We start from the raw sequence: 57,671 nt of genomic DNA, 5'->3' as shown, positions 1-57,671 counted from the left end.
CGGACGACCATCCCGACCCAAGTCGGGATGCGCTAGCCAACTGCAGGAAATGAAAAAAGGAGGCTTGACTGCCTCCTTCTTCTCCTTGGTCGGGGTGATCCGACTCGAACTCCACGACCATCCCGACCCAAGTCGGGATGCGCTAGCCAACTGCAGGAAATGAAAAAAGGAGGCTTGACTGCCTCCTTCTTCTCCTTGGTCGGGGTGATCCGACTCGAACGGACGACCACTTGCACCCCATGCAAGTGCGCTAGCCAACTGCGCCACACCCCGCCATTGTTTTGCGGTGCAAAGATACTGATTTTTTTAAATTACAATACAGCAGCAAAACTTTTTTAACATTTTGGCTACCTCTTTCCCAGTTGTTCAATATGCTTTAACATCTCTTCAGCACTAGCATACCTACTACTTTTGGCTTGTTGCAAAAAGGTTCTTAACTGGGTGCGGGTGTAATAGTGCGGCGGCTTGAGTAATTGAGCCTTTGATGTTGATTTTAACAATATGCTCATTAAATCATCAGCAACCCTTCGGTTCCCTGGTAAGGATTGGGTTAACTGAACATGAATAGTTTTTAGAGGGTTACTCACCACCCATGGCTCGCTACGCGAAAATAGTGTCCAAAGCGTAACTCCCATTGAGTAAATATCGGTTTGAACGTCGATTAAATCCCAAAAATTGAGCACCTGCTCAGGAGCGGAATATATTAAACCAAAAGCGAGAGCTTTTTCATTGCTATGTAATGGCTCAGCAGGTTTGCGTGCTAAACCATAATCGATTATTCTAACATCGGAGTTTGCAATATTTTTGGGATCAGTTACAATGATATTCGATGGTTTAATGTCGCAATGAATAAAACCGGCATCATGGATCTTTTGCAATGCACCTAATGCTTTGGAAGCAAGATAAATGAGATTGTAGTAATTTAGCTTACGATGGTATCGCCAGCGGGTAAGTTCCTTAAAACTAACACCTTCAATGTAATCGGTAACCAAGTAGTAAATGCCCTCCAATTGTATCAACTCGGAGGATAAGCCCGAGCATGCAGAGGTTGCTTGAGCCTCGCGCTCGATGCGCCAAAAGTAAGCGGAAGCGGAGTTAACCCAAGGGTGATACCGTTTTACAACAACTCTCCTACCCGATTGTTTTTCGGAACCAATATAGGTAGAGCAAATTTCACCGCTTGGCTTTAAAACAGATGCAGAATCGGCCAGATTTACCAGGTAAGTTCCATGTTTACCTGTTATTTCCAGCCGATTCATATTCATATATATGTATTAGCTGAATTTGGCAATAATTTCGCGCACCTTAGCAACCTTTTCCTCAAGCATTTTGTGGGTTTTAGCTTCAGCTATAAACCGTAGATAGGGTTCAGTGTTTGAAGGGCGAATGTTAAACCACCAATCGGGGAACTCCACACGGTAACCATCAAAATCGAACGAAGCAGTAGGTTGCTCCACGGAGGTAAAATGCTCGCGAACGGCATCCATGGCTTCGCGCTTGCGTTCAAGCTTAAAATTGATTTCGCCGGAATTTGCATAGGTCTCGATTCGTGATATGAGCTGCGATAGCGATATCCCCATAGCTTTCATCTTGCTCACAACGTTTAGTATGAGTATGCAAGCCAGCATGCCGGAATCGGAATAGAAGAAATCTCGGAAATAGTAGTGACCTGCAAGCTCGCCACCATAAATTCCATCAATCTCGCGTAGCTTATTAGCGGCAAACGCACGTCCTACCCTCCAGGTATGCATTGTTGCCCCCATTGGTGATAAATACTCGCCCACAGCCTTGGAGGTGCGTATATCCTGTAAAACATTACCCTTTAGTCCTTTCTCCTCCAGAAAGTAGTGACCTAATACGCCTATCATGAGGTCGGGCGAAATAAAACGACCATTCTCGTCAACAAACATAACGCGGTCGGCATCGCCGTCGAAAATGATACCCACATCGCAACCATTAGCCCTAACCAAATTCTGCAGGTCAACCACATTCTCAGGGATTAGGGGGTTGGCCTCGTGATTAGGGAAAGTGCCATCGAGCTCATCGTACAGGTAAATTGGGCTTGCCCCAAGAATATCCTTAATGATAAGTGCAGCCATTCCATTGGAGCAATCGATCCCGATTTTGAGGTTGGAATAATCGCGTTTAAATCCGTTTAGGAATTGGATATACTCTGCTTTAATGTTATGCTCAATAACCTTCCCTTTGCTTGAAGCAGGTACAATAGGCTCACCGTTTTTAATCTTCTCCTCAATTACCTTAAGGCCGGTATCGTAACCAACAGGTTCAGCATTCTCGCGGGAAACCTTCATTCCATTATACTCTCGGGGATTGTGCGAGGCAGTAATCTGCACCGATGCATTAAAATTACCCTTTGCAGTGGCATAGTAAACCATAGGTGTTGTTGCCAAGCCAAGATCGTATACGTCGGCTCCGGCATCGGTGATACCTCGGGTGAGGTACTCGAATATTTCATCGGACGATTCGCGTGCATCGCGACCAACCAGTACACGGTTCGTTTTTAGCAGGTCAACCAAAAAGAATCCAACCTTATAGGCATCGTCTTTATTGAAATCCTTGTTGTATATGCCTCTAATGTCGTAGGCATGAAATGCTCCCATAATACATCATTTTTACCTGTTAAACATCTATTCACAGAGTGCAAAAGTAAAATAATATTCTAAACCAATTCATAAAAATAGTATCAACAATCATCAACCCATAAATTAAAAATTGGAGACAAAGTAAACTTTAAGGGTGATATTAAATCGAAACATTACACAGGATGATAAAAATATAATCATTATTGCTAACTTTCGGGAAATTAAAATCAAACCTAAAAATCTAACTATCAATACTTAAACTTTTAGACGATGAAAAGAAAAGGTTTACTAATTCTAACCATTGGTTTAATGGGAACAATGATGGCATGTACAGGAAAGAAAGGTCCAGAGAATCCTTTCCTTGGCGAGTACAAAACCCCCTTTGGTGTTCCGCCATTCGATAAAATTAAAGTAGAACACTATGAGCCTGCTATTGCTGAGGGCATTAAGCAGCAGCTGAGCGAAATTGATGCAATAACAGCTAACGCTGAAGCTCCTACCTTTGAAAATACCATCATACCGCTTGATTACAGCGGAGAACTGCTTGAGCGAGTGGTTTTAACCATGGAAAATATCAACTCTGCCAACACCAGCGATGAGCTACAGGAGGTTCTTAAAAAGGTATCGCCCATGCTTTCGAAACATCGGGATGATATCAGCATGAATCCCAAGCTATTTGAAAGGGTTAAAGTCGTTTACGAGAACATGGCCCAAAACAATTACACCCCAGAACAGAAGTTGCTGATTGAAAAAACTTACAAATCGTTTGTTCGAGGTGGTGCAAACCTTGATTCAGCTAAGCAAGCCGAACTCCGTGATATTAACCAGAAGCTCTCAATGCTTGCCCTTCAGTTCAATGAGAACCTTTTAGCAGAAAACAATGATTACTTTATTGTGATTGATAAGGAAGAGGATTTGGCTGGATTACCCGAATCGGTAAAAGCGATGGGGGCAGAGGAAGCCAAATCGAGGGGAATGGAAGGCAAATGGGTTTATACCATTTACAAACCCAGCATGATACCTTTCCTAACCTATGCACAGAACAAAGAGTTAAGGGATAAGTTGTACTATGGCTATTACATGCGTGGTAATAACAACAATGCTCACGATAACAAGAATATAATAAAGCAAATAGTAGAGTTACGCCAGAAAAAAGCTGAACTTTTGGGTTATCCTACCCATGCCCATTACGTTTTAGATGTTAACATGGCCAAAGTACCTGAAAATGTTTATAACCTCTTGAACCAGCTCTGGGAACCAGCACTTAAAAGAGCTAAAGCTGAACGTGACGATATGCAGAAACTAGCCAAAGCCGAAGGTGCAAAATTTAAAATTGGCCCTGCTGACTGGTGGTACTATGCCGAAAAAGTACGTAAGGCAAAATATGATTTGGACGAAGAAATGCTCCGCCCATACCTATCGCTCGATGCCGTTCGCTCAGGGATTTTCAACCTCACCGAAAAGCTTTACGGCTTGAAGTATGTAAAGCGTACCGACCTACCAGTATATCACCCTGAATGCGAAGTTTACGAGGTTCAGGAAGCCGATGGTAAGCATGTTGGCATACTATACCTCGACTTCTTCCCCCGTGAAACCAAATCGGTTGGAGCTTGGTGTACCGAGTACCGCAGCCAACGTATAATGCCCGATGGTAAGTTTATCTCACCGGTAGTATCGATAGTATGTAACTTTAGCAAACCAACAGGAAACACACCAGCACTCCTCAGCTATGACGAAGCTGAAACCTTCTACCATGAGTTTGGCCATGCACTACATGCGCTTTTTAGTAAGGTGCAGTACCCTGGCCTGCGCAATGTGCCCCGCGATTTTGTTGAGTTACCTAGCCAGATTATGGAACATTGGGCTGGCCATAAACAATACCTGAAAGAGTATGCACGCCACTACCAAACCGGAGAGCCCATGCCCGATGAGCTAATCAATAAGATTGAAGCTAGCGGACATTTTAACCAGGGTTTTGCCACAACCGAGTATTTAGCAGCATCGATCCTCGACATGGATTACCACACCCTAACTGCTGATAAGGCAAAGATTGAAGATGTAGTAGCCTTTGAAAAAGCCTCTATGGACAAGATCGGGCTGATACCAGAGATATGGCCCCGTTACCGCAGCACATACTTTGCACATATATTTAGCGATGTTATGGGTTACTCAAGCGGTTACTACTCATACATTTGGGCTGAGGTACTCGATAGCGATGCTTTTGAAGCATTTGTTGAAAGCGGCGATATTTTCAACAAAGAAATTGCTGGCAAGTTCCGCACTTGCGTGCTTGAAAAGGGTGGTTCAAAGGATGCCATGGAGCTGTATAAGGATTTCCGTGGTAAAGAGCCTAGCATTGAACCACTGCTGAAGAATAGGGGTTTAAACTAAACCATGATAAATGAGAAAAAGCAGCCGTGAATGGCTGCTTTTTTTTATTGCTGCCCCAAAAAATAAAACCGAAATAAATAAATTTGGCTAAAAAAAATAAAATCTATGTACTCATTCATTCTTGCGATTTTTGGCTTAGTATTAGGTTATTTCCTATACGGCAGGTTTGTTGAGCGGGTATTTGGGGCAAACAGCCAAAACCAAACCCCCGCCTACACCATGCAGGATGGCGTTGACTATATTCCCATGCCCTGGTGGAAAGCATTCCTTATTCAATTCCTTAATATTGCTGGTCTTGGCCCCATTGTAGGTGCCATTCTTGGAGCAGCCTACGGACCAGTAGCATTTTTATGGATAGTACTAGGTAATATCCTGGCCGGAGCTGTTCATGATTATTTCTCAGGAATGATTTCCATACGCATGGGCGGGCTTAGTATCCCTGAAATCATTGGAAAGTACCTCGGCATTAGTGTAAAACAATTCATGCGGGTTTTTACGCTAATACTAATGATTCTTGTGGGTGCAGCATTCATTTCAGGCCCAGCAGCCCTTATGGCATCGTTAACCCCTGACTATCTTACCAAAAATGTTTGGGTGTTTATTATTCTCACATACTACATTCTGGCAACGCTGCTTCCTATCGATAAGATAATTGGTCGCTTTTACCCCATTTTTGGTCTAGCCCTCATCATAATGGCTGTTGGAATTAGCATTGCAATATTTACTGGGGGCTACCTTTACGATATTCCAGAAATATGGAACAATATGCACAATATGAAAGCCAATGCCGATAAGTTCCCATTATTCCCAATGCTGTTTGTTACAATCTCCTGTGGAGCAATAAGCGGCTTCCACTCCACCCAAAGCCCCATGATGGCGCGCTGCCTAAAAAACGAAAAGGAGGGACGAAAGGTATTCTATGGAGCAATGGTAACCGAAGGTATTATTGCATTGATTTGGGCTGCAATAGGAATGAGTTTTTACGGGGGAGCGCAAGGGCTAAACTCAGCCATTGCTGGTTACAATGGTGAAGCCACAATTATTGTAAGGGAAATTTCCAATACTACACTTGGCGCTATTGGCGGGATACTTGCCATTCTGGGAGTTGTAGCCGCACCAATAACTACTGGCGATACTGCATATAGGAGCGCACGACTAATTGTTGCCGATTTTTTAAAGTTCTCGCAGAAAAGTCTATCGAATAGGGTTTTGGTGAGCTTACCGCTTTTTATTATTGGATTTACGCTTACTCAGGTAAAGTTTGATATTATTTGGCGATACATGTTCTGGAGTAACCAGGTGCTTGCCACAGTAGTGCTGTGGGCAATAACTGTTTATTTAGCACAAGAAAAGAAACCCTACATCATAACACTGCTGCCAGCTTTATTTATGACAGCAGTTGTTAGCAACTACATTATTATTGCTCCTGAGGGTTTTAAACTTTCACACTGGGTTGGCTACATTGTTGGCGTTTTAACACCAACAGTTTGTTTATACGTATTTGCTAGATACCTGAAAAGATAGGGAAAAAGGCTGCCAATTGGCAGCCTTAACTATTTATTACAATGGGAAAAGCGAAATAGCAGCGCCGCCGCCAGGGGCAAGTTTAAGGTCAATAACAGTGTTGCTATCCACCTCACGGGTCTCTATTCTATACGATGTAGGATTTTTATCCCAATGAGCATCAGGACCATCAAGGTACAAAGTTGCTTTGTATTTAACGTTCGGTTTCAGAAAATCAAGTTTTAGGCTAAGGTCTCGAGGGTTCTCATCGGTAATTGCTCCAATAAACCATCGTCCTGAATCACGCTCCTCGCGGGCAATGGCAATGTAATCGCCTATGGAAGCATCCAATACCACCGTTTGCTCCCAGTCAACCCCAACATCGCGGATAAACTGGAAGGCAGGGTGACCTTCGTAGTTTTCAGGTAAATCGGCAGCCATTTGAATAGGGCTGTATATCACCACGTAAAGAGCAAGCTGGTAAGCTAAGGTTGAATTTACCTGATTATCGGGTTTATAGGGTTTTAGCTTGATGTTAAAAATGCCCGGAGTGTAATCCATTGGCCCAGCAAGCTGTGCGGTAAAGGGTAGAATTGTAAGGTGTTCTGGGGGATTTCCACCATCAACTGACCAGGCATTAAACTCCTGTCCCCTAAAGTTCTCGCGAGCAATAACATTGGGATAGGTTCGCCACTCACCAGTACCTTTAAAGGGCTCATGGACATCAACAGCAATTTGGTATCTGGCAGCCGTTTCAATCACCTTGCGGTAGTGGTTAACCATCCATTGCCCCTGGTGGTATTCACCTTTGGGAATAATTTTTCCTACATATCCGGTCTTTACTGAATGTATGCCAAGGCTTTGCATCAACCTATAAGCAGAATCGAGTTGCTGTTCATAGGTACGGGGTGCAGCCGATGTCTCGTGATGCATGATTAGGCTTACACCCTTACTCTTGGCATAGCGCACAACCTCTCTTAAATTATAGTCAGGATAGGGAGTAACAAAATCGAAAATTCCTTCGCGTTCCTCAAAACCTATCCAATGCTCCCAGCCGGTGTTCCAACCCTCAACCAGCAAACCTTTTATGCCATTACGCGCAGCAAAATCGATGTAGCGCTTTGCGTTTGCCGTTGTGGCTCCATGCTTACCGCTGGCCATATCCCACGACGATTTGCCAAGGTGCATTTCCCACCATATACCCACATACTTCATGGGTTTAAACCACGATACATCGCCAAGTAGATTGGGCTCGTTAAGGTTTAGCACTAGCTTTGATGTTACAATATCGCCTGGTTTATCGGTAATTATTATGGTTCGCCAGGGCGAGTTAAAGGGGACTTTAGCTTTAACCTTCACGCCTGAATCGTTTCCAACAAGCGCTGTTTGAAGCGATAGGTTAACCGTATCGACTCTTAGGGTTGCACCGGCATAGTTATTTACATCGGCCTCGTGAAAGCATAGGTAAACCCCATCGGATGTTTTCATGGTAACAGGGGTATTTACCGCATTCTCAGGGATATAGGTTTGAGCCAAAGGGTTCTTACTCTGGCTATTTACAGCATCAATCTTACTTAATGGGGTTGTCCGGTATAGATGCTCGTAGATATCCCAGTCGCCAGGCTGCCACCAGCAAGTGTGGTCACCGGTTAGTTTGAAGTTAGTATTTTCGGCTAATATAATTACGCTATCCATTCCGGGCTGCTCAGGGAACTCGTAGCGAAACCCTACCCCATCGTTAAAAGCCCTAAAGGTAACAGCAAAATTGCGGTAAGGCGATTTTCGCTCCGATAGGAAAACCTTAAGCTCATTGTAGGTATTATCAACCCATCGCTGATCGCCCCAGGGCATTTCCCATTTCTCGCTAAATGATCTGGTTCTGAAACTGTCAACCTTAATATTATCCGATAAAGGTGGCATATCCTTAAACTCAAAACCCAGCGTTGAAGGTTTAACTATTGTTTTTTGGTCAAAAAGCAAGCTGTATGAGGGTTGCCCTTTACCATTTATCTGAAATGTAATAGATACCTTGCCTGAAGGTGATAGAACAACTAAACTATCGCTCTTGTTGCACGAAACAAAGGCAAGAGCAAAAGCCATTGTAATAGTAAAAACTCTGTTCATGGCAAAAAAAGTATTTTAAGCTTCACCACCTTTACCACCAAAATTCATAGGGAATGGAGGCATTCCCTCGCTTCCTTCGGGTAACTTTATTGTACCCATATTAGCCTCAAACTTAGCCATGTTATCCTGTAAAGCTAACAAGAGCCTTTTAGCATGGTCGGGCGTTAGAATAACACGGGTTTTTACCTGTGCCTTGGGCATTCCGGGCATTATACGCACAAAATCAATGATAAACTCCGACGATGAATGGGTAATAATGGCAAGATTGCTGTAGATACCCTGAGCTACCTCGTCGCTAAGTTCAATATTGATTGGATTTACTTTATCGTTCATAGCTGGACGGTTTTAATGTTTTCACGGCTAAGTTATGAATTTGTTTGCTATTTAACGATTATGAGCAAAAAAAAGAGCCGGCATTCACCGGCCCTTCCAATAATCTATCTGATTTACTTAACAGTAGCTGTTGAACTCTTTGATTTCTCAATAAGCTGATGTTCATCCTTAGAGTAAACAACAAGCTTATCGAACTCTCTGAGACCGGTACCTGCTGGAATGAGGTGACCACAAATAACGTTCTCTTTCAATCCCTCAAGGGTGTCAACCTTGCCGTAAATGGCTGCTTCGTTAAGCACCTTTGTGGTTTCCTGGAACGATGCTGCAGACATAAAGCTGTTGGTTTGCAGCGCAGCGCGGGTAATACCCTGAAGCACCTGATTGGATGTTGCAGGAACTGCATCGCGAGCTTCAACCAGCTTCATATCCTTACGTTTCAGCTTTGAGTTCTCATCGCGAAGCTGACGGGCTGTAATAATCATACCTGGACGTAGGTGGGCTGCATCGCCAGCATCAACAACAACCTTCTTTTCGAAGATATTATCGTTCTCCTCAATGAACTCCCACTTGTCAACAAGCTGTCCTTCAAGGAAGCGTGTATCGCCCGGATCAAGTATTTCAACCTTACGCATCATCTGGCGAACGATAACCTCAAAGTGCTTATCGTTGATCTTTACACCCTGCATGCGGTAAACTTCCTGAATCTCGTTAACAATGTACTCCTGCACTTCGGTAGGGCCCTTGATTGCAAGAATATCGGTAGGGGTAATTGCACCGTCCGAGAGGGGTGTACCAGCCTTTACGTAATCGTTTTCCTGAACAAGTATTTGCTTGGACAGGGGCACGAGGTAGTTCTTAACCTCACCGGTCTTAGAGGTAACCTTAATTTCACGATTACCACGCTTAACCTTACCAAACGATACTTCACCGTCGATTTCCGATACAATTGCAGGGTTCGATGGGTTACGAGCCTCAAAAAGCTCAACTACTCGAGGCAGACCACCGGTAATATCGCCTGCTTTACCTACAGCGCGTGGAATCTTTGCCAGAATATCACCTGCTTGAATGGTTGCACTATCTTCAACGGTTAGGTGAGCGCTAACGGGTAAGTTGTAAAGCTTAATAACCTCCTCGTTATCGGAAAGAATCTTTACAGCGGGGTTCTTACTCTTATCGCGCGATTCAATGATCACTTTCTCACGGTAACCGGTTTGCTCGTCGCTTTCCTCGCGGTAGGTTACCTCCTTGATGAGAGCGTCGAATCCAACCTTACCGGAAACCTCGGAAATGATAACGGCATTCCATGGATCCCATTCGCAGATGAGTTGTCCTTTCTTCACCGTATCACCATTGTTGATGTATAGCTTTGAACCGTAAGGTACATTGTTTGTGGAAAGGGTGATTCCAGTGTTGGAATCAACAATTCGCATCTCGGCCAAACGCCCAATAACTATATGGTAGTTGTTACCACTTTCATCCTGACGTTGAACTGTTTTTAGCTCTTCAATCTCGGCACGACCATCGAAACGGGCAACAATCTTTGAGTCAGAAATGATGCTACCGGCAGTACCCCCAACGTGGAAGGTTCGCAGTGTAAGCTGAGTACCAGGTTCACCGATACTCTGAGCTGCAATAACACCAACTGCCTCGCCTTTCTGAACCATTCGACCGGTTGCCAGGTTGCGGCCATAACACTTGGCGCAAACACCCTTGCGCGATTCACAGGTAAGCACTGAACGAATTTCAACCTGCTCGATGGGCGACTCCTCAATAATTTGAGCAATCTCCTCGGTAATCTCTTCCCCAGCTGCAATAATAAGCTCGCCGGTTAGCGGATGGAATACATCGTGTACCGTGGTTCTACCAAGAATTCTTTCGTAAAGGGTTTCAACCACTTCCTCGTTCTTCTTGATGGCAGTAGCCACAAGCCCACGAAGTGTACCACAGTCACTCTCGGTAATGATTACATCCTGCGATACGTCAACTAAACGACGGGTAAGGTAACCAGCGTCGGCTGTTTTAAGAGCGGTATCGGCAAGACCCTTACGGGCACCGTGGGTTGAGATGAAGTACTCAAGTACCGAAAGACCCTCCTTAAAGTTCGAAAGAATTGGGTTTTCAATAATTTCATTGGTAGTGGCACCTGATTTTTGCGGTTTAGCCATAAGACCACGCATACCGCAAAGCTGACGAATCTGCTCCTTGGAACCACGAGCACCGGAGTCGAGCATCATGTAAATTGAGTTGAATCCTTGCTTGTCCTCGGAGAGCTTTTTCATTAGCATCAAGGTCAACTTGGCGTTGGTATGTGTCCAGATGTCGATAATCTGGTTGTAACGCTCGTTGTTGGTTATGAGACCCATGTTGTAGTTGGACATAACCTCGTCAACCTGTGCGTATCCTTCTTCAACCAATTCGGCTTTCTCATCGGGGATGATAACATCGTCGATGTTGAATGATAGACCTCCCTTGAATGCCATGTAGTATCCCAAGTCCTTGATATCATCGAGGAATTGAGCGGTTTTGGACACACTGGTCTTCTTAAGAACCTTACCAATAATATCGCGAAGCGATTTCTTGGTCAGTAACTCATTAATGAAGCCCATCTCAGCAGGAACGTACTGGTTAAATATTACGCGTCCTACTGTAGTTTCAATTATTTGCTGCTTAGGTTGACCGTTTTCATCCAAAGTATTTAACCTAACCTTGATAATAGCATGTAGGTCAACGGCTTTCTCATTGTAAGCAATGATAACCTCCTCGGGTGAGTAGAAAATTGTTCCCTCGCCCTTGGCACCCTTACGGGGTTTTGTTATGTAGTATAGTCCCAGTACCATGTCCTGCGAAGGTACAGTGATAGGAGCACCGTTTGCAGGGTTCAAAATGTTGTGGGAACCCAACATGAGTATCTGGGCCTCCAGAATAGCCTCGTTTCCAAGGGGTAAGTGTACAGCCATTTGGTCACCGTCAAAGTCGGCGTTAAACGCAGTACACGACAGCGGGTGGAGCTGAATGGCCTTACCCTCAATAAGACGGGGCTGGAAAGCCTGAATACCGAGCCTGTGAAGGGTTGGAGCACGGTTCAGAAGAACGGGATGGCCTTTCATCACATTCTCAAGGATATCCCATACAACTGGATCGCGCCTGTCAACTATCTTTTTGGCCGATTTTACGGTTTTAACAATACCTCTCTCAATAAGCTTACGGATTACAAAAGGCTTGTAAAGCTCTGCAGCCATATCCTTGGGCAATCCGCACTCGTGCATCTTTAGCTCTGGGCCAACAACAATAACCGAACGTGCAGAATAGTCGACACGTTTACCCAAGAGGTTTTGGCGGAAACGTCCCTGCTTACCCTTAAGGCTATCGCTTAACGATTTAAGAGGACGGTTAGCCTCGGTTTTAACTGCGTTCGATTTGCGCGAGTTGTCAAATAGCGAATCTACGGCTTCCTGAAGCATACGTTTTTCGTTACGTAAAATCACCTCAGGGGCCTTTATCTCAATTAGCCTTTTTAGGCGGTTATTCCTGATGATTACCCTACGGTAAAGGTCATTTAAGTCCGATGTGGCAAAACGACCGCCGTCGAGGGGTACCAAAGGACGTAGTTCAGGTGGAATTACAGGAATCACCTTTAGTATCATCCACTCAGGCTTGTTTATATGAGCCGATTCGCGGAATGCTTCAACTACCTGCAGCCTTTTAAGAGCTTCGCTCTTGCGCTGCTGCGACGACTCAGTACTTGCCTTGTGACGCAAGTCGTACGAAAGTTCATCGAGGTTAATGCGCTGCAGAAGCATGTAAAGAGCCTCAGCTCCCATAGCAGCAATGAACTTGTTGGGGTCGCTATCGTCGAGGTACTGGTTTTCCTTTGGAAGTGTATCGAGGATGTCGAGGTATTCTTCTTCAGTTAAAAAGTCAAACTGATTAATACCATCGGCAGCCTTAATACCTGGATTAACAACCACGTAACGCTCGTAGTATATAATGGCATCGAGTTTTTTAGCAGGTAGTCCAAGCAGGTAGCCAATCTTGTTGGGTTGTGAACGGAAATACCAGATATGAGCAACAGGAACAACAAGGCTGATATGGCCCATGCGTTCACGGCGTACCTTCTTCTCGGTAACCTCTACCCCACATCGGTCGCAAACTATCCCCTTGTACCTGATACGCTTGTACTTTCCGCAATGGCACTCGTAGTCCTTCACAGGACCAAAAATGCGTTCGCAGAACAAACCGTCGCGTTCGGGTTTGTATGTTCTATAGTTAATGGTTTCAGGTTTAAGCACCTCACCGCTTGAACGCTCCAAAATCTCCTCGGGCGATGCTAAGCTAATGGTGATTTTTGAAAAGTTGCTTTTAACCTTATTCTCCCTTCTGAACGACATATTATTCGTGTTATAAGTTTGTTATGCCAATCCGGAAAGGGCCTTTGCCCTTTCCACGGCATATTGATTAATCCAGATTTACACTCAAGCCTAAACCACGGAGCTCATGAAGCAATACGTTAAGCGATTCAGGAATGCCCGGTTCAGGCATTGGTTCTCCCTTAACTATCGACTCGTATGCTTTAGCTCTTCCTACTACATCGTCGGACTTAATGGTAAGTATTTCCTGAAGGATGTGCGAAGCGCCAAATGCTTCCAGTGCCCACACCTCCATTTCACCGAAACGCTGACCACCAAACTGAGCCTTACCACCAAGGGGTTGCTGAGTAATAAGTGAGTAAGGTCCAATGGAACGGGCATGCATCTTATCGTCAACCATGTGACCGAGCTTAAGCATGTAAATAACCCCTACAGTAGCAGGTTGGTCGAACCTTTCACCTGTTCCGCCATCGTAAAGGTATGTTCTACCAAAACGGGGTAGCCCAGCCATATCGGTGTACTTGGTAATATCTTCAAGGGCTGCACCATCAAAAATGGGGGTACTAAACTTAATGCCCAGCTTTTGACCTGCCCATCCAAGTACGGTTTCATAAATCTGACCGAGGTTCATACGTGATGGCACACCAAGGGGGTTAAGCACTATGTCCACAGGAGTACCATCCTCTAGGAATGGCATATCCTCATCGCGAACAATTTTTGCTACAATACCCTTGTTACCGTGTCGACCAGCCATTTTATCACCTACGGTGATTTTACGTTTCTTGGCGATGTAAACCTTGGCCAGCTGCATTATTCCAGCAGGAAGTTCATCGCCAATTGTTGCGTTGAACTTCTTACGCTTGAATTCAGCATCGTACTCCTTCCACTTAAGGATGTAATTCTGTATTACTGCTTTAATTAGGTCGTTCTTAGCCTTATCGGTAGTCCATTTGTTGGGGTTTACGTTCATGTAATCAATATCCGAAAGGATTTTCTGGGTGAACTTAACACCACGAGCAAAAATTTCCTGATCGAAATTATCGTAAACACCCTGGCTGGTCTTACCGTTAACTAGTGAGAAAAGCTTATCGACTAAACGGTTCTTAAGTTCAGCAACCTGTTTATTAAACTCATTGTCGAGTTTCTCAAGCAGAGCCTTCTCATTAGTCTTGGCCTTTTTAGCCTCCTTACCATCCTTAATGGAACGTGAGAACAACATCTTATCAATAACCACCCCGTAAAGCGAAGGTGAAGCCTTTAGTGAGGCATCCTTAACATCACCAGCCTTATCGCCGAAGATAGCCCTTAAGAGTTTCTCTTCAGGGGTTGGGTCCGATTCGCCTTTAGGAGTAATTTTACCAATAAGGATATCGCCCGGAACAACATTAGCGCCAATTCTAATCATACCGTTTTCGTCGAGGTTCTTTGTAGCCTCTTCGGAAACGTTAGGAATATCGGCGGTAAGTTCTTCCATTCCTCGCTTGGTATCGCGAACCTCAAGGATGTACTCATCAACATGAATTGATGTAAACACATCGTCGCGGAGTAAACGCTCGCTGATTACAATAGCATCCTCAAAGTTGTAGCCTTTCCAAGGCATGAATGCAACCTTAAGGTTTCTACCCAAGGCCAACTCTCCATCTCTGGTTGCATACCCTTCGGTCAGAACTTGTCCTTTTACAATACGTTGTCCCTTTGTAACAATGGGCTTAAGCGTAATGGAGGTGTTCTGGTTGGTTTTTTTGAACTTAGGTAGCTTGTAGCGTTTAATTTCGGGATCGAAGCTTACAAAAAGTTCCTCTTCGGTTTTATCGTAACGAACAACTATTTCGTCGGCATCAACATACTCAACAACACCATTCTCCTCAGCTACAATCTGAGTTCGGCTATCCTTAACAACCTGACCCTCTAAGCCTGTACCAACAATTGGGGTTTCGGGCTGGAGAAGGGGTACAGCTTGTCGCATCATGTTCGATCCCATGAGCGCACGGTTAGCGTCGTCGTGCTCAAGGAACGGAATTAGCGATGCAGCTATTGACGCAATCTGGTTTGGAGCAACGTCCATTAGGTCAACCGATTCACTTTCGGATAACGGGAAATCGCCCTCGTAGCGAGCTTTCACCCTGTTGTTTACAAAAGTACCGTCATCGGTAAGGGGAGCGTTTGCCTGTGCAATAATTTTTGCTTCCTCTTCCTCGGCGCTCAGGTAAACAATATCGTTACTGGTCAGGCCAACTTTGCCATTCTCAACCTTGCGGTAAGGGGTTTCAATAAACCCAAGGTCGTTGATCTTTGCATAAACGCAAAGCGATGAGATAAGACCAATGTTAGGTCCTTCAGGGGTTTCAATGGGGCAAAGGCGTCCGTAATGCGTATAGTGAACGTCGCGAACCTCGAAACCGGCGCGTTCGCGAGTAAGACCACCAGGTCCCAAAGCCGATAAACGACGCTTGTGGGTCATTTCGGCCAGCGGGTTGGTCTGATCCATGAACTGCGAAAGCTGGTTTGTTCCGAAGAACGAGTTGATAACCGACGAGAGTGTTTTGGAGTTAATCAGATCGATAGGAGTAAACACCTCGTTATCGCGAACGTTCATACGCTCACGGATGGTTCTGGCCATACGGGCTAAACCAACGCCAAACTGAGCAGCCATCTGTTCACCCACGGTTCGCACCCTACGGTTACTTAGGTGGTCAATATCATCAACCTCAGCCTTTGAGTTAACCAGCTCAATGAGATACTTAATAATCTCAATGATATCTTCCTTGGTTAACACCTTAATGTCGGACGAGGTGTTCAGGTTAAGCTTTTTGTTGATACGGTAACGTCCTACATCACCCAAGTCGTAACGTTTATCGGAGAAGAATAGCTTATCGATAACGTCGCGGGCGGTAGCCTCATCGGGTGGTTCGGAGTTACGGAGCTGCCTGTAAATGTGTACCACAGCCTCCTTCTCAGAGTTACTGGGGTCTTTTTGCAGCGTGTTATAGATTATGGCATAATCGGAAATGCTCTGTGATTCTTTATGAACAAGAATTGACTTAACGCCGGAGTCGATAATCAAATCGATGTGGTCCTTTTCAATAACGGTTTCGCGGTCAAGGATAACCTCGTTACGCTCAATTGAAACCACCTCGCCGGTATCTTCATCAACAAAGTCCTCAATCCAACTCTTGAGAACGCGAGCGGCCAAACGTTGACCCACTACCTTGGTGAGAGTGGCTTTTGAAACCTTTACCTCTTCGGCTAGGTCGAATATCTGGAGGATATCCTTATCGGTCTCAAATCCAATGGCGCGCAAAAGTGTAGTTACGGGCAATTTCTTTTTACGATCGATGTATGCATACATCACGTTATTGATGTCGGTGGCAAACTCAATCCACGATCCCTTGAAGGGTATAATACGTGCGGAGTAGAGCTTGGTACCGTTAGGATGTACGCTTTGGCCAAAGAACACACCGGGCGAGCGATGAAGCTGCGAAACAACTACTCGTTCAGCTCCATTAATTACAAAACTACCGCGGGGTGTCATGTAGGGAATTGTTCCCAGGTATACATCCTGAACTACCGTATCAAAATCCTCATGTTCGGGATCGGTACAGTATAGCTTTAACTTTGCCTTTAGTGGTACGCTATAGGTTAACCCTCTATCCAGACATTCCTCAATGGAATAGCGGGGAGGATCAACGTAGTAATCGAGAAATTCGAGTACAAAATTGTTCCTGGTATCGGTAATTGGAAAATTCTCCTGAAACACTTTGAACAGGCCTTCGTTCTTACGCTCTTCGGGGGTTGAACCCAGCTTGAAGAACTCCATAAACGACTTTAACTGAATATCCAAAAAATCGGGATACTCGTAGAGGCTCTTTGTTTTGGAGAAATTGATACGTGCGTTGTTAGTTTTATTTTGAGACATTGCGAACGAATTGGTTGAACTATAAAATAAACATAACAAGAAAAAGGCTTAGAATCTATCAGGATAGATTCTAAACCTTAGAACCACTATAGGTTAGGACTATTTAAGTTCAACTTCTGCTCCTGCCTCTTCAAGTTGTGCTTTTAATGATTCAGCTTCTTCTTTAGAAACACCTTCCTTAACGGCCTTAGGAGCGCCATCAACTAAATCCTTAGCTTCCTTTAGACCAAGACCGGTAAGTTCCTTTACAAGCTTAACAACCTGCAATTTAGCACCGCCAGCTGACTTAAGAATAACGTCAAACTGAGTTTTTTCAGCGGCAGCAGCACCTTCGCCACCAGCAGCGGGAGCAGCAGCAACAGCTACAGCTGCAGCAGCAGGTTCAATACCATACTCGTCCTTGAGTATTTTAGCCAATTCGTTAACTTCCTTTACTGAGAGGTTAACCAAATCTTCTGCAAATTTTCTAAGATCTGCCATTTTAGTAAGTGTTTAATTTGTTCTCAAAATAATTTTTACTTTTCCCTTTCAGAGAGTGTTTTGATAACACCCGATAATTTTTGACCGCCAGATTGTAGCGAACCGATAACGTTCTTTGCGGGCGACTGGAGTAGTGCAATAACGTCGGCAATAAGCTCGTTCTTGCTCTTCAGGGTTGCCAGCACTTCAAGTTGGCTCTCGCCAACATATATCGATTCTTCAACATAGGCAGCCTTAAATAGAGGCTTTGGATGAGCCTTGCGAAAATCCTTGATAAGCTTAGCCGGAACATTACCTGTTTCGGTAAACATTACTGAGGTTGAGCCTTTCAATGTTTCAAAGATTGGCGAAAAATCGGTTGATTTGCCGCTTCTCTCAAGGGCTTTCTTCAGCAATGTGTTCTTAACCACTACCAGCTTTACCTTTTTCTCAAAGCAGGTCTTACGTAACTTGTGAGTTACCTCTGCATTAAGTTCCGAGGTATCGGTAAGGTAAAAATGGGGGTACTGGTTAATTTGCTCGGTCAGCTTATCAATCAGTGCGTTTTTATCTTCCCTTCTCATAACAAATTGGGTCTGTGTAAACGTTATTAATTCGAAGCCGTGAGCGACTTGGTGTCAATAGCAATACCGGGGCTCATGGTAGTGGAAAGGTATACACTCTTAATGTAGGTACCTTTAGCCGACGTAGGTTTGAGCTTAATGATGGTATTGATAAACTCAAGCGCATTATCAACAATCTTGTCAGGCTCGAATGAAATTTTTCCGATTGATGAGTGGACTATACCAAACTTGTCAACCTTAAAGTCAATCTTACCCTGCTTTACCTCCTTAACAGCCTTTTCAACTTCCATGGTAACCGTACCACTCTTGGGGTTTGGCATCAAACCGCGGGGGCCAAGAATACGTCCTAAAGGACCTAGCTTAGCCATAACCGAGGGCATGGTAATAATAACATCCACATCGGTCCATCCGCCCTTGATCTTCTCGATGTAATCGTCAAGGCCTACGTAGTCGGCGCCAGCCTGGCGAGCAGCCTCCTCCTTATCGGGAGTACAGAGTACCAGAACGCGAACGTTCTTACCGGTACCATGCGGAAGGGTTACCACACCACGAACCATCTGGTTGGCCTTACGGGGGTCAACCCCTAAGCGAATATCAATATCAACCGATGCATCGAACTTGGTGTATGTAATTTCCTTCAACAGTGCGGCTGCTTCCGATAGCTTGTAAGTCTTACCGGGCTCTACTTTCGACAGAGCAAGCTTCCTGTTTTTTGTCAGTTTAGTCATTGCGCAAATGAGGTTAAATGTTAATTCCCCGGAAACTCTCCGGTAACAGTGATACCCATGCTGCGGGCTGTACCGGCCACCATCTTCATTGCTGATTCAATGGTGAAACAGTTCAGATCCTGCATCTTTTCCTGGGCAATTTCTCGAACTTGCTCCCAGGTTACAGAGGCAACCTTTTTCCTGTTAGGCTCAGCCGATCCCTTTTGTTGCTTTGTTATCTCAAGCAAAGTTACGGATACCGGTGGGGTTTTTACGACAAAATCGAACGATTTGTCGGTATAATATGTTATAACCACAGGTAGAACCTTGCCTGCCTGTGCTTGAGTTCTGGCATTGAATTGCTTGCAGAACTCCATAATATTTACCCCCTTGGAGCCAAGAGCAGGACCAATGGGTGGTGATGGGTTAGCAGCACCACCTTTAATCTGGAGTTTAATAAATCCAGCTACTTCTTTAGCCATAGTGCATTTGCTCTTTAATTATTACTCCTTTTCAACTTGCATAAAACTTAACTCCAGTGGAGTTTTACGGCCGAAGATTTTCACCATAACCTTCAGCTTCTTCTTCTCTTCGTTAACCTCCTCAATCACTCCAGAAAAGGAATTGAATGGTCCATCAATTACTTTTACTGTTTCACCTACGTAGAATGGAACATTCAACTCTTCCTCGCTGTCCACCAGCTCATCTACCTTGCCAAGTATTCGGTTAACCTCAGCTTGGCGTAGAGGGATTGGATCGCCGGTTTTTGGGTCACCTAAAAAACCAAGGACATTGGGAATGTTTCGTAGGATGTGAGGAATCTCACCTACCAGTGCAGCTTCAATAAGAACGTAGCCAGGGTAGTAAATCCTTTCCTTGCTGATCTTTTTGCCATTTCGAATCTGGTAAACTTTCTCAGTAGGAATAAGAACCTGATAGATAAAGTCGTCTAGCTTCAAACGTTTAATTTCGTTTTCCACCAGCTCCTTTACCTTCTTCTCCTTACCACCAATGGCCCTAAGAACATACCATTTTTTAACATTCTCTTCCATTACAGCTCCTTCTTAGGCCGTTCTATTGTTAGCTAAGTACACGGTAAACAAACTCCATCAATCTTTCGAATGAGAAGTCCATAACGAAGACAACCAGTGCGATTAAAAGGGAAGCAATCATAACAATTAATGCACTGGACTGAAGTTCTTTCCATGTTGGCCACGAAACTTTTTGCACCATCTCGGTGTAAACGTCGTGCAAGTACTGTGTAATTTTCATGTCAACAGTTTGTGTTTAGCACGGGTGGAGAGACTCGAACTCCCAGCCAATGGTTTTGGAGACCACTACTCTACCAATTGAGCTACACCCGTGTGAGAAACCGAACGGATTCCGTTGAACCCGTTCGGGGTTTTATTGAATTACTCAATAATGTCAATTACCTGACCGGCACCAACAGTCCTACCACCTTCGCGGATTGCAAAGCGTAGGTTCTTGTTGATAGCAACAGGGTAGATAAGTTCTACAGTGATAGTTACGTTATCGCCAGGCATTACCATTTCAACGCCTTCGGGAAGCATAATTTCACCGGTTACGTCGAGGGTACGTAGGTAGAACTGAGGACGGTAGTGGTTGTGGAAAGGAGTGTGACGGCCACCCTCTTCTTTCTTCAACACGTAAATCTCAGCTTTGAACTTGGTGTGAGGGGTAATTGAGCCTGGCTTAGCAATAACCATACCACGCTTAATTTCCTTCTTGTCAATACCACGGAGTAGTAGACCTACGTTGTCGCCAGCTTCACCCTGATCAAGGATCTTACGGAACATTTCAACACCGGTAACTACTGACTTCATAGGCTTGTCGTTGGTTAAACCTACGATTTCAACTTCGTCGCCAGTGTGGATAACGCCAGTTTCAATTCTACCGGTAGCAACAGTACCACGACCAGTGATTGAGAATACGTCCTCAACAGGCATTAGGAATGGTTTTTCGTTGTCACGTGGAGGAATGGGAATGTACTCATCAACAGCATTCATGAGTTCCATTACCTTTTCAACCCACTGTGGTTCGCCGTTTAGGGCACCAAGAGCAGAACCACGGATAACGGGTACGTTATCGCCATCGAACTGATAGAAGCTCAAGAGCTCACGTACTTCCATTTCAACGAGGTCAAGCATTTCAGCATCGTCAACCATGTCGCACTTGTTCAGGAACACAACGATCTTAGGAACGTTTACCTGACGAGCAAGAAGGATGTGCTCACGGGTTTGAGGCATAGGACCATCAGTAGCAGCTACAACAAGGATAGCGCCGTCCATCTGGGCAGCACCAGTAACCATGTTCTTAACATAGTCAGCGTGACCAGGACAGTCAACGTGAGCGTAGTGACGGTTCTCAGTTTGATACTCAACGTGAGCGGTGTTAATGGTAATACCGCGCTCTTTTTCTTCAGGAGCGTTGTCGATAGAGTCGAATGAACGATATTCGGAAAGACCCTTTTCAGCTAATATTTTAGTAATAGCAGCGGTAAGGGTAGTCTTACCATGGTCAACGTGGCCAATGGTACCGATGTTCACGTGCGGTTTCGACCTATCAAATTTTTCTTTAGCCATAGTTTTCTGGTATTAATTTAAAATTAGTATTAAAAACTTGATTGTCTTATACAACACAAAAAATTGAGCCGATGACGAGAATTGAACTCGTGACCCCTTCCTTACCAAGGAAGTGCTCTACCTCTGAGCTACATCGGCTTACAGGTAGAGCGGGAGACGAGACTCGAACCCGCGACCCTCAGCTTGGAAGGCTGATGCTCTACCGACTGAGCTACTCCCGCATGCCACCAACCCGGCAGGACTGGTGTCAACCCTGTTTTGTGGGGAGAGCAGGATTCGAACCTACGAAGGCATAAGCCAGCAGATTTACAGTCTGCCCCAGTTGGCCACTTTGGTATCTCCCCAACCTGTTTTGCTTTGAGCCGATGGAGGGATTCGAACCCCCGACCAGCTGATTACAAATCAGCTGCTCTGGCCAACTGAGCTACATCGGCAATCAAAGTGTTTTTGCACTATTTTAAGGAACGTTTACCTCCTGAAATCGGATTGCAAATGTATAACAATTTTAATTATCTGCAAAAATTTTTATCTTTTTATGTAACCTTTTTTAGTACAATTTTCATAATCCATCTGTCTGTTTTGACCTGTTACAGCAAAAAATGAAGCCCTCACGGGCTTCATCTGTTTTGTTTTTAGTCTATTTTTTGGGTTTGCTATACCCCTCTTAGCTTTTCCTTAAACTTTTTAACTTGACCCTTCAGCACATCAATACATAGGTCAGTAGCCTCTTCAAAGGTTTTCCCTTTACGTTGGGCAAACAAATCGTTGCCAGGCACCTTAAGGCGGAATTCAACAACCTTGTTTTCCATGTCCTGGCTATTTTCCAACTTTAGGTACACCTCGGTTTCCACGATGTTGTCAAAATAGCGCTCAAGTTTTGCAGCTTTCTTCTCAACGTAATCAAGAAGCTTCCGGTCAGCATCAAACTTGATGGATTGAATTTTAACGTTCATAATAAATCCTCCTTTTGGTTTTAGGCTCGTGGATGAGCCTGGTTATAATTGTTTTTAAGTTTTTCGAATGTGCTGTGGGTGTACACCTGGGTAGCCAGTAAACTTGAGTGGCCTAGCAGCTCTTTAATGGCATTCAAATCGGCCCCCTTGTTTAGCAAATGGGTTGCAAAGCTGTGCCTTAGCACGTGGGGGCTCCTTTTTTGAAGGGGTGTAATCAAGGTTAAGTAGTGGTTTACTACTCTGTATACGAGTTTTGGGTAAACCGGTTTACCTTTTGGCGTAACAAAAAAACTAACAGTATCGGAAAATTTTTTGTTTCGTTCCTCAAGGTACTCCACAATCAAATCTTTAAGTTCCGGATGAATGGGAATGATACGTTCCTTGCTACCCTTCCCCATTACTTTAATGGTCATTGAACCCACATCGACCGATTGGAGGGTAAGCCCAACTAGCTCCGATAGGCGCATACCGGTAAAATAGAACATGGTTATTATTAGCCGGTTACGTAAGCCCTCAAAATCATCGCCAAACAGGTCGTTGGTATTAAGTTTTGCCATGTCGGCTTCAGGGACAAATTCAGGTAAGCGCTTACTGGTTTTGGGCGAAACTACACGTTTCATGGGATTGTTGGCAATTACGCCTTGGCGTAATAAGTACTTAAAGAATGTGCGAAGCGATGAAAGCTTACGGTTAACCGAACGGGTTGATAGGCCTTGGCTAACTAAGTTCGACATCCAAGCCCTGATGGTCCTATGGCTAATGTGTTCAATAGCTTCGGTACTTGCGGGATTGACTCCTGAATAGCTGAAGAAGGAATGCAGATCATCGCCATACGAGCGTATGGTGTGCGATGAGTAACCCTTCTCTATATCAAGGTATTTAAGAAATGAGGCCAGCATATCCATTGAATGCAATATAGTTTTTTTCAAACTAAAAAGCAAAAAAAAAATCAGGCAAAATAGCCTGATTATGCATTCAACTGAACATCAGCTTCTACTCTTCCTGCTGCTGTAGCTTCTGAATGTAAATGGCTCTTTTGATCTGCTCCCTACGAGCAACCGAAGGTTTAACGTAAGCTTGACGGGAACGTAACTCCCTCATAATACCGGTTTTTTCAAACTTACGCTTGAATTTTTTTAGAGCTCTTTCAATATTTTCGCCTTCTTTAACTGGTACTATAATCATGTTTATCGAATTTTATGAGCTGCAAAATTATAATGTTTTGGTTTTAATACAAAATATTTTAGTCTTTTTTTGTGGAAATTATTCCAATTGTTTGTGAAGTATCAATTTTACTATAAATCAAGGTAATGTTTTAGCTTTTCGAACCGGTCGCGGGGTAAAAGCTTGTTCTTCCATAGCTCATCAAGTGTTTTAATCGTACCTTTTTGCGAGCGGTAGTAAATAATTGCTTTAGCCTGATAATCGTTCACATAGGGATGGATTCTCAGGTCATCGTACTTAATTAGATTTATGTTGATTTTTCGAATACGGGTAGTGTCGATATATATGTTTGGCCTTAGCTGGTCAACCAGTTGCGGAGTAAATCCATAAACCTCGCCAAGCTGATCAATACTATAAAATCCACCGAGTAGGTTCCTGTAACCCACAATCCGCTTTGCGTAGTTACTTCCTATACCTTTAAGTTTTAGTAACGAGAGGGTATCGGCACCATTGAGCTCCACAAGAATGGGCTTGGTATCAATAACCCTATCATGGCTAATAGTATCGGTAACCGGAGCTATACGTACCAGCGGCTTTAGCCTCGCCTTTGTAGCCGAGTCGATAACAAAAATTTTATCGATATCGTCAGGAGTCCTGAAACGCCCCCCTTTAGACCTATACTTAACAAGTACCTCAGCTTGCTTCCGGCTTAACCCCAATTCCATTAAGCTGTCAAGGCTTACGGTGTTGGGATCAAATAAAAATGATTTTTTAGTTCGGGGAAGTTCCATCTCGGCCTCAATACCCGAAGGTGGCTCAATAACTTTCTCGGGCTCATGGTACTGGAGAGTTAAAAAGAAACTATCGGCTTTTTGAACAAGCATGGGATCGGGAGTGGAAACAACATTGAAATACTTTTTATACAGGTACGGAGCCACAGCGAAGAGCAAAAGTAATAGAACCAGAATAATGGTTCCATTTCGTTCGCCCCTTGAAAAGTATAAGAAGCTTTTAACGCTAACCCAAATCCGCTTCATTGTTAGCAACCAGTTCTACTAATACCAAATGTCGCGAAAAATGATAAAAGAAACAATAAGTTTACGCTACCTATACAATCTCCCTGTTTTCCATCTATTCCAGTAACTATCCAAATCGGCCCGCACCTCTTTAGCCATAAAAATCATTCCAAGAATATTTGGGAAAGCCATCCCTAAGATCATCATATCGGAAAAATCCATGACAGCCCAAAGGTTCGAAGCGCTACCCACAACAATACAAAGTAAAAAAATAATGTAGTATAGCTTGGTAGATGCCTCAGGTACAGGAATAATCCCGTTCAAACGTTTCTCAAAAAGGTAGTTAAAGCCTTTGAGGCCATAGTATGACCAGCTAATCATGGTTGAAAAAGCGAATAGTAAGATAGCGATAGCCAGCAGATATGGGAACCAAGGCAATACGGTGGCAAATGCGGCTGAAGTTAGCTGGGCCCCCTGTAAACCAGAGCTATTACCAGCTAAACCAGCAAAATTTATTACTAAAGCGGTCATGGTGCATACCACTACAGTATCGATGAATGGTTCAAGCAAAGCAACAATGCCCTCACTAACAGGCTCATCGGTTCGGGCAGTTGAGTGCGCAATGGAAGCGGAACCTATCCCTGCCTCGTTGGAAAATGCTCCCCGTTGAAACCCAACAATAAACGCACCAAAAAAACCACCAGCAATGGATTTGAGTCCAAATGCCTGCTCAAAGATCAGACTAAAAACCTCACCCAACCGTGAAATGTTTAGAAAGATAATTACCATGGATGCTGAAATGTAGAGGATAACCATGAAAGGAACTATCCGCGAGGCAACACTGGCAATGCTTTTTATTCCACCCAGGACTACTAAACCTACCAGCAAGGCCATGGCAATACCAAAATAGGCTCCCTTACCATTTAACCAGGGTATGATGAAAGCCATTTGCGAAAATGCCTGATTAGCCTGAAACATATTTCCACCGCCAAACGATGCGCCAATTACTAAAACCGAAAAGGTTACCGCCAGTATGTTACCTAAAGTTTTCATGTTACGCTTGGCAAGCCCTTGGCTCAGGTAGTACATGGGCCCTCCCGATACCCTACCCTTTGAGTCAATCAATCTATACTTTTGCCCTAGCGTGCACTCGGTAAACTTAAGCGACATGCCCAACAGCCCAGCCATTATCATCCAGAATGTTGCCCCGGCCCCCCCAACGCTTATGGCAACTGCAACACCCGCAATATTTCCCAAACCAACAGTTGCTGAAAGAGCGGTTGATAAAGCTTGAAAATGGGACACCTCTCCCTTTTTGCTATTCTTATCGAGCCTACCCGAGGTGATTTGGATTGAGTGCCAAAAAGCCCGGATGTTGATAAATCCCATGCGGAAAGTAAAATAAACTCCCCAAACCATTAGCCACATCACAACAAAGGGAAACCGAAAACCTATTTCTACCCCAAATGTTCTAAAAGGGTCCCAGAACAGAAAGCTCGATAGTACCCTAACCAGTGGCTCAAATATGGAATTAATTAGCTCATCCATTCCATTAGTCTATCCAAGTGAACCGTAAAATACTGAATATATGAAAATGGCTGCTATAGCTAACGGTGCAATAAAACGAACTATAAAACGGTATATAGGGAAGTAACCAGCTTTAAGTTCTCCCCCATTTGAAACCTCATCGAATAATGTTGACTTATTTAGGTACCATCCAACAAAAATCACTATTAGCATTCCTCCGAGTGGAAGTAAGATGTTAGAGGCCAGAAAATCGAGCATATCGAAAATGGTTTTGCCCGAGAGTTTAATATCGCTTAAAGGTCCAAACGATAGTGATGCCAAAACACCCAATACCGATATGGAAACCGAAGCTAAAATGGTTGCCTTAAGGCGATTGATACGCAACTCCTCCGAGAAATATGCCACAACCACTTCAAGCACCGATACCGTTGAAGTTAACGCAGCCACCGCAAGTAGAATGAAAAAAATAAGTCCAAAAAGATTCCCCATTGGTATGTGGCTAAAAATCTCCGGTAAGGTTATAAAAACCAAACTTGGACCTGCAGTAGGTTCAATGTTAAAAGCAAATACAGCAGGAAATATTACTACTCCTGCTAAAACTGCAATAAATGTATCGGCTAGTGATACGTTTAATGCCGTTCTACCTAAATTGTCGGTTTTTCGGAAGTATGAAGCATAAGTAATTAAAGCACCCATTCCAAGACTAAGTGAGAAAAAAGCCTGCCCCATGGCAAATAGAACCGTCTTAATGGTTACCTTTGAAAAGTCGGGCTTAAACAGGAACGCCAATCCTTTTGATGCATTGGGTAAGGTAATTGATCGTACACATAGTACTAAAAGAAAAAACACTAGCAATGGCATTAAAAACTTGCTATACTTCTCAATCCCATTTTTTATACCTCCTATCACAATGTATGCTGTAATGGTCATAAATACTAGCTGCCATATAATGGGGCGAATGGGATGAACCAGAAAATTCTGAAAAGCATCGCCCAGCTGCTGGGTGGATTGATTACCAAATCCAATAGTTACTGATTTTACAATATACTCCAGGGTCCAACCAGCTACAGCACTATAAAACGATAGGATTACGAAGGCGGCCACCACTCCCATTATACCCACAAAATACCAAGGAGTGCCAGGCGAAATTGCCTTAAATGAACCAAATACATTGCGCTGACCACGCCTGCCAATGGAAAATTCAGATATCATAACAGGGATTCCCAAAAGGAACACAAACAGAAGATAGATAAGCAAAAAAGCTCCTCCTCCGTTCTGTCCTGTTATATATGGGAACTTCCAAATGTTTCCTAATCCTACTGCCGAGCCGGCAGCGGCTGCAATAATACCAAATTTGCTTCCAAAGCTATCGCGATTATTAGAAACTGACATAGGTTTAGAGTTTAGGTTTAGGTTATAAATTTTGGCGCACCAATTTGGAAAAAAATGGACACTAAAACAAGTGTTAGCGTAAAAAAGCCCATCCCGGACTCCAGAATGGGCAATGTTTTACAAAAAGCATTTGTTAAGCTATGTCGACCTTACTTTCAAGGTAAACATCCTGAATGGCATTCAGAATTTTTATACCCTCATCCATAGGGCGTTGAAAAGCTTTGCGACCGCTAATGAGTCCCATTCCACCTGCACGTTTATTAACTACAGCAGTATAAACAGCCTCGGCCAAATCGCTTGCTCCCGAGGAGGCACCACCCGAGTTAATTAAACCAGCTCGTCCGTTATAACAACCTACTACCTGGTAGCGAGTCAAATCAATGGGATGATCGGTAGTTAGCTGTGAATAAACCTTATCGTGGGTTTTGCCGAAGTTTATGGCTTTAAAGCCACCATTATTCTCTGGGGCTTTCTGTTTAATAATATCGGCCTGAATGGTAACCCCCAAATGGTTTGCCTGGCTGGTTAAGTCGGCGGCTAGATGGTAGTCCACGCCATCTTTTTTAAATCCATTGTTTCGCAGGTAGCACCAAAGAACGGTAGCCATTCCCAACTCATGGGCACGCTCAAACGCCTGGGCAACTTCAATGATTTGCCGGTTGCTCTCCTCGGAACCAAAATATATTGTAGCCCCAACTGCTACTGCACCTAGGTTCCATGCCTCATCAACCGATCCAAACATAATCTGATCGTACTTATTGGGATAGGTAAGCAGCTCGTTATGGTTAATCTTTACAATAAAAGGTATGCGGTGGGCATATTTACGGGCTACCGATGCCAGCACCCCAAATGTTGAGGCAACCGCATTAGCACCACCCTCAATGGCCAACTTAACAATGTTTTCAGGATCAAAGTAAATGGGATTTGGGGCGAACGATGCACCTGCACTATGTTCAATTCCCTGATCAACAGGCAGGATTGAAAGGTAGCCCGTACCAGCCAAGCGTCCGTGGTTGAACATAGCCTGCAAGCTTCGCATTACCTGTGGTGATCGGTTGCTGTGGTAAACCACACGCTCCATGAAGTCGGGACCGGGAAGGTGAAGCATCTCCTTCGATACGGTATTGCACTTATGTTCAAGAAGATAATTGGCATTATCGCCAAGCAACTCTACTATTTTATCGTAGTTCATAGATTTAGAATTTAATCGGTTCTATACAAACCTACGATAAATATTGATTTAAGTCAAGTAGGGTAAAGCTAAAACGGATATCCAATACCAAAGTTAAAGGTTATATCGCTGATGCTAAACTTTCGATTAAGTGGAACCCAGGGTTTGTAGGGTTCGTTCGGATTTATTGCCGGATCGAATATCTTATAGCCAAAATCGGTTCGTAAAATAAAGAAACCCAAATTCATCCTTATCCCCAATCCGCTACCAATAGCAATCTGTTCATAGAATTTATTCCATTCAAAGGTAGCCCCTGTCCTATCGTCAAGTCCGGGCATCGACCAAATATTGCCGCAATCGATAAACATAGCCCCTTCCAGCTTCCAAACCATACGGAAGCGGTACTCAAAATTTGCTTCCAGCTTTATATCGGCAGTGCGGTTTGGGAAGCGCTCAGCGGGTTGATAGTATGAGCCTGGGCCTAATGAGCGCGCCTGCCATGCTCGTACTCCATTGGCTCCACCCGTAAAGAAGCGCTTTTCAAAGGGCAATGCCCGTGAGTTACCGTAAGGATAGCCAACCCCAATGTACAAACGATATGCAAAGGAGTTGTTCTCATCGGCAACCTGATGGTATGTAAGATTTATATCGCTCCGTACAAACTGTGAGAACTCTGTATTGAAAAACGTATACGCCCCGTTTGAATTTTTTGGTCTATCGCTCAGCTTGGATATTGCTTGAAGAGCGTTCCCGGACAGTTCAAGATTAAAGCGAATGTAGCTGTAGCTGCTTGCCTTTTTAACGTTTTGGTTACTGTAAACCAGGTTGTAGCTAGAAACTGTCACAATTTGGCTTATGTAGCTGTATTTAAGAAAGGTGGTATCAATCTGAGCCTGAAACTCTGGACTAATCTTTTGTATTGAAATGGCATTTAGCTCAATTGGGTTAAGGGTATGCAGCATAAAGCGTGAGCTTTTCCAAACATAACCGAACTGTAACCCAGCAATCAGTCGGGTATACTCAGGACGGCGCTGAAAGCTGTACGAGGCAGTAAGCTGGGTGTTAGGAGCATATTTATCGACCCTAACATGCGAAGTGTAAGGTCCTATGTACTTTGGAGTAGTAAGCCCCATTGAACCTCCAAGCTCAAGGGTATTATTCAGGTTGATTTTTTGCTGGGCGGTTTCAACAAGTCCTCGGAACTTAATATCAAATACCTCTGCACCTTTAAATAGGTTTTTATGCTGATAGTTTAACGTACCCTCAGCGCCAAGCGAGCCGCTGGTATTTGTTCCTACCAACTCCACCTGATAGCTCTGCAAGGTATGCGGAACCAGCTGAATATAACAGTTAAGATACCCGAACTCCTCCGATTCAGAACCTGTATCTATATCAGAGAAGTCAATTTCACCGGTTTGTTCCTTTGCCTCTACTTCTTCCAGTTCAATATTAACAAACTTAAATAACCTAATTTGGCTCAGATTCTGCTGAGTTCTGTTGACTTGGTCAACAGAATACATTTCGTTTGGTTTTAACTGGTTAAATGCCTCAATTACATCGAGCTTCACACCCGGGTTCTGGTGAAAAACATAGTACACACTAGCCCTACAAATTGTATCAAGCTCACCAACATCACGGTACGAGCTAAACTTGAATGGGTCATAGTTCGGATAAATAAAAACATTCCGAAACTTGTATCGCTTAAACCTTATGGGTTTTAGTTTCCCATTCTCATCGGCCCGGAGTGGATTTTTTATGATAAGGTTAAGGTCAACCCTGTTGTTCCTGAAGTTAGTATCGGCGGTAAAGGTTATAAAATTCTTACTAAAAGTGAAGTAGCCATTTCGTTTTAGCATTGTTTCAATTCGCTCCCTTTCGGTCTGGAGCATATCCACATCAAATAAATCGTTTCTTTTAATTAGCCTGTTCACGGTATCGGCCAACACAAGCTGGCGGATAAGGGTATCCTCAATGAAATAGCCAACTCTCCTCACCTTATAGGGCAAATTAGGATGGATAGTATAAAAAACATCGGCCTTTTTCCCATGAATCCAAACCGAATCGGTTACCACTGCATTATAGTAGCCCTTACTTTGAAGGTAAAGCTTGATATTTCTTGAGCTTCCTGAAACTGCATTACTATCGAAAAGTACTGGATCTTCACCAATGGTTCTTAGCCCACTGTTTAGCCAACCCGATTTTCGGGGATTTGATAGACTATAAACCCTTAGGTGGAACCTAAATCCCAGTATCTTCTTATTTGGCTTTTGCTTTACATAAGGTAATAAATCGTCGGGTTTTACCTGCTTTGAACTCGTTTTTATTTGTACTTTGTTGAGCAGGTGCATATTTTCTGGCACATGCTTGGTTACGGAACAACCTGTAACTATTAAAAGGGAGGAAAAATACAGTATATTCCTTAAAGGCCAACTAATTTTCTGAAAACTGAAAGTCACAGGCATAATCAGAGTTAGGTATTATGAACTATACAAATGTAATTATAACAGCAATTCGCCATCTATTTTTTACAGCAATAGTTATGGATTTATGACCAAATTCATCAAAATCAGGGCCAAAATAAAATTCGCACATAGGATGCTAAGAATTTGAAAATGCTGATAATATTAGAAAAATGTTTTATTTTGTCCTAAAATTCAGGTAAATGTTATCAAGAAATAGCATTAAAAGTGTAAAATCGTTACAACAGAAAAAATTTAGGAATGAGCTTGGCCTTTTTATAGCCGAAGGTACTAAACTTGTAGATGAACTCATCAGTAGCAATTTTGAAATTGAGGAGATATACCATACCGAGCAATATTTAGTAACAAATGTTAATTGCTTGGTACACAAAGTAAGTCAGTCCGAAATGGAACGGATAAGCGGGCTTGTTACACCAAGCCCAGTGCTTGCCGTAGTTCGGTTCCCAACATATATACTGGATGTTGACCCAAGTAAAGAGCTGGTTCTTGCCCTGGATACCATTCAGGACCCGGGTAACATGGGTACCATAATTAGGTTAGCCGATTGGTTTGGGATTGACAATATTGTTTGCTCCCATGGATGCACCGATGCCTTTGCACCAAAAGCCATTCAGGCAACCATGGGTGCCATAGCCCATGTTAAGGTTCATTATACCGATCTGGCTACTTGGCTTAGCCAGCAAACTGTAAGCTGCCCAATTTTTGGTGCATGTATGGATGGTGAAAATATTTACAAGGCAAAGAAAGAACATGCAGGTATTATTGTGATGGGTAACGAGGGTAACGGCATCAGCCCCGCTGTTGACAAGCTAATCACACATCGTATACACATACCAACATTCGCTAGGGGTCGCCAGAAAGTAGAATCGTTGAATGTAGCCATGGCTACAGCCATAATACTTTCAGAATTTAAAGGGCATTCAAATCCCTAAACATATTTCATATAAAGCAAATTAAGAAAAAACTAAAATGTTTAGCTAACATACCGGGAAACTGCATCAGCTACAATACTGCCGTCCAAGGCCGATGACACTATACCGCCGGCATAGCCTGCACCCTCACCCGAAGGGAAAAGCCCTTTGACCTGAATGTGCTGAAGGGTTTCAGGATCCCTAGGAATACGGATAGGCGACGATGTCCGCGATTCTACTCCCAGTATTACAGCATCGTTGGTTAGGAAACCCTTCATCTTTTTACCAAAAGCCTTGAAACCCTCCCTGAGCCTAAAACCAATATGCTCGGGTAGCCAAAGGTGCATCTCCGATGAGTTTAGCCCTGGATGGTATGAGCAGGCAGGAAGGTTTGATGAGAAACGCCCTTCTACGAAGTCAACCAAACGCTGAGCGGGAGCTTGAACTCCATATCCCCCATGCTGCTTAGCAAGACGCTCAAATTCAGCCTGAAACTCTAGTCCGGCAAAAATGCCATGCTGAGCATAGTCAGCCAAATCATCTAAACGGATTTCAACAACTATTCCTGAGTTTGCCCAGCGTGAATTCCTATTCGAGGGCGACATTCCATTGACTACAACCTCATCGGTTCCTGTAGCGGCAGGCACAATAAAACCACCGGGACACATGCAGAATGAGTAAACCCCCCGTCCCTCAACCTGATGTACCAGTGAATACGCAGCAGCAGGTAAATACTCGCTTCGGGGTATGCCATGGTATTGAATGGCATCGATAAGTGCTTGTGGATGTTCAACCCTCACCCCCATGGCAAACGGTTTAGCCTCCAAGGCAATACTTTGATTGTGAAGCATGTGATAAATATCGCGAGCCGAATGCCCAGTGGCAAGTATTACGGCTTTGCCATTTATCCTTTGCCCATCGGCAAGGTAAACACCAACCGCTTGACCGGAATCTAAAATTATCTCTGTAACCCTGCTACTAAAAAGCACTTCACCCCCATGCTGAAGAATAGTTTCCCTTATACGAGTTATAATTCCGGGTAGCCTGTTGGTTCCAATATGTGGGTGAGCCTCGTATAGTATTGCCGGATCGGCTCCATGATCAACCAGAGCCTGAAGAATGCGCCTGTAATCGCCTCGCTTTTTGGAACGGGTGTAAAGTTTACCATCGGAAAAGGTTCCGGCACCACCCTCGCCAAAGGCGTAGTTTGAATCGGGGTTAAGCTGATGTTCCCGATTTAGCATAGCTATATCGCGCTTACGATAGCTTACGGATTTGCCACGCTCAATTACAATTGGTTTAAAACCAAGTTCAATTAACCTTAATGCAGCAAATAATCCTGCTGGGCCCGCCCCAACAATAATAACCGGCATTGCATTACGAACATCAGTGTAATTGAAAACCGGTCGTTCATCAATAATCTTTTCCTCGCCAATAAAAACCCTAACGCCAAGGTTAACCAGAACCTTACCCTTACGGGCATCTATTGATTTGCGGGTTATGTAGTAATGCCGAATTGAATCGGTTGGTATATCAATTTTCCGTGCAATTGCTCTAACAACTGCTGTTTCATTTGCCGCCTCATCGGGCCTTAACACAATAGATATATCATGTGGCATAAGGAAAAACTCTATTAAGAATGCATTAACACGGATAAGGACGAAAAGGTTTAAACCTACTCAAAGTGGAAAGAAACAATCAGGAACTTCGATCTTAAACTTCCCAGGGCATCGTGGTAAATCTTTCCTTCATCAACATAATCGCTCGATAACATATTAAGCAAACCGGCCGACCACTTAATCTCAGCCGAAAACTTAAAGTATTGGAGGAAGAAATCGACACCAAAGCCAACCTCATAGTAGTAATCGAACTTTTGTAGCCTCAACAAAACGCCCTTTTCAACCTTGAGGCGCTTGTATGCGGCTAAATCAATTCTAAAGTCAGTTCCCAGGTACAAGTAGGGACGGACATTACTGTTGCGCTCCGATAAGAACTTAATTCCAACAGGCAAATCGATAAAGTTCGATTCCATTTTCATGGTTGTAGCCAGCGAAACGCTGCTGTCGGCATCAACCTTAAAAAAATCAACATCGCGCTGTCCAAAAGAGTAGCCAGGCAGAAAACGTAGATGAATATCGCGGGCAATACGGAGGTCGCCAATGGCATTCACATTTAGACCTGCCGAAATATGGGTTACCTCTGCAAAGTACTTTGAACCATCGGCATTGAACTGAGCGGTTCGGTTAACTGCATCAAAATCCATTACATTAACGCCAATAGAGAAACCAAACCTGAGCGGCTTCCCTACGTCGTAGTCGGGGTCGTTTAGCAATGTGGGCCGTTTGAATTGACCATATGAGTTGCCAACTACCAAAAAACAAAGTAATAGTAATGCAAAAAAACGTTTCAAGTGCGATTCACAGTTTTAGTAACGACTCTGATTAAACGGTAACCAGTCAAAAATATTATTGATTTTTCTTTTTCGCAATATAAAGGGTGGCAATACCAAAGGTCTGAACCCTGATTTCCACATCGTTAAAACCCGCTAACTTAAGTATCTGGGCAAAAGCTTCACCCTGAGGGAATGAAAGCACCGATTCAGGGAGATAGGTATATGCCTGTCGGTTGCCCGACACCTTGCCTCCAACCCACGGTAAGAATTTTAGAAAGTAAAATCGATATAAAGCATTAAACGGCCAGTGGCAGGGCATGGAGAACTCCAAAACACCCAGTTCGCCGCCGGGTTTGAGCACACGACAAATCTCCTTTAGTCCTTGGGCTAAGTCCTCAAAATTTCGCACACCAAATGCAACCATGGCAGCATCGAAATGGTTATCGGGTGAGGGAATACAGAGCGCCGAGGCCTTTTTAAGGGTAATGCGCTCCAGAAACTTCCATTTTTTTACTTTCACCATTCCAATGGCAAGCATCGATTCAGAGATATCGATACCAACTATCTTAACACTAGGGGATTTTTTAGCCATTACCAGTGCAAGGTCGGCAGTTCCGGTTGCCACATCCAAAACCTCTCTAGGATTGTTACGTAGCAGCCTTTTTACAAGCCGGCGCCTCCAAAGCTTATCAATGCCAAGGCTAAGCAGATGGTTAAGAAAATCGTAACTTGGCGCAATGCTATTAAACATTGCCGCAACGCTACTGGTTCGTTTATCAACAACAGTATTTGGACTTTTACCCATTTATCAGCTGCTCAAGCGAGGAGTCGTAAATTTTCTTTAAATCGGCTACAAAGCCAAACGAAACATCATCGACTCTAATTTCCGACTTGGTAACATGACCAAGGGTTGAGAAAGGCACCTTGCTTGCTACCATAAAATCAATAAACTGGGTTTCGCGCGATGGCGATACCGAAACCACAATTCGCCCTTGGGCCTCACCAAACAGGAAGGCATCGGTACGAATTTCGGCATCGGTAGTGATATCGAAACCTAAGTTGCGAGGCATGGCGCTTTCAAGAAGCGCAATGAATAGTCCTCCATCGGAAACATCGTGTGCCGATTGAATCAGGTTACGTGCAATAAGCTCGCGAACCGCACGTTGAACCTCATACTCTTCCTCAAGGTTAAAGTAAGGCGCAGGCGACTGCTTGACACCGTGGTAGCTGTACAGGTATTCGGACGAAGCAATATCGTTTACTGACTTTCCAATCAAATAAATCATATGCCCCTTCTCCTTGAAAGCCAGCGTTGTATGGTGATTCTTATTTTCAAGTAAACCAATCATACCAATGGTTGGTGTAGGGAAAACGGCCTCCTCCTTGCCTCCAATTGATGCTTGGTTGTAAAAACTAACATTACCGCCGGTAACAGGGGTGTCGAACTTTTCACAAGCAGTACCCATCCCCTTAACAGCCTGAACAAACTGCCAGTAAACTTCAGGGTTATATGGGTTACCAAAGTTTAGGCAGTTAGTAATAGCCAAGGGTTTAGCACCAGTGCAGGAGATGTTTCGGGCTGCCTCGGATACTGCAATCATAGTTCCAACCATGGGGTCGGCTTTCACGTAACGCGAATTGCAGTCAACAGTCATCACAAGCGCCTTATTGGTGCCCTTCAGGTTGTATACACCTGCATCGGAGGGGAAGTTGGTAGTCATATTCCCAGTGCCAATCATGGTGTCGTACTGCTCATAAACCCAACGTTTCGAAGCAATATTGGGGTGAGCAACCAGAAAACGGGCTACATCAATTAGGTCGGCAGGTTCAGGAATTTTATTGATATCGAACTTTTTATACTCTTTGTAGTAAGCGGGTTCACGGTACTCCCTATCGTAAACGGGAGCGCCACCCCCAAGAACCAGCGATGAAGCGGGAACCTTGGCAACCAGTTCTCCATGGTAGTAAAACTCTAGGGTATCGCCCTCGGTAACCTCACCAATAATGGCGTAGCTAATGTCCCACTTATTAAGCACAGCCTCAACATCGGCCTCACGACCCTTCTGAACCACCATGAGCATTCGCTCCTGCGATTCGGACAGCAAGATTTCCCAAGCCTCCATGTTCTTCTGCCTTAAAGGAACCATATCCAAATCGATTCGCATGCCATGCCCACCTTTTTCGGACATTTCAGAGGTGGAACATATGATACCGGCTGCACCCATATCTTGCATACCAACCAGTGCACCAGTCCTGATCACCTCCTGGGTTGCTTCCAGCAAGATTTTTTCCTGAAAGGGGTCGCCCACCTGAATTGAAGGGATATCCTCGGCTGAGTCCTCCGTTATATCGGCCGATGCGAATGTCGCACCATGAATACCATCCTTTCCGGTGGCTGAACCAACAATGTAAACCGGATTACCCTTACCCTTTGATATAGCCGAAACCACCTTGTCCTTCTCAACCAACCCAACCGACATGGCATTTACCAGAGGATTCATGTTGAATGAATCGTCGAAGAAAACTTCGCCTGCCAACACAGGAATTCCAAAGGCATTGCCATAATCACCAATACCCTTAACCACTCCCTTAATTAACCAGCGGGTTCTATCGAGCTTAAGGTTGCCAAATCGTAAAGAGTTTAGCTGGGCCACCGGGCGTGCGCCCATGGTGAAAATATCGCGATTAATACCTCCAACTCCTGTAGCAGCACCCTGGTAGGGTTCAACAGCACAAGGGTGGTTGTGCGATTCAATCTTAAATGCACATGCCAAACCATTGCCAATATCAACCAAACCTGCATTCTCCGTTCCGGCCTCTGCTAGTATAGCGGAACCTTTACGGGGTAATGTTTTTAGCCACTTAATGGAATTCTTATACGATGCGTGTTCCGACCACATTACCGAGTATATGCTTAACTCAGTGTAGTTTGGGGTGCGTCCCAAGTAGTTCTTAATCATTTCAAACTCTTCAGGGAGAAGCCCTAACTCGCGGGCGGTTTCAACGGTAACTGTTCGGTTTGGCATAACTTTCTTATTTTTCTACTTTATAAATTTCCTGCCAAAAATACGAACATTAACTCAAGTAACATAAGCTGAAATCGAAAAAATAGCAGTTAAACATTCATTATCGACGTTTTACCAAAAAAGTTTTAAAAAACCTTAAGCCATTGTATAGTTACTGACTTATATTCTAATTTTGAGTTAAGATGAAACGTTTACTAACACACCTATACTATTGATATTATGAGAATTGCATTGATAACTGGTGCTACCTCTGGCATTGGACGGGCTACTGCCCTCAGGTTAGCCATGGATGAGTTTAACCTTATCGTTACAGGCAGAAGACTCGAAAGGCTTGAAGAGCTTAAAAAAGAGATTGAAGTAAAGTATAAGAAAGATGTTCATATCCTGAACTTTGATATCCGTAACCTGGATGAGGTTAACAGTGCCATTGATTCGCTCCCTGAGCGCTGGCGAAAAATTGATGTTCTGGTAAACAATGCCGGCTTGGCAGTTGGACTAAACCACATACAGGACGGAGTTATTGATGACTGGGAACGAATGATTGACACTAATATCAAAGGAGTGCTTTACATCACCCGTAAGGTTGCCCCTATGATGATTGAACGGGGGGAAGGCCACATTGTAAATATTGGTTCGATTGCTGGAACGCAGGTTTACGAGAACGGAAACGTTTACTGCGCCACCAAGCATGCCATGCATGCACTCTCGCAGGGTATGCGGCAGGATATGCTAAAGCATAATATCAAGGTTACCGAAATTCGCCCCGGATTGCTGGAAACCGAGTTCTCCATTGTTCGCTTTAAGGGCGATAGCGAGAAAGCCAAAAACACCTATGTTGGACTAACCCCGCTATTTGCCGAGGATATTGCCGATGCCATTCACTTTGTGCTTACTCGCCCACCCCATGTTTGCATTAACGATTTAGAGGTAACACCAGTGGCTCAGGCTAACGCCTACTACGTGAATCGAAACGTGTAAGCGATTTGTATAGTTGATGTTTAACTAGCTGATACGTGAAAAGAAACAATAAATAAACTCGTTATGGGAATCTACCTGATAATGATAATCTTTTTCGTGCTAAGCTTCATGGTTTCCATGCAGCTAAGGTCGAAGTTTGCGCGTTACTCGCGCATAGCCTTACCCCGGGGGCTTAGCGGAAAGGAGGTGGCCGAGCTTATGCTCCACAACCATGGTATTTACGATGTAAAAGTAATATCGGTAGATGGTGAGCTAACCGACCACTACAATCCGGCAAATAAAACCGTAAACCTTAGCCCCGATGTATACCACGGACGCAGCATTGCTGCTGCAGCTGTGGCAGCTCACGAATGCGGGCACGCCATTCAGCATGCACAGAGCTATGCTTTCCTGCAGATGCGTTCGGCTTTGGTTCCTGTCGTGAGCGTAGCCTCGCGTTGGGTACAATGGGTTTTACTGGCAGGTGTTATACTGCTCCAAACCATGCCTAGTATCTTACTTATAGGAGTAATCATGCTCGGGTTAACAACCCTTTTCAGCATTATTACCCTACCAGTTGAAATGGATGCCTCACGCAGGGCGCTTGCGTGGCTCAACTCATCGGGATTAACCTATGGTGAGGGCGCTTTGTACGCCCGCGATGCCCTTAAATGGGCTGCCCTTACTTATGTTGTAGCAGCACTTGGTTCATTAGCTACACTATTATACTATATCGGCTTGCTGAATAGCAACGATGAGTAGCAACTAACCCTAATCTTTTTTATTTGGTTTTTATTTTAACAGCGCCTTTAGGCGCTTTTTTTATTTATATAACCAACATGCTTTTGATTCACTGCTTAGGGATTATGTATATTATTCCTTCAATTTTCAAATGAAATCAGTGAGTATATGATGATCACACTTGCAAGTATCAGAATTATCAATTAAATTATATTCTGTTTTGAAATACAAAAAGGCATGGCTAAACTAACAAAAGAAGAACTGGAAAAAAGATTGAAGAAGTATGCAAAATCAATGGGTTTTGAACTTGAAAACCAAAGATTCTATCAGTATTTGAGATTAAACATCGACTTTGATTCCTTTTTTATTCTTAATTTTCTTAATAAGGAAGAAGTGATAGAGATAATTGAAGACAAAAAAACTATTAATGAGCTAAGTATTCTACTATCAGATATTGTGGATGAAAAATTAGCAACCACTCCACCCTATCCGCCCTTGAGTAAAAACTAATATCAATACAATGTCGTTTAGTTAATAAAAATATGCCTGTCCTCCCGAGCGGCCTGTCCCGCCCTAGCGGGGAGCGAAGGATCTCTAATCGACCCCATGAGACGTTTCGCTTAGCTCAAAATGACAATAGCTTCACGAACAACGATTCCACGAACAACGAACAACTCTTCCAGCCCCGTAGGGGCTTAACATTTACAACTCCATAGTCATCCCGAGCGTAGTCGAGGGATCTCGATTTAAGATTTAAGAACTCACTAGTTAGCACACGTCTTTAGACGCACACATAAATCGCCCTGAAAGGGCAAATCACATTAGCCCTGGGTTTTAACCCAGGGTATTGAGGTATTAAAATTTTTTTTGCGATGCACGCAATACATTTTCCAAAGGGTAAAGGTGAAATTTTGCATCGCAACAGAATAGCATGGCAAAGAGCGGTTTACATGTTCTTTCTTGTCTTGATACAAGAAAGAACCAAAGAAAATCAAGGCTGAAAAGCCCGACCCGATGGGTACCCCGCGGGTGGAACTGCCACGCGATACTATTCGCCACGCCTTCGGCGTGATTCATGTGATATCGCTTACTAAACCCACCGCCACGTTCCACCCCCGACCCATTGCCGGGTCAGGCTTTTATGCCTCTGCTTGTTTCTTCTGCTTCATTCCCTCTAAGGGAAAAGGGCTGGGGTGAGGTTGTTTTCCACATCCAATCTAGATGACCCCTCTAAATCTCCCCTGATAGGGGAGACTTTAGCCCTGCAACAAAGTTTCCTAATTGCTTCTCCCCTCTCCTATCAGGAGAGGGGCTAGGGGTGAGGTCAATTACACGAACAACTAACAACGCTTCCAGCCCCGTAGGGGCGTAATATTTGTAACACCATGTTTATTCCCACATGCATAGCGATGCACGCAATACATATTCCTAAGAGCGAAACTGAAGGATTGCATCGCAACGGAAAGGCATGGCAAAGAGCGGTTTAAAGAAAAACAAAAAGAATTAAAGGTATAGAGATGCTTCGGCTTGCTCAGCATGACAAGGGAGCAGAATGGAAGATAGGTTTTTTGTCATCCCAAGCAAAGTCGAGGGATCTATTCAAAGGATTGAAGAGAAAAGAGCAATGAGATGCTTCGGCGAAGTCTATCCCTATAAATCACAACAGTGTGATGTTTCGCTTGCGCGAAACATGACAAATAACCTTAACTAAACAACATTGAAATATCAATATAAAAACAAAAGGGGCTTTACAGCCCCATTTTGTTACCTTTAACCTAAAACCAAACCTAAACCTAACTCAAAAACCAAAAGCCTATGAGAAAACTAACTCTTTTCTGTTTCAAATGACACCGCAAAGATAAAACCCGCATTAGCTAATGCGGGTTAAAGGAATATTAAGTTTAGTTAAACAATGTTTTATCCACCAAAATCGTCAAATGCAATCATCTCCTCGGGTACACCTAAATCGAACAACATTTTTTGAACGGCATCGTTCATGGCTGGCGGACCACAGAGGTAGTACTCAATGTCCTCAGGAGCATCGTGTTTTGAAAGGTAATTATCGTAAATAACCTGATGGATAAATCCTACATGGCCTGTCCAGTTATCCTCTGGTTTGGGTTCTGAAAGGGCAATGGTGAATTTGAAGTTAGGGAATTCCTGCTCAATTTTACGGAAGTGCTCCTCGTAGAAAATTTCTCGTTTTGAACGGGCTCCATACCAGAAAGTAGCCTTCCGGGTAGTACGTTTGGTTAGGAATTGATCAAATATATGCGAGCGCATGGGAGCCATTCCAGCGCCACCACCAATAAACATCATCTCATTCTGGGTGTCCTTTATGAAGAACTCGCCATATGGTCCTGAAATCATGACCTTATCGCCGGGTTTACGCGAAAAAATGAAACTTGAACAAACCCCGGGGTTTACGTTCATAAAAGCATTTTTCTCCCTATCCCAGGGCGGAGTAGCAATACGAACGTTAAGCATGATTATATTGTCCTCCGCTGGGTGGTTTGCCATGGAGTATGCGCGGAATGTTTCCTCGGTATTCTTCATCTTCAAATCCCACATCTTGTACCTATCCCACTCGTCGCGGTATTCAGGTTCAACATCGATATCCTTAGCAAAATCTACCTCAACCTTAGGCACATCAATCTGTATATAGCCACCAGAACGGAAATGTAACTTTTCACCCTCGGGTAGCTTGACCACAAACTCCTTAATAAAAGTTGCCACATTGTGGTTCGATACCACTTCGCACTCCCACTTCTTAATACCTAAAACCTCTTCGGGCACCTCAATCTTTATGTCCTCTCTAATTTTTACCTGACAACCCAGTCGCCAGTGGTCGTTCTGCTGCTTACGGGTAAAAAATCCCACCTCGGTTGGTAAAATGCTTCCACCACCTTCCAAAACCCTGCACTTACACATGCCACAAGTTCCGCCTCCACCACATGCCGATGGAAGAAAAACTCCGTTATTTGATAGGGTTGAAAGAATTGTTCCCCCGGGATCTACTTCAAGAGTCTTCTCCTCATTAATTATCAACTTCACCCTACCCTGGGGGGTAAGTTTTGCCTTAGCGTATAGCAGAACCGCTACCAGCAACAAAATAATTAGCAGGAATACTGCAATTGCTGAAATTATAATGGTTCCGTTCCCTGAAAGTAATATCATGGTTAAATAGTTTTTACAGTTTTTACAACTTGATGCCCATAAAAGTCATGAACGCAATGCCCATTAAACCTGTAAGAATGAATGCAATACCTAACCCCCGTAATGGTTTAGGGATATCGGAATACTTGAGTTTTTCGCGGATTGCAGCAATGCTTACAATAGCTAGAGCCCAGCCTACCCCTGAGCCAACTCCAAAAACAGTAGCCTCGGCAAGGGTTTCGTATTCACGTTCCTGCATGAATAATGAGCCTCCCAGTATTGCACAGTTTACTGCAATAAGGGGTAAAAATATTCCAAGGGAGTTGTACAACGATGGCGAAAACTTCTCTACCACCATCTCAACCAGTTGCACCATGGATGCTATAACAGCAATGAACATAATAAACGAGAGGAAGCTTAGATCTAAATTTGCAAAACTGGGATCAAGCCAGCTTAACGCACCCGGTAGTAGTAAGTACTTGTTCATTAAATAGTTTACGGGAACAGTAATAGCCATCACGAATATTACTGCAATGCCAAGCCCCATTGATGTCTTTACTGTTTTTGATACGGCCAGATACGAGCACATACCTAGAAAGTAAGCAAAAACCATATTATCGACAAATATGGACTTGACAAATATGTTGATTAGATGTTCCATACCTTAGGTCAATTTTTTGTGGTTAATCCTCAATAAGTTTTCGGTTCCTGCTACGTTGTATCCAAATTATGATACCAACAGTAATCAGCGCCATCGGAGGTAGAATCATCATACCGTTATTCTCATAAAAACCTCCGTTTTTGATATACCAATCAATGGGTATAACCCTATAGTTAAAAATGGTTCCTGAGCCAAGTAGCTCACGGAAAAAAGCTACAATAACCAGGATTAAACCATAACCTAATCCGTTACCAATACCATCGAGAAACGATGGCCAGGGCTTATTACCCAGCGCAAAAGCCTCTAGGCGTCCCATGATTATGCAGTTTGTTATAATTAACCCTACAAAAACCGATAACTGTTTGCTTACATCGTAAACATAAGCTTTCAGTATTTGATCGACCAGAATTACCAGCGAGGCAATAACAACCAGCTGCACAATAATACGGATACGGTTAGGAATTGAATTCCGGATTAATGAAATTATCAGGTTTGAGAAAGCGGTTACAACAATTACGGAAATAGCCATTACAATGGCAGGTTTGAGCTTAACGGTAACAGCCAAGGCTGAACAAATACCCAATACTAAAACAGTCACTGGGTTTTTAGAGTCAATTGGCTCGGTAAGCAGCTTAATGTTCTTTGGGGAGAACCATGGCTCCCTTTCCTTAACTTCACTCATGGCTAATACTGTTTTTTACTTTTTGAAAATAGCTTTGGTAGGCAGCTAGGCAATCGAAAAGCATACTTTCGAGCCCTTTGCTGGTAATGGTACCACCCGAAATGGCATCAACCCCATGGGGATCGTTGGGTGCGGCACCACCTTTTACCACCTTTACGGAAGTAAAGGTTAAAATGCTGTCGCCCTGAAAAATTGATTTTCCCTTGAATTGCTCCTGAAACTCGGGAGTGGAGATTTCAGCGCCTAATCCTGGCGTTTCTCCCTGATGAGCAAAAGTGGCACCGTAAATGGTATTCAAATCATCGTTTAAAGCGATATAGCCCCAAATAGGTCCCCAAAGGCCACGTCCACGAAGGGGAATAATATACTTTATGCTACCATCATCGAGTTTAGCCTTGTAAACCGGAAGGTTTCGCTGCTCAATGGGCTTGGACATTTCAAGCTTCAAATCTACATTAAATGCAACCACACCGGTTATGGTGTCGCCTTTTGAGTTAACAACAGCCTGCTCAGGGATATACTTATTGAAGTTTTCAGAAACAAATGCATGCTTGTTGGCGGCTTGTTCAACCCCATCAGCCTTGCCTATTGAGCGAAGTATATCGATTTTCTTTTCCGTTTCAATATTCTTGGTTTGTGCCGGTTTTAAAGCCGTTGAGGCAATAGCCAGCAGCATGGCTACAACAATAACCATTACCGAAGAATACATAATTGTATAGGTATTGCTGTTTCGGTCCATGCTTTTTATCTTATCCAGTAAACTCATAGCTTTTCAAAGTTTAGACGTTAGCAACCTTTTTGGCGCGTTTCATTCTTCGGCGAATGTTGGCTTCAACCACGTAGTAATCAATTAGTGGAGCGAATGCATTCATAAGCAGGATGGCAAGCATCATACCTTCCGGGTAAGCGGGGTTAAGCACTCTGACAAGCAGGGCCAGAAAACCTACCAAAAATCCGTATATCCACTTACCCTTCTCGGTTTGCGATGCGCTCACGGGGTCGGTAGCCATAAAAACAGCACCAAATGCAAAGCCTCCCATAATTAGGTGCTGCCATGCTGGAATCTCCATGTAGGGGTTAACCGCAAAGGCATTAAAAAGTAAACCTGCTGCAAAGCCACCTCCAAATACCGAAACCATGATTTTCCAACTGCCAATTCCTGTTACTATAAGTATGACAGCACCAATAAGAATTGCTAAAGTAGATGTTTCACCTACTGAGCCAGGAATAAAGCCCATGAACATATCGTATACTGAAGGCAACTGGTCAATTTGGTATGCTGCTGCTTTGGCAAGAGGGGTGGCTCCTGAAAAACCATCCACTACTCCTTGTCCATGAGTCAGCCCGGCAATCCAAACCTTATCGCCCGACATGTGTGAAGGGTAGGCAAAGAAAAGGAAAGCCCTTGCCAGTAAAGCCGGGTTGAATACGTTGTAACCTGTTCCCCCGAAAACCTCCTTTCCAATTATTACTGCAAAGGCAACCGCAATAGCAAGCATCCAGAGAGGAACGTCAACAGGCATGATTAGCGGGATTAGCAAGCCGCTAACTAGAAATCCCTCATTAACCTCATGGCCTCTGGACTGGGCGAATGCAAACTCAATGGAAAGTCCCACACCATAACTTACCACAATTAATGGTAAAACTTTAAGAAAACCATACCAGAATGTCTCAAAAAAACTCCAGCTTGCACCAATGGAAAGAGCATGCTGGTAACCAACATTCCACATTCCAAAAAGCATGGCAGGCATTAATGCGATAATCACAATGGACATAGTGCGCTTCAAGTCCAGCGAATCGCGTATATGGCTTCCCTTGGTAGTAACTGTATTGGGCACAAACAGAAAAGTTTCAAACGCATCAAAGGTTGAGTGAAACATCTCAAACCTCCCACCTTTCTGAAAGTGCGGCTTAATCTTATCCAGGTAATTTCGTAACGCTTTCATTACAATGATATTATTGTTAGCTTAACTCTTTAATCATGGTTTCAATGCCCTTGCGTAGAATAGCCTGCACCTCTGTTTTTGAAGGGCACACATACTCGCAAAGCGCCATATCTTCCTCAACAACTTCGTAAATTCCTAGTTGCTCCATCCTATCTATATCATTAGCCAGAATGGCTTTAACCAGATGCATTGGGTATATGTCCATTGGCATAACCTTCTCATACTGGCCGGTAACCACCATTGCCCTATGACCACCATGCATATTGGTATCGAGGGTAAACCTCTTACCTGGGATTAGTTTCGATAGAAAAGTACGTGAAGCGCTATGCTTATTGACTCCCGGAGCAATCCATCCGAAAAACTCATACTTATTCCCTTCGGGAATAACGGTTACCATGTTATCATAAAAACTTAAATACCCCAATTTATCGACACGTGTACCGGTAAGCACATTTCCGCTTATGATACGAACTTGAGCCTGTGTACTAATATTATCCTTAATAATACTCTCAATGCTTGCTCCGGAAATCAACTTATAGTATCGGGGTTTCACAACCTCGGAGCCAGCTAAGGCAATTACCTTGGTTGCATCGTAGATACCTTTAAGGAAAAGGCGTCCAATAATAATAACATCCAGAGGATTTACTACCCATACTACCTCTCCTTTATTTATTGGGTCGATATGGTGAATTTGAACACCAACATTACCAGTAGGATGAGGCCCAGTAAAATAGTGAAACTCCACTCCTTTTGCATTGGCAAAAGCTTTTGCGGGTGGAAAATCGGAGTTTAACCCCAAGTGGACCTTTCCGGTGGTTAGCTTACGAATCGCATCCACGCCTGCCTGAAAACTCTCCTCCTCACCCTGAACTGCAAAATCTAAATCGGGAGCCAGCGGTGAGGTATCAAAGCCAGAAATGAAAATCGATTTTGGGGAATCAGCAGGATTGGCAATAATGCCAAAAGGCCTTTGCCTAATGTAAGGCCAAGCTCCTGCCTTGAGCAGCCTTGCAATAACCTCATCGCGGGTAAGCGTTTCGGGCGATGCAGGACCAAAGTCCTCATAAGCCACCTCGCCTCTATCGGCCTTTACAACTACCTCCAGTATTACCCTGCGTTCTCCACGCCTAACATCAACCACTTCACCGCTAACAGGCGATGAAAATACAATGTTAGGCCTATACTTGTCGTGAAACAATGGCGAACCCGCCCTGACCTTATCGCCAACCGCAACATTGAGCTTGGGCACAAGCCCGGGAAAGTCGGTTGGCTTAACCCCGTAAGTTTCAGCCTTATCGAGGCGAACCAGCACCTTCTCAGCTGAACCCTTTAACGGGATATTCAATCCACGTTTGATTTTAATTGGTTTAGACATTATTTTAGTGTTTTGCTAAAACAAATTTAAGGAATTTTGAACTCCTGCTTAAAAAAACTCAGCCACAAATGTAGTATCTTTGGTAACACGTTAACAAAAATATTAATTGATGTATATCAAATTTAGCAGATATATAGATATTAATATATCTATTTTTATCATATCCATATTAACCCCTCTGCTTTGTTACTCAAATAACAGAGAAGTGGCTGGAAATGTTTTTGGAAAACCTGAAAAATTATCGAACCACTGGAAAACAAACATAAAATCGGTTAAAGCCTACAAAACCGGTTTTGAGCTAACTCAACCAATAATTGAGTTGAATACCGACGAAACTATAACTTTGGAATTCGACGATTTATCAGATGAAACGGAGCAATACGAATACACCGTAATTCATTGCGACTATAGCTGGAACCCTACAAATATGGTGTTCATGGAGTATGCCGATGGTTTTGACTTTAACCCCATTCACGATTATCGGTATTCTTCCGGAACGTTGGTGCAATATAGGCACTATACCCTTACAATACCAAATAGTAACCTTAAGCTTAAGCTTTCAGGTAATTACATCGTGCAAGTTGTAAGGCAAAGCAATAGGAGCGAAATTGTTCTTCAACAACAGTTTAGGGTATATGAGCCACTGGTAAAAGCTGATGCCCTTATTCGTCAACCCATTGAACCAAGTATTCAAAGCACCCACCAGCAAATGGAACTAACGGTTAGTACTGCTCTACTTGGAAAGGTTGACCCTAATAACGATGTTGTTGTTCTTTTATACCAAAACAACCAACCCTACAACCAGCTGACTTTTAATACTCCACATTTCAGCGATGGCCATATGTTGATTTACCACACCCCAACATCACCCATATTTGAAGGGGGAAATGAGTTCAGGCAACTAAACCTAAAATCGTTTCATTATCAGGTTGCCGAAATACAAGGCATAAAACAATACGATGGTGTTTACCATACCATACTTACGCCCGATAAAAGAGTAAAAACATACCGTTATAGCGAAAGCGCTGATATTAACGGTAAATTCATTGTTAAATGCGATGATGTTACAGAAAGCCAAGAGGAAGCCGATTACACATGGGTATATTTCACCCTCAGCAACGACGTTCAGTTCGATGGCGATATCTATATATTTGGCGAGCTAAGCGGTTGGGAGCTTAACCCAAATTTCAAATTGAAATATAATCCGGAATGCAACTGCTACGAAACCCGATTACTTTTAAAACAAGGCTTTTATAACTACAAGTATGTATTTGTTTCCCAAGGTTTGGCTACACCTGACTTTAACCGCATTGAGGCGAATTTTTTTGAAACTGAAAACGCTTACAATATTCTTGTTTACTACAAATCGCAAGGGGCAAGGTATTGGCGATTAGTAGGGCTGAATGGAGTGAACAGCCGGTACAAGAACTAAGATTTTATTACAACAACAGTAAAGGCATATTTTACTAAGCGCCAATTAGGGCTTTCCTACAGAAGTAAAATTTGCACTTGAGTAATTTTCTGGTTATTCCACTAAAAAACATTAGAATAGGTTGTTGGTTGGTTGTTATTTGCTTTATGTGCTTCAATATCAGCCTTTTGTCGACTTTAATTGATTTCGGGTAAAACAAGGATTAACTTGCCATTGCCATTAAAAAATAACAAACCAACTAAACCAAAACCTATGAGAAACAAAATTTTAAGATTTGCCGTTTTGGCAATTTTTGCTTCAGCAATTGCTGTAAGCTGTTCAAAGGAAGATGACGAATTGGTTCAGAAACCCAACGAAAGTCAATGGACAGTTCGCCCCGATTTTGCTACGCTCGACACACGTCCACAGGACATTATTGAGCAGTTCACCCTAACAGAGAAGGATGCTGATCTTGTTAAAGTTGATGAAAACACCCCTAAAGGTGCAAAGTATGCCTTGGTTATTGGTATTTCCGATTACTCCGGAACTCAGTATGACCTTCAATACTGCGACGATGACGCAACCGACTGGAAAAACAGGCTTGTAAAGGAAGGATACTCCGTTACCATTCTTCTGAATCGCAATGCAACCTCAGCCAATATTCAATCGGCAATTAACAGTTTGGTTAGCAAGGCCGCTGCAGGTACTGAAATTGCTTTTTGCTACTCAGGTCACGGCAGTAACGGTAATATTGTTACCACTGATCTTTACTACATAAGCAGCTCATGGTTTAAAACAAAATTCTCAACAGCCAAGAGCACCAAGATGATGTTCTGCTTTGATGCATGCCAAATAGGTGCAATGAAAACCGCCCTTAAGGCGACTGGTAGAGTTGTTGCTGTGGCTTCAAGCACCACTACATACTCCTACGACGGCGATGCTACCATGAAGAACGGAGTATTTACCTACTACCAGATGTATGGCTTTGATTATAAGGGTTACATTTACCTTGAGCCTGACTGCAGCTACGCTTGCACGCAAATGAAAAGCTGGGCATCGGCCAGGGGACTAACTGTTGCCCCATCGTATGTTGATTCATACTCCGGCAATTTCGATCTTTAAACCAATACTTGTTTCGTTAAAAATTTGAGCCGGAGATACTCCGGCTTTTTGCTTTTATTCCCAATAGGATTGGCAACACTAAATCACTAAACCTTCAACAAACCCATCGGGGGTAAACTTTTCTAACCGCACTTTTACAACTTTGCCTGCTTGCCCTTTATCGAAAGGAACACCTACTTTAATATAGTTATCGGTAAAACCGAACATATAATCGCCTTTACGTGACGATTCCACAAGGACAGGACGGATTTGACCAATATGTTTCAGGAAAAATTCCTTATGTAACCTATCGGATAGCTCGGCTAAAAGTGTTACCCTTTGCTTAACCACCTTAGGGCTTACCTTGCCTTCAAGTTCGGTGGCAGGGGTATTTGGACGCTCTGAATAAGGGAAAATATGTAAGAATGATGGTTTCACCTGCTCAATAAAACGGAATGCATCGCTAAAATCGTCGTCGGTTTCGCCTGGAAAGCCAACAATTACATCTACACCAAAAAAGGTGTCGGGCATTCGGCTTCGGATTAGCTCAATGCGTTCGGCAAAGAGTTCACGGCGGTAACGCCTGCGCATAAGCGCAAGTATCCTATTTGAACCCGATTGAAGCGGTATATGGAAGTGGGGAAGGAACTTAGCCGATTGTGCCACAAAATCGACAATTTCAGGGGTAATAAGATTTGGCTCAATGGACGAAATTCGGAAGCGCTCAATTCCTTCTACCCTATCGAGCTGTTGGATGAGCTCCAGAAATGTTTCGCCAGTGGACTTGCCAAAATCGCCTGTATTGACACCTGTAAGAATAATCTCTTTAACATTCTGACGGGCTATAGCTTTGGCCTGCTCCACTATTTGACTAATGGGCATATTGCGGCTTTTACCACGCGCAAGTGGTATTGTGCAGTAGCTGCAATGGTAATCGCAACCATCCTGAACCTTGAGGAACGATCGTGTTCTATCGCCAGTTGAGTATGCAGGGAAAAAATCACTTACCGTATCTATATCGCAACTATAAACTTTTACATTTTTCTTTTTAGCATCATTCCCAATCAGATGAGGAAGATTAAACTTATCAGCTGCACCAAGCACGAAGTCAACCCCATCAATTTGTGCAATTTCATCGGGCTTGAGCTGAGCATAGCAACCCACCACTGCAACCATAGCGTTGGGCGATTTGGCTGTGAACTTCCGGATTGCCTGACGGCATTTCTTATCGGCATGCTCGGTTACTGAACAGGTATTAATTACATAAACGTCGGCCTCCGAATCGGGCGAAACACGCTCGTAGCCCATATCGGCAAACTGACGGGCAATGGTAGATGATTCTGAAAAATTCAACTTGCACCCCAGCGTGTAGAATGCAACACGCTTTCTCCCCTGGTTCATTGTAAAAAATTTTTGCAAAGGTAACAAATGAAAACCATTAAGGTTTACACCAAATGAATATTAGATTGTAACAGATGGTGCTATTGTTGCAACGCAAGACTCTGCTTATAATCAGCGTAAAGCGTACGAATAATACCGTCGGAAATACCAATTGTAGGAACTATCACCTCCTTTGCACCAGTCCATTTCATCACCTTAAGAAATATTTTGGTTGCCGGTATAATAACATCTGCACGGTCAGGGTTTAAGCTAAGAAACTTAATCCTATCCTCAACAGAGTAACTGTCCAAGAATTTGAATAAATTTTTCACTTCCTTTTGGTATAACGGCTCTCCTATTGGTTTACGTGCAAGCTTGTAAAGCTTATTGACATTTCCACCTGACCCAATAATTTTAGGTTGGTCTTTCTTTTTCACTACACTCTTAAGCCAATCGCGCATCTGATCAAAATGGGGTTTTCCAATCATTCCCTTAAGAATGCGAATAGTTCCAATATTAAAAGAGCTTGATGCCTTGATTTCACCTTTTTCAAAAACAGTAATTTCAGTGCTACCACCACCCACATCAACATATATATAAGGTCTATCATGGTCAAGCATCTCTGCAATACCATTAGCGTAAATTATTTCGGCTTCGCGTGATCCATCAATAATCTCTATGTTAATGTTTGCATGCTGCTTAACCATACTAACAAGTTCAAGCGCATTGCTGCTCGAACGCATTGCCGATGTGGCACATGCCCTATAAGCAACTACATCCTGCGCTTCCATCAGGTTTTTGAATGCAATCATGGTTTTGAGCAGTTTCTGAGCTCTGTGTTCACTGATGTGACCAATAGAAAAAGCATCCTCGCCTAACCTGATAGGAACTCGCACCAGCGAGGACTTGCTAAAAACTACAGTTTCTCCATCCTCCACCACGTTTGTAAGTAGCAACCGGGCTGCGTTTGAACCTATGTCAATTGCGGCAAACTTTAGTATCTTCATTTTACCTCTCTGTTCTTGTGCCTTTCAATATTTTGATAAAAGCTATAAAGTTCCAGTTGTGAACGAAACTCGGGTTCACCCTCTTTACAGGGCTTAAACTCATTGCAACCACCATGGTTAACCAAACGCGCTTTCACATTGTCGCGAAGCGCATAGTTAACCACCGTTTTCATCTCCTCAATTAGGGGTTTACTGTAAATAGGAGTTGCCACTTCAATGCGGTAGTCAAGGTTTCGGGTCATCCAGTCGGCCGATGAAATATAGCATACTTCATTACCCCCATTAGCAAATATGAAAATGCGAGAGTGCTCCAAAAACCTATCAACAATTCCATATACCTCAATATTCTCGCTAATGCCCTTTAGGCCTGGCACAAGAGCACATGTTCCCCTTACCACAAGTTTAATCTTTACACCTGCCCTGCTCGCCTGGTATAGTTTCTTTATCATCTCCTCGTCAACCAGGTTATTAATTTTTCCAATAAGGTAGGCAGGGAGTCCTTTTGCAGCATTCTCAATTTCAGTATCAATTAATGAGTATAAGCGCCTGCGCATGTTGAATGGAGCAACTAGCAAATGCTTGTATGAAAATGTCTTGTAATTTGTTTCAAGAAAAGTAAAAACCTTAAGTATTTCAGAGGTTATTCTTGAATCGGCAGTAAAAAGGTTAACATCTGTATAGATGTTTGCGTTCCCCTCATGAAAATTACCGGTGCTCACCACTACACACCTACGTTCCTTGTTTTTTTCCTGACGGGTAATAAGTGTCATTTTACTATGCACCTTTAAACCGGGCACCCCGAAAATTACGTTAATACCGGCTTCCTGCATTTGTTTTGACCAGTAAATGTTTGCATTCTCATCGAAACGGGCACGTAACTCAACTATGGCTGTAACTTTTTTACCGTTTTGAGCAGCATTGATTAATGCATGCACAACACGCGATTCAGTGGCAACCCTGTAAAGGGTAATATGAATTGATTTAACAGCAGGATCAAGAGCAGCCTCACGTAACAAGCGAATGTAATACTGGAAGCTATGGAAAGGATAATGAAGCATGAAATCGTGATCGGACATAATATCCATTATGCGAGTAGCCTCATCTAATTCCTTGACACTAACGGGCTCAAGCGGTAAATTTATAAGGTGATTTCGTCCCAAGCTGGGAAATCGGATAAAATCCTTGAAGTTGTGATACCGCCCTCCCGGAATAACATAATCATCCTCGTCCAAATTAAGCCCTTTCACAATGAACTTTAGTAAGTCAGTAGGAATTTTTTCATCGTAAACAAGCCTTACCGGTTCGCCACGTTTCCTATTCTTAACTCCCTTTGATATCTTCTCCAAAAGGCTCTCAGAAATATCATTATCCACATCGAGCTCTGCGTCGCGCGTAATCTTTACAGTGTATGCCTCAAAAGTATCGAAAGGAAGTATCTTGAATACCTTGGATAGGCAAAGCCTGATTACATCGTCGAGGAGGATAATAAAACTTTTATCGCCTTCGTTCGGTAACTGAATAAAACGTTTTACAAACCTCGAAGGGATTTCGATGAGTGCAAACTCCTTTGTATTGGGTTTTTGACTGTTAGTAAGCTTAACCGCTAGGTAAATGGATTGATCGACCAGTTCAGGGAATTTATTGTTCCGCTTTAAAATTACCGGTGCCAAAAATTCCGAGATGTGATCGTCGAAATAGCTGTTAAGGTAATCAATTTGCCCAGCTGACAGCTGTGTTTCGTTAATGAGATAGATATTCTCCTTTCTTAGCTCATCAATAATTTCCTGAAATGTGTTGTCGAACTTTTTCTGATAGTCAATAACTATCCGTTGGATCTTTTCGAGAATTTTACGGGGATTATCGCCCATAATCTTTTTTGCCCCCTTTTCAACTACCAATAAACGGCGTAGGGTGGCAACCCTCACCCGGAAAAACTCATCGAGGTTGTTCGAAAAAATTCCAAGGAAACGAATACGTTCAATTAACGGGACTGATGGATTTGCGGCTTCCTGCAACACTCTGCCATTAAATGCCAACCAGCTTAGCTCACGGTTAACAAGAGGTATTTTTTTTGGTGCCATTCAAATCTAGTATTTCGGGCAATATTAATTGATTAACCGTTTACAGGTTAAACACTGATGTTAAGAAATTGTTAAACTACCAATCAAAGCTCTGAAAAACAGAATATACCTTTTCGGCAGAGAGTTCTATCCAACTGTTAATGTCAAACTTAACCCCAACAAGTCCCGATGTTGGTAGTTCATGAATGCGATTGGCTACAAAAGTGTTTACCAAATAGGTAAGTGTTGGATTATGCCCTACCACCATTACACTTTTGTATTCATCGGGTAATGATTTAATCATCTCCACCAACTCTCTTTCATCGGCCTGGTAAACCATTGGCTCTATCCGGATTTTATCATGCGGAAAACCAATGGTTTCGGCAAAAAGTATTGCTGTATGCACCGCACGGTTAGCAGAACTAGTAATAATCAGATCTAACCCTTGCACCTTGGGTGCAATAGCCCTCGCGGTGTTAACAATGTCGCTTATACCTTTGGCTTTTAATGCCCTATCCTTATCTGCTTTATCGGCCTCGGCCCAAGAGGATTTGGCATGACGGAGTATGAGCAACGTTTTTGCCATTTATAAACTGGTTTAAGTTAAAGCAAATTGCTAGCCAATTCGGCCAAGTAGCTACGCTCGCCCTTTACAAGATTAATGTGGGCAAATATCTCCTGGCCATGCATTCTATCGCTTAAATAGGTTAACCCATTCGATTTCATATCGAGGTAAGGGTGGTCAATTTGATGGATATCGCCTGTAAACACAAACTTAGTACCCTCACCTGCCCGGGTAATAATTGTCTTAATCTCGTGTGGAGTGAGGTTTTGTGCCTCGTCAACAATGAAGAAAACATTTGAAAGGCTTCGTCCCCTAATATATGCCAATGGTGTAATTACAAGTTTATCGGTACGTTGCATCTCTTCAATATGCATGTAATCTTTGCTTGTTGGTTTAAACCTATTTTTTATAACACCTAGGTTATCGAATAGGGGCTGCATGTATGGTCCAATTTTTTCATCAACATCACCCGGTAAAAAGCCAATATCTTTATTGGAAAGCGCAACAATTGGTCTGGCAAGTAGAATTTGATCGAACTGCTCTTCCTGCTGTAATGCTGCCGCTAGAGCAAGCAGAGTTTTGCCTGTCCCTGCTTTTCCGGTAAGCGCAACTAGCTGAATCTCGGGCCTCAAGAGTGCATCTAGGGCAAACGTTTGCTCCGCATTTCTGGGATCAATACCATAAGCTCTAACCTTTTCAACACGATCAAGGGTATCGGTTGCCTTGTCGTAATGAGCAAGTGCACTCGATTTGTTCCCTTTTAAAATATAGTACTGATTAGCGTAAGGCTTTAACTTTAAATCCTTTGCTAAAAGTTTCTCCTCGGAATTGTAAAGCTTTTGGATTAATGCATCATCAACCTTTTCAATAAGCTCAATCTCTTTCTTCAAACTATCAATATCTTCAACCTTATCGTTAAGGTAATCCTGTGCAACAATGCCCAGCGATTTGGCTTTCATTCTAAGGTTAATATCCTTAGTAACAAGTATAACCGGACGATCAGGATTCTGCTTAACCAAATGAATGGTTATGGCTAAAATCCTATTATCAGGAGTGAACTCGGCAAATGACTCTTTCATTTCAGGGGGCATTGGCTTACCAGTTTCAATTCTGAGTTTTCCTAGATTTTTCCCTAAAGGCAAGCCTCCGTTAAAAAGCTTATCGCCGGCAATCTTATCTAACTCCCTAACAAACTCCCGGGCATGGTAATTAATAAGTTCGTTCCCTTTCTTAAACTTGTCTAGTTCCTCAAGTACTACTATGGGAATAACAATATCATTGTCCTGAAATTTATACAAACACTGAAAGTCGTGAAGAATGACATTAGTATCAATCACGAAAATCTTATTCACTTTACTCTTTGCCATAGTTTTGCGATTTAAAAATTCATCTAAATATAAGAAAAGCTCAATCAAAACAATCATTTTCACCCTAAATATTTGTTAACCGACAGCTAATAAGTTTTGAGCTAGAAAATCACTAAACTTGCACCCAAAACCAAGTAAAATGATTTACAACGAGGCGCTTGATTACATCTACTCACATCTGCCAATGTTTCAAAGGGTTGGGAAAGCAGCATACAAAGCTGACCTAGGGAATACCCTTATACTTGATGAGTATTTTGGGCATCCACATCGAACTTTTAAAACAATACATATTGCAGGGACAAATGGAAAGGGAAGCACATCGCACATGCTGGCTGCCGTTCTTCAAAATGCTGGATACAGAGTTGGGTTATACACTTCCCCACACCTAAGGGATTTCAGAGAACGAATAAGAGTAAATGGTGAAATGATTCCCGAAGATGAGGTTGCTAAGTTCATTTCACAGCATAAAGATTTTTTTGATCAAATTATGCCGTCATTTTTTGAAATGACAGTTGCGCTGGCATTTGATTACTTCTCCCGAATGAACCTTGATGTTGCAGTTATTGAGGTGGGTTTAGGAGGTAGGCTCGATTCAACAAATATTATTAACCCCATTCTAAGTGTGATTACAAATATTGGGTTTGATCACACCGACTTGCTTGGCGATACATTACCGAAAATTGCATCAGAGAAAGCAGGAATTATTAAACCAGATACTCCTGTTGTTGTAAGTCAGTATCAACCTGAGGTTGAAAACGTCTTTATAGCAAAGGCAAAGGAAATGAACGCACCTATCTATTTTGCTGATCAAGAAATTCAGGTTTACGAACAGTATATAGATACTACAGGGTTACAGGTATTAAAACTAGCTGAAAAGGGTAAAGATATTAAAATTGAGATTGACCTGTTAGGCAACTACCAGCGTTACAATATTCCCGGAGTTCTAAAATCAATAGAAATACTAGGCGGTAAAGGGTTTTTACTCTCCAACGAAGCGCTAATGGAAGGTTTAGGGAATGTTCAAACGCTTACCGGGCTTATGGGACGCTGGCAAAAATTATCGGAGAATCCACTTATCTATTGCGATACAGGACACAATGTGGATGGTATTAAATACGTTGTGGAGCAACTCAGGCACATTCCTCACAATAATTTGCACATGGTAATTGGCGTAGTTGCCGATAAGAACATTGATGGTATGTTGGCACTACTGCCTAAAAATGCAACCTATTACTTTACCCAAGCTGCAATACCAAGGGCATTAAATCACGAAGAATTAAAAAAGAGGGCGGAAGAACACCAACTATACGGTCACTCATATTCAACAGTTGCTTTGGCATTAGCGGCAGCAAAGGAAGCCTCCAATCCCAACGATTTAATTTTTGTGGGTGGTAGCACTTTTGTAGTTGCTGAGGTTGTATAGTTTTTGATTGCTGATTATCAATAGAATTAAAGATTTTAAAAATTTTTTCTTTAATTTTTTCCCAAAATATTTTGCAGATTTCAAACTTTCGCATACTTTTGCATCGCATTTCCAACGGGGAATGACCAATAAAAAATACCAAATATTGGGAGCTTAGCTCAGCTGGTTCAGAGCATCCCGCCTTGCGGGAGGGTCACAGGCTGAGAAAAAAATATTG

At 43.2% G+C, this 57,671-nt stretch carries 46 protein-coding genes and 6 tRNA genes; 10 read left to right on the top strand and 42 right to left on the bottom strand.

Going from position 1 to position 57,671, the window contains the following annotated elements; genetic code table 11:
* Positions 1-196 precede the first annotated feature (196 nt).
* From AB6811_RS06560 to AB6811_RS06550, 3 genes are all read right to left on the bottom strand, one after another.
* Positions 197-273, bottom strand: a tRNA-Pro gene (locus tag AB6811_RS06560).
* Positions 274-347: 74 nt separating this feature from the next.
* Positions 348-1,265 carry a serine/threonine protein kinase gene (locus tag AB6811_RS06555; protein ID WP_369489641.1) on the bottom strand — a complete coding sequence of 306 codons (918 nt, stop codon included), beginning with the start codon at positions 1,263-1,265 and terminating at the stop codon, positions 348-350.
* 9 nt (positions 1,266-1,274) lie between these two features.
* Positions 1,275-2,621 (bottom strand): phosphomannomutase/phosphoglucomutase, encoded by a 1,347-nt coding sequence (locus AB6811_RS06550; RefSeq protein WP_369489640.1) that lies wholly within the window; start codon positions 2,619-2,621, stop codon positions 1,275-1,277.
* A gap of 252 nt (positions 2,622-2,873) precedes the next feature.
* On the opposite strand from AB6811_RS06550, the gene AB6811_RS06545 reads away from it, so the two are divergent.
* Positions 2,874-4,994, top strand: coding sequence for a M3 family metallopeptidase (locus tag AB6811_RS06545; protein ID WP_369489639.1), 2,121 nt, complete (start codon positions 2,874-2,876; stop codon positions 4,992-4,994).
* Positions 4,995-5,099: 105 nt separating this feature from the next.
* A complete protein-coding gene (locus tag AB6811_RS06540; protein WP_369489638.1) occupies positions 5,100-6,518 on the top strand; it encodes a carbon starvation CstA family protein in 1,419 nt (472 codons plus the stop codon).
* 36 nt (positions 6,519-6,554) lie between these two features.
* On the opposite strand, the gene AB6811_RS06535 is transcribed toward AB6811_RS06540, so the two are convergent.
* The 24 genes from AB6811_RS06535 to tamL form a co-directional block, all read right to left on the bottom strand.
* A complete protein-coding gene (locus tag AB6811_RS06535) occupies positions 6,555-8,621 on the bottom strand; it encodes a glycoside hydrolase family 97 protein (RefSeq protein ID WP_369489637.1) in 2,067 nt (688 codons plus the stop codon).
* Positions 8,622-8,636: 15 nt separating this feature from the next.
* Positions 8,637-8,954, bottom strand: a complete 318-nt coding sequence (locus AB6811_RS06530) for a DUF3467 domain-containing protein (protein ID WP_369489636.1) — start codon at positions 8,952-8,954, stop codon at positions 8,637-8,639.
* A gap of 113 nt (positions 8,955-9,067) precedes the next feature.
* Positions 9,068-13,342: a DNA-directed RNA polymerase subunit beta' gene (gene rpoC, locus AB6811_RS06525; RefSeq protein WP_369489635.1), complete on the bottom strand. Its 4,275-nt coding sequence runs from the start codon at positions 13,340-13,342 to the stop codon at positions 9,068-9,070.
* Positions 13,343-13,409: 67 nt separating this feature from the next.
* Entirely contained in the window at positions 13,410-17,237 is a 3,828-nt protein-coding gene (gene rpoB / locus AB6811_RS06520; RefSeq protein WP_369489634.1) for a DNA-directed RNA polymerase subunit beta, read from the bottom strand.
* 99 nt (positions 17,238-17,336) lie between these two features.
* Positions 17,337-17,717 carry a 50S ribosomal protein L7/L12 gene (gene rplL, locus AB6811_RS06515; RefSeq protein ID WP_369489633.1) on the bottom strand — a complete coding sequence of 127 codons (381 nt, stop codon included), beginning with the start codon at positions 17,715-17,717 and terminating at the stop codon, positions 17,337-17,339.
* A 35-nt stretch (positions 17,718-17,752) separates the two neighbouring features.
* Entirely contained in the window at positions 17,753-18,280 is a 528-nt protein-coding gene (rplJ, locus tag AB6811_RS06510) for a 50S ribosomal protein L10 (RefSeq protein WP_369489632.1), read from the bottom strand.
* A 26-nt stretch (positions 18,281-18,306) separates the two neighbouring features.
* Positions 18,307-19,008, bottom strand: a complete 702-nt coding sequence (rplA, locus tag AB6811_RS06505) for a 50S ribosomal protein L1 (RefSeq protein WP_369489631.1) — start codon at positions 19,006-19,008, stop codon at positions 18,307-18,309.
* Between the two features lie 20 nt (positions 19,009-19,028).
* Positions 19,029-19,469, bottom strand: coding sequence for a 50S ribosomal protein L11 (gene rplK, locus AB6811_RS06500; protein WP_369489630.1), 441 nt, complete (start codon positions 19,467-19,469; stop codon positions 19,029-19,031).
* A gap of 21 nt (positions 19,470-19,490) precedes the next feature.
* Complete coding sequence (gene nusG / locus AB6811_RS06495; RefSeq protein WP_369489629.1) at positions 19,491-20,039, bottom strand: transcription termination/antitermination protein NusG; 549 nt, start codon at positions 20,037-20,039, stop codon at positions 19,491-19,493.
* A gap of 28 nt (positions 20,040-20,067) precedes the next feature.
* Entirely contained in the window at positions 20,068-20,259 is a 192-nt protein-coding gene (gene secE, locus AB6811_RS06490) for a preprotein translocase subunit SecE (RefSeq protein ID WP_369489628.1), read from the bottom strand.
* Between the two features lie 19 nt (positions 20,260-20,278).
* Positions 20,279-20,351: transfer RNA gene (locus AB6811_RS06485), tRNA-Trp, on the bottom strand.
* Between the two features lie 48 nt (positions 20,352-20,399).
* Positions 20,400-21,590 (bottom strand): elongation factor Tu, encoded by a 1,191-nt coding sequence (gene tuf / locus AB6811_RS06480; RefSeq protein ID WP_369489627.1) that lies wholly within the window; start codon positions 21,588-21,590, stop codon positions 20,400-20,402.
* Positions 21,591-21,656: 66 nt separating this feature from the next.
* Positions 21,657-21,728, bottom strand: a tRNA-Thr gene (locus AB6811_RS06475).
* Between the two features lie 10 nt (positions 21,729-21,738).
* Positions 21,739-21,811, bottom strand: a tRNA-Gly gene (locus AB6811_RS06470).
* Positions 21,812-21,851: 40 nt separating this feature from the next.
* A tRNA-Tyr gene (locus AB6811_RS06465) sits at positions 21,852-21,934 on the bottom strand.
* A 16-nt stretch (positions 21,935-21,950) separates the two neighbouring features.
* Positions 21,951-22,024: transfer RNA gene (locus tag AB6811_RS06460), tRNA-Thr, on the bottom strand.
* Positions 22,025-22,243: 219 nt separating this feature from the next.
* Positions 22,244-22,543 carry a ribosome hibernation-promoting factor, HPF/YfiA family gene (gene hpf / locus AB6811_RS06455; RefSeq protein ID WP_369489626.1) on the bottom strand — a complete coding sequence of 100 codons (300 nt, stop codon included), beginning with the start codon at positions 22,541-22,543 and terminating at the stop codon, positions 22,244-22,246.
* 20 nt (positions 22,544-22,563) lie between these two features.
* On the bottom strand, positions 22,564-23,448 hold the full coding sequence (locus AB6811_RS06450) for a tyrosine-type recombinase/integrase (RefSeq protein ID WP_369489625.1): 885 nt from the start codon (positions 23,446-23,448) through the stop codon (positions 22,564-22,566).
* Between the two features lie 88 nt (positions 23,449-23,536).
* Complete coding sequence (gene rpsU / locus AB6811_RS06445) at positions 23,537-23,728, bottom strand: 30S ribosomal protein S21 (RefSeq protein ID WP_369489624.1); 192 nt, start codon at positions 23,726-23,728, stop codon at positions 23,537-23,539.
* A gap of 110 nt (positions 23,729-23,838) precedes the next feature.
* Entirely contained in the window at positions 23,839-24,744 is a 906-nt protein-coding gene (locus tag AB6811_RS06440; protein ID WP_369489623.1) for a ComEA family DNA-binding protein, read from the bottom strand.
* 66 nt (positions 24,745-24,810) lie between these two features.
* Positions 24,811-26,271: an alanine/glycine:cation symporter family protein gene (locus tag AB6811_RS06435; RefSeq protein WP_369489622.1), complete on the bottom strand. Its 1,461-nt coding sequence runs from the start codon at positions 26,269-26,271 to the stop codon at positions 24,811-24,813.
* A gap of 9 nt (positions 26,272-26,280) precedes the next feature.
* Positions 26,281-27,642: a sodium-dependent transporter gene (locus AB6811_RS06430; protein WP_369489621.1), complete on the bottom strand. Its 1,362-nt coding sequence runs from the start codon at positions 27,640-27,642 to the stop codon at positions 26,281-26,283.
* 133 nt (positions 27,643-27,775) lie between these two features.
* A complete protein-coding gene (locus AB6811_RS06425) occupies positions 27,776-28,834 on the bottom strand; it encodes a class I fructose-bisphosphate aldolase (protein ID WP_369489620.1) in 1,059 nt (352 codons plus the stop codon).
* A gap of 68 nt (positions 28,835-28,902) precedes the next feature.
* Complete coding sequence (tamL, locus tag AB6811_RS06420; protein WP_500812348.1) at positions 28,903-31,275, bottom strand: translocation and assembly module lipoprotein TamL; 2,373 nt, start codon at positions 31,273-31,275, stop codon at positions 28,903-28,905.
* Between the two features lie 200 nt (positions 31,276-31,475).
* Here tamL and AB6811_RS06415 point away from each other — a divergent pair, with 200 nt between their 5' ends.
* Positions 31,476-32,225, top strand: a complete 750-nt coding sequence (locus AB6811_RS06415; RefSeq protein ID WP_369489618.1) for a TrmH family RNA methyltransferase — start codon at positions 31,476-31,478, stop codon at positions 32,223-32,225.
* Positions 32,226-32,266: 41 nt separating this feature from the next.
* On the opposite strand, the gene AB6811_RS06410 is transcribed toward AB6811_RS06415, so the two are convergent.
* The 4 genes from AB6811_RS06410 to purL are packed head-to-tail and all read right to left on the bottom strand — an operon-like array spanning position 32,267 to position 37,622.
* Positions 32,267-33,823: an NAD(P)/FAD-dependent oxidoreductase gene (locus AB6811_RS06410; protein ID WP_369489617.1), complete on the bottom strand. Its 1,557-nt coding sequence runs from the start codon at positions 33,821-33,823 to the stop codon at positions 32,267-32,269.
* 56 nt (positions 33,824-33,879) lie between these two features.
* Positions 33,880-34,614 carry a type IX secretion/gliding motility protein PorT/SprT gene (gene porT / locus AB6811_RS06405; RefSeq protein ID WP_369489616.1) on the bottom strand — a complete coding sequence of 245 codons (735 nt, stop codon included), beginning with the start codon at positions 34,612-34,614 and terminating at the stop codon, positions 33,880-33,882.
* A 55-nt stretch (positions 34,615-34,669) separates the two neighbouring features.
* The gene (gene ubiE, locus AB6811_RS06400) at positions 34,670-35,401 is read right to left on the bottom strand and encodes a bifunctional demethylmenaquinone methyltransferase/2-methoxy-6-polyprenyl-1,4-benzoquinol methylase UbiE (protein ID WP_369489615.1); all 732 of its coding nucleotides are present in this window, start codon (positions 35,399-35,401) and stop codon (positions 34,670-34,672) included.
* Positions 35,394-37,622, bottom strand: a complete 2,229-nt coding sequence (purL, locus tag AB6811_RS06395) for a phosphoribosylformylglycinamidine synthase subunit PurL (protein ID WP_369489614.1) — start codon at positions 37,620-37,622, stop codon at positions 35,394-35,396. The genes ubiE and purL overlap by 8 nt, the downstream gene beginning before the upstream one ends.
* 216 nt (positions 37,623-37,838) lie before the next feature.
* Here purL and AB6811_RS06390 point away from each other — a divergent pair, with 216 nt between their 5' ends.
* The 4 genes from AB6811_RS06390 (at position 37,839) to AB6811_RS06375 (ending at position 40,517) form a co-directional block, all read left to right on the top strand.
* The gene (locus AB6811_RS06390; protein ID WP_369489755.1) at positions 37,839-38,600 is read left to right on the top strand and encodes an SDR family NAD(P)-dependent oxidoreductase; all 762 of its coding nucleotides are present in this window, start codon (positions 37,839-37,841) and stop codon (positions 38,598-38,600) included.
* A 63-nt stretch (positions 38,601-38,663) separates the two neighbouring features.
* A complete protein-coding gene (locus tag AB6811_RS06385; protein ID WP_369489613.1) occupies positions 38,664-39,341 on the top strand; it encodes a zinc metallopeptidase in 678 nt (225 codons plus the stop codon).
* Between the two features lie 216 nt (positions 39,342-39,557).
* Entirely contained in the window at positions 39,558-39,830 is a 273-nt protein-coding gene (locus tag AB6811_RS06380; RefSeq protein ID WP_369489612.1) for a hypothetical protein, read from the top strand.
* A 504-nt stretch (positions 39,831-40,334) separates the two neighbouring features.
* Positions 40,335-40,517 (top strand): hypothetical protein, encoded by a 183-nt coding sequence (locus AB6811_RS06375; RefSeq protein WP_369489611.1) that lies wholly within the window; start codon positions 40,335-40,337, stop codon positions 40,515-40,517.
* A gap of 720 nt (positions 40,518-41,237) precedes the next feature.
* Here the strand turns inward: AB6811_RS06375 and nqrF are convergent.
* Genes nqrF through AB6811_RS06345 form a run of 6 tightly spaced genes read right to left on the bottom strand, consistent with a single transcriptional unit; the run spans position 41,238 to position 47,140 of the window.
* Positions 41,238-42,497, bottom strand: coding sequence for an NADH:ubiquinone reductase (Na(+)-transporting) subunit F (nqrF, locus tag AB6811_RS06370; protein WP_369489610.1), 1,260 nt, complete (start codon positions 42,495-42,497; stop codon positions 41,238-41,240).
* Between the two features lie 22 nt (positions 42,498-42,519).
* Positions 42,520-43,137 (bottom strand): NADH:ubiquinone reductase (Na(+)-transporting) subunit E, encoded by a 618-nt coding sequence (gene nqrE, locus AB6811_RS06365; protein WP_369489609.1) that lies wholly within the window; start codon positions 43,135-43,137, stop codon positions 42,520-42,522.
* A 22-nt stretch (positions 43,138-43,159) separates the two neighbouring features.
* On the bottom strand, positions 43,160-43,819 hold the full coding sequence (locus AB6811_RS06360; protein ID WP_369489608.1) for an NADH:ubiquinone reductase (Na(+)-transporting) subunit D: 660 nt from the start codon (positions 43,817-43,819) through the stop codon (positions 43,160-43,162).
* Positions 43,812-44,585: an NADH:ubiquinone reductase (Na(+)-transporting) subunit C gene (gene nqrC, locus AB6811_RS06355; protein ID WP_369489607.1), complete on the bottom strand. Its 774-nt coding sequence runs from the start codon at positions 44,583-44,585 to the stop codon at positions 43,812-43,814. The genes AB6811_RS06360 and nqrC overlap by 8 nt, the downstream gene beginning before the upstream one ends.
* 13 nt (positions 44,586-44,598) lie before the next feature.
* Positions 44,599-45,765 (bottom strand): NADH:ubiquinone reductase (Na(+)-transporting) subunit B, encoded by a 1,167-nt coding sequence (locus AB6811_RS06350; RefSeq protein WP_369489606.1) that lies wholly within the window; start codon positions 45,763-45,765, stop codon positions 44,599-44,601.
* A 16-nt stretch (positions 45,766-45,781) separates the two neighbouring features.
* Complete coding sequence (locus AB6811_RS06345; protein ID WP_369489605.1) at positions 45,782-47,140, bottom strand: Na(+)-translocating NADH-quinone reductase subunit A; 1,359 nt, start codon at positions 47,138-47,140, stop codon at positions 45,782-45,784.
* A 109-nt stretch (positions 47,141-47,249) separates the two neighbouring features.
* Here AB6811_RS06345 and AB6811_RS06340 point away from each other — a divergent pair, with 109 nt between their 5' ends.
* Positions 47,250-48,572, top strand: a complete 1,323-nt coding sequence (locus AB6811_RS06340) for a type IX secretion system plug protein (protein ID WP_369489603.1) — start codon at positions 47,250-47,252, stop codon at positions 48,570-48,572.
* Between the two features lie 252 nt (positions 48,573-48,824).
* Entirely contained in the window at positions 48,825-49,673 is an 849-nt protein-coding gene (locus tag AB6811_RS06335) for a caspase family protein (protein WP_369489602.1), read from the top strand.
* A 78-nt stretch (positions 49,674-49,751) separates the two neighbouring features.
* Here the strand turns inward: AB6811_RS06335 and mtaB are convergent, their stop codons facing one another.
* The 5 genes from mtaB to AB6811_RS06310 all read right to left on the bottom strand — a co-directional run bounded on the left by mtaB (position 49,752) and on the right by AB6811_RS06310 (position 56,031).
* A complete protein-coding gene (gene mtaB / locus AB6811_RS06330; protein ID WP_369489601.1) occupies positions 49,752-51,053 on the bottom strand; it encodes a tRNA (N(6)-L-threonylcarbamoyladenosine(37)-C(2))-methylthiotransferase MtaB in 1,302 nt (433 codons plus the stop codon).
* An 80-nt stretch (positions 51,054-51,133) separates the two neighbouring features.
* Entirely contained in the window at positions 51,134-52,039 is a 906-nt protein-coding gene (locus AB6811_RS06325; protein ID WP_369489600.1) for a Ppx/GppA phosphatase family protein, read from the bottom strand.
* Entirely contained in the window at positions 52,036-54,120 is a 2,085-nt protein-coding gene (locus tag AB6811_RS06320; protein WP_369489599.1) for an RNA degradosome polyphosphate kinase, read from the bottom strand. The genes AB6811_RS06325 and AB6811_RS06320 overlap by 4 nt, the downstream gene beginning before the upstream one ends.
* Positions 54,121-54,196: 76 nt before the next feature.
* On the bottom strand, positions 54,197-54,685 hold the full coding sequence (locus tag AB6811_RS06315) for a SixA phosphatase family protein (protein WP_369489598.1): 489 nt from the start codon (positions 54,683-54,685) through the stop codon (positions 54,197-54,199).
* Positions 54,686-54,702: 17 nt separating this feature from the next.
* Positions 54,703-56,031, bottom strand: a complete 1,329-nt coding sequence (locus tag AB6811_RS06310; protein WP_369489597.1) for a PhoH family protein — start codon at positions 56,029-56,031, stop codon at positions 54,703-54,705.
* A gap of 139 nt (positions 56,032-56,170) precedes the next feature.
* Between AB6811_RS06310 and AB6811_RS06305 the strand changes: the two genes are divergently transcribed.
* Entirely contained in the window at positions 56,171-57,454 is a 1,284-nt protein-coding gene (locus tag AB6811_RS06305; RefSeq protein WP_369489596.1) for a bifunctional folylpolyglutamate synthase/dihydrofolate synthase, read from the top strand.
* Positions 57,455-57,671 lie beyond the last annotated feature (217 nt).

It is taken from the genome of Tenuifilum sp. 4138str (assembly GCF_041102575.1).
In the GTDB taxonomy this organism is placed as follows: Bacteria; Bacteroidota; Bacteroidia; order Bacteroidales; family Tenuifilaceae; genus Tenuifilum; species Tenuifilum osseticum.
The sequence above is the reverse complement of the archived record's forward strand: the minus strand, read 5'-3'. Positions and strand labels throughout refer to the sequence as shown.

Bases quoted from the DNA above. Each gene is read 5' to 3' on its own strand.
- AB6811_RS06555 (WP_369489641.1), bottom strand. From the start codon at position 1,265: ATGAATATGAATCGGCTGGAAATAACAGGTAAACATGGAACTTACCTG.
- AB6811_RS06550 (WP_369489640.1), bottom strand. From the start codon at position 2,621: ATGGGAGCATTTCATGCCTACGACATTAGAGGCATATACAACAAGGAT.
- AB6811_RS06545 (WP_369489639.1), top strand. From the start codon at position 2,874: ATGAAAAGAAAAGGTTTACTAATTCTAACCATTGGTTTAATGGGAACA.
- AB6811_RS06540 (WP_369489638.1), top strand. From the start codon at position 5,100: ATGTACTCATTCATTCTTGCGATTTTTGGCTTAGTATTAGGTTATTTC.
- AB6811_RS06535 (WP_369489637.1), bottom strand. From the start codon at position 8,621: ATGAACAGAGTTTTTACTATTACAATGGCTTTTGCTCTTGCCTTTGTT.
- AB6811_RS06530 (WP_369489636.1), bottom strand. From the start codon at position 8,954: ATGAACGATAAAGTAAATCCAATCAATATTGAACTTAGCGACGAGGTA.
- rpoC (WP_369489635.1), bottom strand. From the start codon at position 13,342: ATGTCGTTCAGAAGGGAGAATAAGGTTAAAAGCAACTTTTCAAAAATC.
- rpoB (WP_369489634.1), bottom strand. From the start codon at position 17,237: ATGTCTCAAAATAAAACTAACAACGCACGTATCAATTTCTCCAAAACA.
- rplL (WP_369489633.1), bottom strand. From the start codon at position 17,717: ATGGCAGATCTTAGAAAATTTGCAGAAGATTTGGTTAACCTCTCAGTA.
- rplJ (WP_369489632.1), bottom strand. From the start codon at position 18,280: ATGAGAAGGGAAGATAAAAACGCACTGATTGATAAGCTGACCGAGCAA.
- rplA (WP_369489631.1), bottom strand. From the start codon at position 19,008: ATGACTAAACTGACAAAAAACAGGAAGCTTGCTCTGTCGAAAGTAGAG.
- rplK (WP_369489630.1), bottom strand. From the start codon at position 19,469: ATGGCTAAAGAAGTAGCTGGATTTATTAAACTCCAGATTAAAGGTGGT.
- nusG (WP_369489629.1), bottom strand. From the start codon at position 20,039: ATGGAAGAGAATGTTAAAAAATGGTATGTTCTTAGGGCCATTGGTGGT.
- secE (WP_369489628.1), bottom strand. From the start codon at position 20,259: ATGAAAATTACACAGTACTTGCACGACGTTTACACCGAGATGGTGCAA.
- tuf (WP_369489627.1), bottom strand. From the start codon at position 21,590: ATGGCTAAAGAAAAATTTGATAGGTCGAAACCGCACGTGAACATCGGT.
- hpf (WP_369489626.1), bottom strand. From the start codon at position 22,543: ATGAACGTTAAAATTCAATCCATCAAGTTTGATGCTGACCGGAAGCTT.
- AB6811_RS06450 (WP_369489625.1), bottom strand. From the start codon at position 23,448: ATGGATATGCTGGCCTCATTTCTTAAATACCTTGATATAGAGAAGGGT.
- rpsU (WP_369489624.1), bottom strand. From the start codon at position 23,728: ATGATTATAGTACCAGTTAAAGAAGGCGAAAATATTGAAAGAGCTCTA.
- AB6811_RS06440 (WP_369489623.1), bottom strand. From the start codon at position 24,744: ATGAAGCGGATTTGGGTTAGCGTTAAAAGCTTCTTATACTTTTCAAGG.
- AB6811_RS06435 (WP_369489622.1), bottom strand. From the start codon at position 26,271: ATGGATGAGCTAATTAATTCCATATTTGAGCCACTGGTTAGGGTACTA.
- AB6811_RS06430 (WP_369489621.1), bottom strand. From the start codon at position 27,642: ATGTCAGTTTCTAATAATCGCGATAGCTTTGGAAGCAAATTTGGTATT.
- AB6811_RS06425 (WP_369489620.1), bottom strand. From the start codon at position 28,834: ATGAACTACGATAAAATAGTAGAGTTGCTTGGCGATAATGCCAATTAT.
- tamL (WP_500812348.1), bottom strand. From the start codon at position 31,275: ATGCCTGTGACTTTCAGTTTTCAGAAAATTAGTTGGCCTTTAAGGAAT.
- AB6811_RS06415 (WP_369489618.1), top strand. From the start codon at position 31,476: ATGTTATCAAGAAATAGCATTAAAAGTGTAAAATCGTTACAACAGAAA.
- AB6811_RS06410 (WP_369489617.1), bottom strand. From the start codon at position 33,823: ATGCCACATGATATATCTATTGTGTTAAGGCCCGATGAGGCGGCAAAT.
- ubiE (WP_369489615.1), bottom strand. From the start codon at position 35,401: ATGGGTAAAAGTCCAAATACTGTTGTTGATAAACGAACCAGTAGCGTT.
- purL (WP_369489614.1), bottom strand. From the start codon at position 37,622: ATGCCAAACCGAACAGTTACCGTTGAAACCGCCCGCGAGTTAGGGCTT.
- AB6811_RS06385 (WP_369489613.1), top strand. From the start codon at position 38,664: ATGGGAATCTACCTGATAATGATAATCTTTTTCGTGCTAAGCTTCATG.
- AB6811_RS06380 (WP_369489612.1), top strand. From the start codon at position 39,558: ATGGCTAAACTAACAAAAGAAGAACTGGAAAAAAGATTGAAGAAGTAT.
- AB6811_RS06375 (WP_369489611.1), top strand. From the start codon at position 40,335: ATGGGTACCCCGCGGGTGGAACTGCCACGCGATACTATTCGCCACGCC.
- nqrF (WP_369489610.1), bottom strand. From the start codon at position 42,497: ATGATATTACTTTCAGGGAACGGAACCATTATAATTTCAGCAATTGCA.
- nqrE (WP_369489609.1), bottom strand. From the start codon at position 43,137: ATGGAACATCTAATCAACATATTTGTCAAGTCCATATTTGTCGATAAT.
- AB6811_RS06360 (WP_369489608.1), bottom strand. From the start codon at position 43,819: ATGAGTGAAGTTAAGGAAAGGGAGCCATGGTTCTCCCCAAAGAACATT.
- nqrC (WP_369489607.1), bottom strand. From the start codon at position 44,585: ATGAGTTTACTGGATAAGATAAAAAGCATGGACCGAAACAGCAATACC.
- AB6811_RS06350 (WP_369489606.1), bottom strand. From the start codon at position 45,765: ATGAAAGCGTTACGAAATTACCTGGATAAGATTAAGCCGCACTTTCAG.
- AB6811_RS06345 (WP_369489605.1), bottom strand. From the start codon at position 47,140: ATGTCTAAACCAATTAAAATCAAACGTGGATTGAATATCCCGTTAAAG.
- AB6811_RS06340 (WP_369489603.1), top strand. From the start codon at position 47,250: ATGTATATCAAATTTAGCAGATATATAGATATTAATATATCTATTTTT.
- AB6811_RS06335 (WP_369489602.1), top strand. From the start codon at position 48,825: ATGAGAAACAAAATTTTAAGATTTGCCGTTTTGGCAATTTTTGCTTCA.
- mtaB (WP_369489601.1), bottom strand. From the start codon at position 51,053: ATGAACCAGGGGAGAAAGCGTGTTGCATTCTACACGCTGGGGTGCAAG.
- AB6811_RS06325 (WP_369489600.1), bottom strand. From the start codon at position 52,039: ATGAAGATACTAAAGTTTGCCGCAATTGACATAGGTTCAAACGCAGCC.
- AB6811_RS06320 (WP_369489599.1), bottom strand. From the start codon at position 54,120: ATGGCACCAAAAAAAATACCTCTTGTTAACCGTGAGCTAAGCTGGTTG.
- AB6811_RS06315 (WP_369489598.1), bottom strand. From the start codon at position 54,685: ATGGCAAAAACGTTGCTCATACTCCGTCATGCCAAATCCTCTTGGGCC.
- AB6811_RS06310 (WP_369489597.1), bottom strand. From the start codon at position 56,031: ATGGCAAAGAGTAAAGTGAATAAGATTTTCGTGATTGATACTAATGTC.
- AB6811_RS06305 (WP_369489596.1), top strand. From the start codon at position 56,171: ATGATTTACAACGAGGCGCTTGATTACATCTACTCACATCTGCCAATG.